General features: G+C 41.2%; 64 protein-coding genes and 2 pseudogenes (2 of these 66 cut by a window edge). 57 read left to right on the forward strand and 9 right to left on the reverse strand.

Going from position 1 to position 57671, the window contains the following annotated elements; translation table 11 throughout:
* Window positions 1–446, reverse strand: the 5' portion of a protein-coding gene (locus tag M8E35_RS17405) for an RDD family protein (RefSeq protein ID WP_252470631.1). 370 nt of this gene lie to the left of the window's left edge; only the first 446 of its 816 coding nucleotides appear in the window; its start codon is at window positions 444–446; its stop codon lies beyond the left edge, outside the window.
* A 343-nt stretch (window positions 447–789) separates the two neighbouring features.
* Between M8E35_RS17405 and M8E35_RS17410 the strand changes: the two genes are divergently transcribed.
* From M8E35_RS17410 to M8E35_RS17460, 12 genes are all read left to right on the forward strand, one after another.
* On the forward strand, window positions 790–1185 hold the full coding sequence (locus tag M8E35_RS17410) for a BlaI/MecI/CopY family transcriptional regulator (RefSeq protein ID WP_252470633.1): 396 nt from the start codon (window positions 790–792) through the stop codon (window positions 1183–1185).
* 42 nt (window positions 1186–1227) lie between these two features.
* Window positions 1228–3231 carry a M56 family metallopeptidase gene (locus tag M8E35_RS17415; protein ID WP_252470635.1) on the forward strand — a complete coding sequence of 668 codons (2004 nt, stop codon included), beginning with the start codon at window positions 1228–1230 and terminating at the stop codon, window positions 3229–3231.
* A gap of 253 nt (window positions 3232–3484) precedes the next feature.
* Window positions 3485–3619, forward strand: coding sequence for a hypothetical protein (locus M8E35_RS26555; protein ID WP_289710895.1), 135 nt, complete (start codon window positions 3485–3487; stop codon window positions 3617–3619).
* 44 nt (window positions 3620–3663) lie between these two features.
* The gene (locus M8E35_RS17420) at window positions 3664–4068 is read left to right on the forward strand and encodes a hypothetical protein (RefSeq protein WP_252470637.1); all 405 of its coding nucleotides are present in this window, start codon (window positions 3664–3666) and stop codon (window positions 4066–4068) included.
* On the forward strand, window positions 4014–4370 hold the full coding sequence (locus M8E35_RS17425) for a hypothetical protein (protein ID WP_252470639.1): 357 nt from the start codon (window positions 4014–4016) through the stop codon (window positions 4368–4370). Before M8E35_RS17420 ends, M8E35_RS17425 begins: the two co-directional genes overlap by 55 nt.
* Window positions 4371–4602: 232 nt before the next feature.
* Window positions 4603–4740: a hypothetical protein gene (locus tag M8E35_RS17430; protein ID WP_252470640.1), complete on the forward strand. Its 138-nt coding sequence runs from the start codon at window positions 4603–4605 to the stop codon at window positions 4738–4740.
* 146 nt (window positions 4741–4886) lie between these two features.
* On the forward strand, window positions 4887–5906 hold the full coding sequence (locus M8E35_RS17435; RefSeq protein ID WP_252470642.1) for a DUF5050 domain-containing protein: 1020 nt from the start codon (window positions 4887–4889) through the stop codon (window positions 5904–5906).
* 48 nt (window positions 5907–5954) lie between these two features.
* The gene (locus M8E35_RS17440) at window positions 5955–6113 is read left to right on the forward strand and encodes a hypothetical protein (protein WP_252470644.1); all 159 of its coding nucleotides are present in this window, start codon (window positions 5955–5957) and stop codon (window positions 6111–6113) included.
* A gap of 162 nt (window positions 6114–6275) precedes the next feature.
* Entirely contained in the window at window positions 6276–7160 is an 885-nt protein-coding gene (locus M8E35_RS17445; protein WP_252470646.1) for a putative periplasmic lipoprotein, read from the forward strand.
* 132 nt (window positions 7161–7292) lie between these two features.
* Window positions 7293–7775, forward strand: coding sequence for an RNA polymerase sigma factor (locus M8E35_RS17450; protein WP_309446480.1), 483 nt, complete (start codon window positions 7293–7295; stop codon window positions 7773–7775).
* A gap of 82 nt (window positions 7776–7857) precedes the next feature.
* A complete protein-coding gene (locus M8E35_RS17455; RefSeq protein WP_252470648.1) occupies window positions 7858–8625 on the forward strand; it encodes a DUF4367 domain-containing protein in 768 nt (255 codons plus the stop codon).
* 188 nt (window positions 8626–8813) lie between these two features.
* Window positions 8814–9602, forward strand: coding sequence for a hypothetical protein (locus tag M8E35_RS17460; RefSeq protein WP_252470650.1), 789 nt, complete (start codon window positions 8814–8816; stop codon window positions 9600–9602).
* 53 nt (window positions 9603–9655) lie between these two features.
* On the opposite strand, the gene M8E35_RS17465 is transcribed toward M8E35_RS17460, so the two are convergent.
* Window positions 9656–10663: a M28 family peptidase gene (locus M8E35_RS17465; protein WP_252470652.1), complete on the reverse strand. Its 1008-nt coding sequence runs from the start codon at window positions 10661–10663 to the stop codon at window positions 9656–9658.
* A gap of 333 nt (window positions 10664–10996) precedes the next feature.
* Here M8E35_RS17465 and M8E35_RS17470 point away from each other — a divergent pair, with 333 nt between their 5' ends.
* The 9 genes from M8E35_RS17470 (at window position 10997) to M8E35_RS17510 (ending at window position 21850) form a co-directional block, all read left to right on the forward strand.
* Window positions 10997–11377: a BlaI/MecI/CopY family transcriptional regulator gene (locus tag M8E35_RS17470; RefSeq protein WP_373887460.1), complete on the forward strand. Its 381-nt coding sequence runs from the start codon at window positions 10997–10999 to the stop codon at window positions 11375–11377.
* 2 nt (window positions 11378–11379) lie between these two features.
* On the forward strand, window positions 11380–13239 hold the full coding sequence (locus tag M8E35_RS17475) for a M56 family metallopeptidase (protein WP_252470656.1): 1860 nt from the start codon (window positions 11380–11382) through the stop codon (window positions 13237–13239).
* Between the two features lie 495 nt (window positions 13240–13734).
* Window positions 13735–14604 (forward strand): PhzF family phenazine biosynthesis protein, encoded by an 870-nt coding sequence (locus M8E35_RS17480; protein WP_252470658.1) that lies wholly within the window; start codon window positions 13735–13737, stop codon window positions 14602–14604.
* 25 nt (window positions 14605–14629) lie between these two features.
* Window positions 14630–16156: a YcdB/YcdC domain-containing protein gene (locus tag M8E35_RS17485; protein ID WP_252470660.1), complete on the forward strand. Its 1527-nt coding sequence runs from the start codon at window positions 14630–14632 to the stop codon at window positions 16154–16156.
* 98 nt (window positions 16157–16254) lie between these two features.
* Window positions 16255–16962, forward strand: a complete 708-nt coding sequence (locus M8E35_RS17490) for an ABC transporter ATP-binding protein (RefSeq protein ID WP_252470662.1) — start codon at window positions 16255–16257, stop codon at window positions 16960–16962.
* Window positions 16963–18189 (forward strand): ABC transporter permease, encoded by a 1227-nt coding sequence (locus tag M8E35_RS17495; RefSeq protein ID WP_252470664.1) that lies wholly within the window; start codon window positions 16963–16965, stop codon window positions 18187–18189. It abuts the gene before it with no gap.
* Between the two features lie 276 nt (window positions 18190–18465).
* Window positions 18466–18834, forward strand: a complete 369-nt coding sequence (locus tag M8E35_RS17500; RefSeq protein ID WP_252470666.1) for a BlaI/MecI/CopY family transcriptional regulator — start codon at window positions 18466–18468, stop codon at window positions 18832–18834.
* Window positions 18835–18853: 19 nt separating this feature from the next.
* The gene (locus M8E35_RS17505; RefSeq protein WP_252470668.1) at window positions 18854–20857 is read left to right on the forward strand and encodes a M56 family metallopeptidase; all 2004 of its coding nucleotides are present in this window, start codon (window positions 18854–18856) and stop codon (window positions 20855–20857) included.
* A 591-nt stretch (window positions 20858–21448) separates the two neighbouring features.
* Window positions 21449–21850 carry a DUF6147 family protein gene (locus M8E35_RS17510; RefSeq protein WP_252470670.1) on the forward strand — a complete coding sequence of 134 codons (402 nt, stop codon included), beginning with the start codon at window positions 21449–21451 and terminating at the stop codon, window positions 21848–21850.
* Window positions 21851–22163: 313 nt separating this feature from the next.
* On the opposite strand, the gene M8E35_RS17515 is transcribed toward M8E35_RS17510, so the two are convergent.
* Window positions 22164–22925, reverse strand: a complete 762-nt coding sequence (locus M8E35_RS17515; protein WP_252470672.1) for a DUF3102 domain-containing protein — start codon at window positions 22923–22925, stop codon at window positions 22164–22166.
* A 299-nt stretch (window positions 22926–23224) separates the two neighbouring features.
* Here M8E35_RS17515 and M8E35_RS17520 point away from each other — a divergent pair, with 299 nt between their 5' ends.
* A complete protein-coding gene (locus M8E35_RS17520; RefSeq protein ID WP_252470674.1) occupies window positions 23225–23908 on the forward strand; it encodes a vitamin B12 dependent-methionine synthase activation domain-containing protein in 684 nt (227 codons plus the stop codon).
* A 2-nt stretch (window positions 23909–23910) separates the two neighbouring features.
* Here M8E35_RS17520 and M8E35_RS26990 read toward each other — a convergent pair.
* A pseudogene (locus M8E35_RS26990) lies at window positions 23911–24134 on the reverse strand (catalase/peroxidase HPI); the annotation flags it as partial.
* Window positions 24135–24225: 91 nt separating this feature from the next.
* On the opposite strand from M8E35_RS26990, the gene M8E35_RS17525 reads away from it, so the two are divergent.
* The 9 genes from M8E35_RS17525 (at window position 24226) to M8E35_RS17565 (ending at window position 28922) form a co-directional block, all read left to right on the forward strand.
* Window positions 24226–24561, forward strand: coding sequence for a GNAT family N-acetyltransferase (locus M8E35_RS17525; RefSeq protein WP_252470676.1), 336 nt, complete (start codon window positions 24226–24228; stop codon window positions 24559–24561).
* 199 nt (window positions 24562–24760) lie between these two features.
* Window positions 24761–25075 (forward strand): ArsR/SmtB family transcription factor, encoded by a 315-nt coding sequence (locus M8E35_RS17530; RefSeq protein WP_252470677.1) that lies wholly within the window; start codon window positions 24761–24763, stop codon window positions 25073–25075.
* A gap of 17 nt (window positions 25076–25092) precedes the next feature.
* Window positions 25093–26097: a permease gene (locus tag M8E35_RS17535; RefSeq protein WP_252470679.1), complete on the forward strand. Its 1005-nt coding sequence runs from the start codon at window positions 25093–25095 to the stop codon at window positions 26095–26097.
* Window positions 26098–26134: 37 nt separating this feature from the next.
* Window positions 26135–26398 (forward strand): 4Fe-4S dicluster domain-containing protein, encoded by a 264-nt coding sequence (locus M8E35_RS17540; protein WP_252470681.1) that lies wholly within the window; start codon window positions 26135–26137, stop codon window positions 26396–26398.
* Entirely contained in the window at window positions 26395–26934 is a 540-nt protein-coding gene (locus tag M8E35_RS17545) for a thioredoxin family protein (protein WP_252470683.1), read from the forward strand. Before M8E35_RS17540 ends, M8E35_RS17545 begins: the two co-directional genes overlap by 4 nt.
* A complete protein-coding gene (locus M8E35_RS17550; RefSeq protein WP_252470685.1) occupies window positions 26934–27635 on the forward strand; it encodes a cytochrome c biogenesis CcdA family protein in 702 nt (233 codons plus the stop codon). Before M8E35_RS17545 ends, M8E35_RS17550 begins: the two co-directional genes overlap by 1 nt.
* A 25-nt stretch (window positions 27636–27660) precedes the next feature.
* The gene (locus tag M8E35_RS17555; protein WP_014184998.1) at window positions 27661–27900 is read left to right on the forward strand and encodes a thioredoxin family protein; all 240 of its coding nucleotides are present in this window, start codon (window positions 27661–27663) and stop codon (window positions 27898–27900) included.
* A 289-nt stretch (window positions 27901–28189) separates the two neighbouring features.
* Window positions 28190–28519 (forward strand): hypothetical protein, encoded by a 330-nt coding sequence (locus tag M8E35_RS17560; protein ID WP_252470716.1) that lies wholly within the window; start codon window positions 28190–28192, stop codon window positions 28517–28519.
* Window positions 28520–28685: 166 nt separating this feature from the next.
* Entirely contained in the window at window positions 28686–28922 is a 237-nt protein-coding gene (locus M8E35_RS17565) for a hypothetical protein (protein WP_252470718.1), read from the forward strand.
* A 467-nt stretch (window positions 28923–29389) separates the two neighbouring features.
* Here the strand turns inward: M8E35_RS17565 and M8E35_RS26560 are convergent, their stop codons facing one another.
* The 3 genes from M8E35_RS26560 to katG all read right to left on the reverse strand — a co-directional run bounded on the left by M8E35_RS26560 (window position 29390) and on the right by katG (window position 32593).
* Entirely contained in the window at window positions 29390–29515 is a 126-nt protein-coding gene (locus M8E35_RS26560) for a hypothetical protein (protein ID WP_289710896.1), read from the reverse strand.
* A 145-nt stretch (window positions 29516–29660) separates the two neighbouring features.
* Window positions 29661–29798 (reverse strand): hypothetical protein, encoded by a 138-nt coding sequence (locus M8E35_RS17570; RefSeq protein ID WP_252470720.1) that lies wholly within the window; start codon window positions 29796–29798, stop codon window positions 29661–29663.
* A gap of 599 nt (window positions 29799–30397) precedes the next feature.
* A complete protein-coding gene (gene katG, locus M8E35_RS17575; RefSeq protein WP_252470722.1) occupies window positions 30398–32593 on the reverse strand; it encodes a catalase/peroxidase HPI in 2196 nt (731 codons plus the stop codon).
* Between the two features lie 1333 nt (window positions 32594–33926).
* Here katG and M8E35_RS17580 point away from each other — a divergent pair.
* From M8E35_RS17580 to M8E35_RS26995, 18 genes are all read left to right on the forward strand, one after another.
* Window positions 33927–34688, forward strand: a complete 762-nt coding sequence (locus tag M8E35_RS17580) for a threonine/serine exporter family protein (RefSeq protein WP_252470724.1) — start codon at window positions 33927–33929, stop codon at window positions 34686–34688.
* Window positions 34685–35140, forward strand: a complete 456-nt coding sequence (locus M8E35_RS17585; protein WP_252470726.1) for a threonine/serine exporter family protein — start codon at window positions 34685–34687, stop codon at window positions 35138–35140. Before M8E35_RS17580 ends, M8E35_RS17585 begins: the two co-directional genes overlap by 4 nt.
* Before the next feature lie 308 nt (window positions 35141–35448).
* Entirely contained in the window at window positions 35449–36024 is a 576-nt protein-coding gene (locus tag M8E35_RS17590; RefSeq protein WP_252470728.1) for a sigma-70 family RNA polymerase sigma factor, read from the forward strand.
* Window positions 36025–36026: 2 nt separating this feature from the next.
* Entirely contained in the window at window positions 36027–37175 is a 1149-nt protein-coding gene (locus M8E35_RS17595) for a DUF4179 domain-containing protein (protein WP_252470729.1), read from the forward strand.
* A 97-nt stretch (window positions 37176–37272) separates the two neighbouring features.
* Window positions 37273–38088 carry a MerR family transcriptional regulator gene (locus M8E35_RS17600; protein WP_252470731.1) on the forward strand — a complete coding sequence of 272 codons (816 nt, stop codon included), beginning with the start codon at window positions 37273–37275 and terminating at the stop codon, window positions 38086–38088.
* 124 nt (window positions 38089–38212) lie between these two features.
* Entirely contained in the window at window positions 38213–38689 is a 477-nt protein-coding gene (locus M8E35_RS17605; RefSeq protein WP_252470733.1) for an SAM-dependent methyltransferase, read from the forward strand.
* 129 nt (window positions 38690–38818) lie between these two features.
* Window positions 38819–38950: a response regulator gene (locus M8E35_RS26565; protein WP_289710897.1), complete on the forward strand. Its 132-nt coding sequence runs from the start codon at window positions 38819–38821 to the stop codon at window positions 38948–38950.
* 80 nt (window positions 38951–39030) lie between these two features.
* Window positions 39031–39414 carry an oxidoreductase gene (locus M8E35_RS17610; RefSeq protein WP_252470735.1) on the forward strand — a complete coding sequence of 128 codons (384 nt, stop codon included), beginning with the start codon at window positions 39031–39033 and terminating at the stop codon, window positions 39412–39414.
* Complete coding sequence (locus tag M8E35_RS17615; RefSeq protein WP_252470737.1) at window positions 39326–39757, forward strand: thioredoxin family protein; 432 nt, start codon at window positions 39326–39328, stop codon at window positions 39755–39757. Before M8E35_RS17610 ends, M8E35_RS17615 begins: the two co-directional genes overlap by 89 nt.
* Before the next feature lie 467 nt (window positions 39758–40224).
* Window positions 40225–40434, forward strand: a complete 210-nt coding sequence (locus M8E35_RS17620; RefSeq protein WP_252470739.1) for a hypothetical protein — start codon at window positions 40225–40227, stop codon at window positions 40432–40434.
* 118 nt (window positions 40435–40552) lie between these two features.
* Window positions 40553–41128 (forward strand): Uma2 family endonuclease, encoded by a 576-nt coding sequence (locus M8E35_RS17625; protein ID WP_252470773.1) that lies wholly within the window; start codon window positions 40553–40555, stop codon window positions 41126–41128.
* A gap of 216 nt (window positions 41129–41344) precedes the next feature.
* Window positions 41345–41731 carry a GntR family transcriptional regulator gene (locus tag M8E35_RS17630; RefSeq protein ID WP_252470741.1) on the forward strand — a complete coding sequence of 129 codons (387 nt, stop codon included), beginning with the start codon at window positions 41345–41347 and terminating at the stop codon, window positions 41729–41731.
* A complete protein-coding gene (locus M8E35_RS17635; protein ID WP_252470743.1) occupies window positions 41724–42623 on the forward strand; it encodes an ABC transporter ATP-binding protein in 900 nt (299 codons plus the stop codon). Before M8E35_RS17630 ends, M8E35_RS17635 begins: the two co-directional genes overlap by 8 nt.
* Entirely contained in the window at window positions 42598–44616 is a 2019-nt protein-coding gene (locus M8E35_RS17640; RefSeq protein WP_252470745.1) for a DUF6449 domain-containing protein, read from the forward strand. The genes M8E35_RS17635 and M8E35_RS17640 overlap by 26 nt, the downstream gene beginning before the upstream one ends.
* A gap of 1040 nt (window positions 44617–45656) precedes the next feature.
* A complete protein-coding gene (locus M8E35_RS17645; protein ID WP_252470746.1) occupies window positions 45657–46565 on the forward strand; it encodes a DMT family transporter in 909 nt (302 codons plus the stop codon).
* Window positions 46566–47003: 438 nt separating this feature from the next.
* Window positions 47004–47480 (forward strand): hypothetical protein, encoded by a 477-nt coding sequence (locus M8E35_RS17650; RefSeq protein ID WP_252470748.1) that lies wholly within the window; start codon window positions 47004–47006, stop codon window positions 47478–47480.
* A gap of 89 nt (window positions 47481–47569) precedes the next feature.
* On the forward strand, window positions 47570–48121 hold the full coding sequence (locus tag M8E35_RS17655) for a hypothetical protein (protein ID WP_252470750.1): 552 nt from the start codon (window positions 47570–47572) through the stop codon (window positions 48119–48121).
* 166 nt (window positions 48122–48287) lie between these two features.
* Window positions 48288–48371: a putative holin-like toxin gene (locus tag M8E35_RS26995; RefSeq protein WP_366557028.1), complete on the forward strand. Its 84-nt coding sequence runs from the start codon at window positions 48288–48290 to the stop codon at window positions 48369–48371.
* Between the two features lie 436 nt (window positions 48372–48807).
* Here M8E35_RS26995 and M8E35_RS17660 read toward each other — a convergent pair whose 3' ends face one another.
* Window positions 48808–49695, reverse strand: coding sequence for a LysR family transcriptional regulator (locus M8E35_RS17660; protein ID WP_252470752.1), 888 nt, complete (start codon window positions 49693–49695; stop codon window positions 48808–48810).
* 118 nt (window positions 49696–49813) lie between these two features.
* Between M8E35_RS17660 and M8E35_RS17665 the strand changes: the two genes are divergently transcribed.
* The 7 genes and pseudogenes from M8E35_RS17665 (at window position 49814) to sstT (ending at window position 56683) form a co-directional block, all read left to right on the forward strand.
* On the forward strand, window positions 49814–50530 hold the full coding sequence (locus tag M8E35_RS17665; protein ID WP_252470754.1) for an AzlC family ABC transporter permease: 717 nt from the start codon (window positions 49814–49816) through the stop codon (window positions 50528–50530).
* Complete coding sequence (locus M8E35_RS17670; RefSeq protein ID WP_252470756.1) at window positions 50520–50825, forward strand: AzlD domain-containing protein; 306 nt, start codon at window positions 50520–50522, stop codon at window positions 50823–50825. Before M8E35_RS17665 ends, M8E35_RS17670 begins: the two co-directional genes overlap by 11 nt.
* Before the next feature lie 301 nt (window positions 50826–51126).
* Window positions 51127–51282, forward strand: a pseudogene (locus M8E35_RS17675) (Uma2 family endonuclease); the annotation flags it as partial.
* Between the two features lie 105 nt (window positions 51283–51387).
* Window positions 51388–51825 (forward strand): type I restriction enzyme HsdR N-terminal domain-containing protein, encoded by a 438-nt coding sequence (locus M8E35_RS17680; RefSeq protein WP_252470758.1) that lies wholly within the window; start codon window positions 51388–51390, stop codon window positions 51823–51825.
* A gap of 1331 nt (window positions 51826–53156) precedes the next feature.
* A complete protein-coding gene (gene tdh / locus M8E35_RS17685) occupies window positions 53157–54203 on the forward strand; it encodes an L-threonine 3-dehydrogenase (protein ID WP_445012476.1) in 1047 nt (348 codons plus the stop codon).
* 17 nt (window positions 54204–54220) lie between these two features.
* Entirely contained in the window at window positions 54221–55402 is a 1182-nt protein-coding gene (locus tag M8E35_RS17690) for a glycine C-acetyltransferase (RefSeq protein ID WP_252470760.1), read from the forward strand.
* A gap of 30 nt (window positions 55403–55432) precedes the next feature.
* Entirely contained in the window at window positions 55433–56683 is a 1251-nt protein-coding gene (sstT, locus tag M8E35_RS17695) for a serine/threonine transporter SstT (RefSeq protein ID WP_252470762.1), read from the forward strand.
* 177 nt (window positions 56684–56860) lie between these two features.
* Here the strand turns inward: sstT and M8E35_RS17700 are convergent, their stop codons facing one another.
* Window positions 56861–57247 carry a pyridoxamine 5'-phosphate oxidase family protein gene (locus M8E35_RS17700; protein WP_073031043.1) on the reverse strand — a complete coding sequence of 129 codons (387 nt, stop codon included), beginning with the start codon at window positions 57245–57247 and terminating at the stop codon, window positions 56861–56863.
* Window positions 57248–57417: 170 nt separating this feature from the next.
* Between M8E35_RS17700 and M8E35_RS17705 the strand changes: the two genes are divergently transcribed.
* Window positions 57418–57671, forward strand: the 5' portion of a protein-coding gene (locus M8E35_RS17705; protein ID WP_252470765.1) for a winged helix-turn-helix transcriptional regulator. It continues 139 nt past the right edge of the window; 254 of the gene's 393 nt are visible here — the first part of the coding sequence; its start codon is at window positions 57418–57420; its stop codon lies off the right edge, out of view.

Raw genomic sequence — 57671 nt, forward strand, 5'->3', positions numbered from 1 at the left:
CTACCCGGACTGCTTTCTACCACAGAAAAACTCTGGAAGGTTGCATAACCGGTATAAACAAATGCTCCGCCTAAAGGGGAAGGATACATCATCAATAGAAAGAAGGTCAGTACGGCACTGCCTAAAAAGCTCGTTACAATAAAAGCCGGCAGTACGGCAATTACAGCATCAATCAAAAACGCACATAACCGGCGGCCCGGATTGGCAATGTGTTTATCCGGCTTCTCCGTCTGACCCGTTTCAGTTTGCGCTTGTTCCTGAAGCAGCGCTTTAGCTAAATAAGCGGGCGAGCCGAGTCCCTCGGATATTTCATCGTCGGTTTTTCCGTCCTCTCTGCCGGACACAAAAAAACTTTCGTAATCAGTTAAAATATCCATCACCATCTCAGGCGCAAGTCGTCCCGCAAGGTTCTCCTTCAGCTCCCGCAGGTATTCAGACTGTGTCATTATTATCCCTCCGCTACTAATTATGAAATAGTATGATGCCTTTAGTATACCCAACTACTGTTTAATAAACAATAGTAAAGATGAAAATATTCTGTCTAATTGTCGGAGATGATTCAAAACGTCTCAAGGAATCGATGAAGGTGGCTGGAATATGGAAATAATATAAAAAAAGCATTGGATTCTTCTGTTATCCAATTGCCCCAGAAGTTAACTACTACCCCTATATGAATATTATATTGGGAACCATTGACAAACAACGATTACTTATGTAATATGTACTCAAATAGATTACGGATGTAATATGTTTTTGCTTAAATCATACATAATAAGAGGTGGGTATATTATGCAGAAACTACCGCAGATATCGGATGCCGAATGGCAAGTCATGAAAGCAATATGGTCCCAAGCGCCTTGTACGGCCAATCAGGTTATTGAATATTTGTCCGAAATTGTAACCTGGCAGCCCAAAACAATCAAGACGCTGATTAATAGGCTGCTGAAGAAAAAAGTCCTGGGATTTAAAATTGATCCGCAGGATAAAAAAACCTACCATTACTACCCGCTACTCTCGGAAAAGGAATGCGTCAGAGCGGAAAGCCAATCATTTTTGCATCGCGTCTTCGACGGTTTACCCCAGATCATGCTTGCCAACTTTATTGAGGAATGCGAATTAAGTCGAGAAGATATCGCCGGATTGAAGCAAATCCTCGAAGAAAAGGAACAGAAAAAGACAACGTAAAAAGCAAAGTAAAAAACAAAGTAGGGAGGGGACGGATTTTTCATGAGTTTCTTGCTCCCGGTTTTTCAATGGGTGCTTAACGTTTCTGTCATGGCCGGCATTCTGACGATCGTGATCATCTTGCTCAAGCTGCTGTTGGGCAATAAATTAAATGTAAAGTGGCACTCCTGGGTCTGGTTTTTGGTCATGATCCGCTTGCTGGTACCCTATGCGCCGGAGACTCCTTTCAGCGTCTTTAATCTTTGGGGCTTTTTTTCCAGCGCACCCAATTATACGATGTCTGAACAGCAGATTAATCTTATTGACAATTCTGGATCAGCGCAAAATAACGGCGGTAATCAGCCTGATTTACATAACGGGGTCATCGGAACCACTCTGCCGGACAGTTCCGGTTCGCCAAACAGCACGAATACGCATGATTTTTACTTACTGCTCTTCTGTGCCGTCTGGTTGGCGGGAATAGCGGGATTTGGTTTTTTGACCCTGGTGAAAGAAAGAAAGTTTATACGCGAACTGAAAAATTACCGGCCTTGCGCGGACGAAAAAATCTTAGCACTTTGCGCCTCCTGTCAATGCAGGCTGGGCTTGTCGGGTAGCCTGGTTATCCTCGAAACGGATAACCGCAAATCACCATCAGTTTGCTGCTTAATCCACCCCAAATTGCTGATGCCTGCGGGAATCGGAACTCAGCTGACGTATGCTGAACTCGAGTATGTCATACTCCACGAACTGGCTCATCTCAAACGAAAAGATACGGCTGTCTATTTTTTAATAAGCATCATGCAGATTATTCACTGGTTCAATCCCGTGCTGTGGGTTGCATTTTCTCGCTGGCGTCAGGACAGTGAAATAGCATGCGACGCCTACGTTTTATCCAAAATAGGAGCCAACCATTCCGGCGACTACGGACGGGTTATCATTAAACTGCTGGAGAACTGCTCCCGCAAAAACGCTTATGGTACTGTCGGCCTGCTTGGGCGCAAGTCCCAAATACAAAGGAGGATAACCATGATTTCCTTATTCGGCAAGGGATCCTATAAATGGTCGGTTTTATCTGTAGCGCTGATCCTTGTCTTAGGTGCCGTTTTGCTGACCAACGCTCAAACAATGAACGGTGAGGATACGGCAGATGCAGCCTTGAAAGCATACGAATCGCACATGCTGGATGTGGACAAGGATATTGCCGGTTCATTCCAGTTATCTTTGGCGGATCTGAAAAAAGTCGATGAACAACCACTGTACGATCAACAGGAAGAACAGTCTGATTCAACTCTGCTGGGCGTTTTGTCCCAGGTTAGAAGAACTCTGGATTACGGGGATATCAAACCGAGCGCCTATTTAAAACAGGACGGCCAGAGCGGCTACATTCTGCAAAAAAAGGCCGACGGTACCAATCATTTATACACGATCGCTTATAAACAGGGATGGGCCATTATTAAAACCGACAGCGCTCCAGGCCAAAAGATGTCCAAGGTCATTGATGAAATTGGAGACAAGGTATATTCCCCGCTTACGGAGGCCCAGCTTAACCAATATTTGGCGGAGAACAAGATATCGCCGCTGGCGGTTCAAAACATCGGCAATTTTACTGTCGTGCTCGATAAAGTCAAACGTGAGGATAAAAGTGACCAGGAAAAAAATATTGTTCCGGAAAACATAAGCACCCTGATAGAAACGAGGCGTCTGACTGCCGATCAAGATGGAAACATCATTCATCATGGCGGAGGCAGCGGAGACGACAATTCAGATATTGTGCCCGTGTCCATCGGTGTAAGCGGCGGCAGTTCTCAGTATGGCCGCATTATGTATGCCAGAGTGATTATTAATGACAGTAATCTTTTAAAAGATGCTGATAGGATAACGTGCTATTACGCCAACAACATAACAACAACGACGCCGGTCGATAATCAGAAGGCCTTCATTATTCCCTTACCGCAGGAAAAGGCGGAATTGCTCAGGCAGGAAGCAAGAAAATTGACCAATGTGATCATCAGCGATAAAAACGGGAAGGTGCTATTTGATCAGAATGAATGGACCAAAAACTGAGCTTTCATTATCCGTTACAAAAGGGCGGTCCCCGAGGATATAAAACTGATCACCCTCAGCGATTACCGCGGCGGCAAAAGGCCGGTAATTCTGCGGAGATGGACGATCGACCAGCTCTACGGCGAATGAAGATAATATAATTGACGCTAAAACGACGAACAGCCGTCGAACGCTTAAGCAGTATTCGACGCCTGTTTTTTTGTATTGTTCATCCACCCTGGAAGTTATCTGAAATGATGGAAGGAGAATTGTAATGCTGGAAAAAACATATAACAGTATGAATGAACAGATTTCGGTTGACCAGGGTCTTATTAGCAACACCCTGATGTCAGTCCAGAACACCAAAAAACGGGAAAAACCAAACCTCTTTATCGCAGGCCTATTGTAATTGCAGTTGCTTTTGCCTTGTGCTTGGTTTTGGCTGCGCCTGTAATGGCTTCAAACTTACCTGCCATTTACCAATTGATGTATTTGGTATCTCCTGAGGCAGCACAGTTCTTCGTACCGGTACAGAAGGCTTGCAAGGATAATGGAATCCGCATGGAGGTTGTTACCGCGAATATTCATGACAATACGGCAGAAATTTATATTACGCTGCAGGATCTTACCGGCGACACTCTGGGGGACTATGACGGAATCGAGCATGGCTGGCAATCGGGTTATTACCATAGAAGCTATCCTCAGATTCTGTTCCTGTCCGAAAATGGTCGGAATCTGGAGCCTCACCTGTCGGAGACCTATGGTTTCGGTCCGTCGTACAGAGTATCCCGGGATGGGAAAACGTGGGCAGGGCTTATTTTGACGGCATATCGGCCAATACGCTCCAAGTTAAATTAACGGATATTTATGCTTCTTACAATCTGAAAGAAATCATTCCTTTAGACGGGGTAAAGGATAAGCTGGATATCAATCGGAAATTGCCGGTTCACAGCTACAGCGTTGACCTGAAGTCTTTCACCCAAGGCAAAGACAAGGGAACCTGGGTTTTGAACTACCGTGTTTTGGATTCAGCCGGCCGATCGGTGGATGGCGCTGCCCTTAAAATAATAGGCTGGGGATCAGGCAGGAAGATGCAGTGCTTAATATTAAACTTGACCATTCAAATAAACCTGGTGCCAACAGCACTGACAATCAAATAATGGCTGTTGTTAAGGAATATTACATGACCTTTGGCGATGCCCTGAAGAGCAATGACCTTGCCGTTTTGTCGCAGAAATACGGCTACCTCTTACCAACGGGCCAAGACGGGGACGAGGTTAACGACTGGCGGCACGATTTCCAGGTGTGGAGTCCTTTTGGAATAAGAGATTATTCCGTTTCTTTCAATGATCCCATCTTCACCGTGACGGCGACACGGCCACGGCAGATATAATGGGACAGGAAAAAATTGTGCGTAACGAGGGCAATTCGGGTTCGGTCTTTATTACCGAGTTTTCTTTGGCAAAAGAAGATGGAATTTGGAAAATAATGAAGATCGATGAATTGACTGATGCTGAAATAGGGGAGTGAACTGATTAGAATCATCCGGCATCCTCAATGGACTGCCCAAGTCAAACGTTAGGATATTCTGATCACGATAGTTACACGTTGGAATTAAACCGGAAATAAAATATCCAAATCCTGATGCAAAGTAAGAAATAAACAAGGAGAAGACTATGGGAGAAAACAAGCATCAAAAGCAATCCCCAAAAATACAGACTGGTATTATTGGCATGGTGCTGACTTTAAGCATAATCTTGGGAGTTGGCTGCACGAAATTCCCAGTCACCGAGGAAAACGGACAAAAACCGCATGATAATATTCGCGGCAATACAATTCCGGTCGCTCAAGAAAATGTTGAGAACCTGCAAGGCAATATATTGGGTAATCTTGTGATTCGTAATAGTATGGTGGCAGAGAAAGGGAACACGCATTATTTTATATATTATATAGCCGGGAGTAGTGATGAATCCACTGGACTTTATAGTCAGGAACTAGACGATACACTTGCCAAAACACTGGTTACTAATGAGAGTTCTATCGTATTGCCTCAAGTATCGGGGGATTTTGTCTATTATCTTAGCAGCGGTAAGGGATTGTGCCGGATCAACACCAAAGCTCGGGAGGCGAAAGAAGAGGTTGTCGCTCCGTCGGCTGGCAGATATTCAATCTATGATCATTGGGCTTATTTTTGGAAGGGAGCCGAAGACAGTCTCTATTATATGGATTTGACGGATATTAAGAACCCTCCCCAGAAAATCGCCGAATTCCCAGATTCGGATTTGGATTTCCTTGCGGCGCGGGGTGATTTCATTCTTGCCGTGGCAAGGTTGGGCAACCCACAGCAAAGAAACATGTCTACTCAGATTTGGAAGCTGTCTCCGGACGGAGAAAAAAAGGAACTTCTCACGGCAACGCCCAATTGGCCGGATACTGATATTCAGCCGTATAAGAATCACATTTATTACTATCAGGACAATGCGATCTGGCGCACAAACCTGGAAGGGGAAAATAAAGAACAAGTCTATACGTCTAACAATTCTATAAGTGAATTTATTATTTATGCTGATCGCATCTATTTAGTGGAAGGAAATGAACATGATCCGCATATGTATATTTCTGTTGACTTGGAAGGGAAAGACAAACGCCTCATTTTTAATTTGCGGGGACCGAAAGGAAATTTGGGTGAAGACTAATCTAAAATAAACAGTATCTTTGATGAAATGCATATACAGAGATTTAACGTGACCAGGGAATATTTATATCTAACGGGAGCCGGTTATAATTCCGGTCAGATTTGGTTATCGCGAATACCCATTGCCGGGGCTGCCGAGGAGAAAAAAGCAGAGACGTTAGTCGGTTGGAGATGGAGATCTGTAGATTATTTTATCCAAAAGCAGTAATGACCTACTCGTTATGTCATTATGCGAATAGCTAAAATGTTCTAAGAAAGTGAAAGACGGTATCATAGAACGACTTCTTTTGTAATTTCTATGATATCGCCTTTAAACTTTTGGCAATGGACACGGATAAAAAGAGAAATGGAATAGAGAGTGTGGTCAAATATGAAAAAATTAATCATCAGTATGGTTTGTTTTGTCATGGTATTGACAGGTTGCTCAAGTACTAGTAAGAGTGAAAATGATGTCTCTGTACAGACCAATAATCCTGACGGAATCAATACTTCAGAAAATAATCAACAATCTCAATCGGCAAGTAACTCTAATACATATTCCAGTTTACTTAGAGATATCGAGACTTCTCAAAGCAAATTTGACAAGGGCTATTATGATTATCAAGGGAATATAAACAATAACATTCCAGTTCAAATGAGCATTTACCCCTTAGAAAACGATATAGTCGGATCATATTTTTATGAGAAACAGAGAAAAGAAATTGAACTGAAAGGAAAAGCAGGGGAAAATATTATGATCCTCTTCGAATACGATGACACGGGTAAAAATACAGGTATCTTTCAAGGAACGATGGAAACGGTTGATAGAATTGCAGGAACCTGGACCAGTCCAGACGGTAAAAAGAGCTACCCATTTGCATTAGCACTTAAGAGTATCCTCCCTGGAGTTGAATATGGCAAAAGATATGGGGTAACTGAAAACGACCAAGAGGTAGAGGAATTTCTAAATGTGATCCAAGGCTATATCCTTAGCGGCAATAAGGCTAAGCTGGCCGAACAGATAGTATATCCCATATATGTTAAGGTTGACGGGGAAGTCACTAAACTACATAACAACGATGATTTCATTCAAAATTATGATCAAATTTTTTACCCTGAGTTTAAGCAAGTAGTTAGCAATGCTTTCACAAAGTATTTATTTGCAAATTCACAAGGGATAATGTTTGGTGAGGGAATGTACAATATCTGGATAAACGAGGTGATCCCTACGGGTAGGAAGCCTCAGTTAATGATTTCTGCTATCAATAATGCCTAACATGAATAGGAAATAGTGCTGATGATGGTTAATGGTTATAGCAAATAGTGTCTTCACCGAGCGCCTGCAGTAGTGGCTTTGCACTTTAAGAAAAAAATCACTAAATATAGATTAATGATCAAGGAGCGATAAATGGTAATGATGATTATAGCCACCTTAGCAGACGATAGCGATAAAGTTTTTATGCTTAATTTGTATAAGGACTATTATGGTCTCGTAAGGAAGATCGTTTACAATATAACCCATGATGCGGAGAATATCGAAGACCTGGTAAACGATACTTTTCTCAAACTCCTCGCAAAAATCTCTTTACTTCGTACCTTTGAGAGTTGCAAAACCGCTGCTTATGTTGTCTATACTAGTAGAAGTGTGGCAATCAATTTCATTAAACACAGAGATGTAGCGAACAAGCATGTATATTATGGTGGAGAAAAAGACCTGAGGGAAGCGCTTGTCGTCCTTGAAGAGACCATAGAAGAGAGAATAATTCATCAGGACGAAATAAAAGAGATGGGAAATATCATCTTAAGACTTCCCAGAAGCAGAAAGAGCTGTTGTATTTCAAGTACTTTCTGGAGATGGATAATGCGCAACTGGCGGAAGTTCTGGGAATAGCCTCAGGCCAGCGTCCGAGAGTATTTGACCAGAGCACGCAGAAACGCTAAAAAACTTATGGATAAGGAGATGGCTAATAACCATGGCTTACAACAGCCCCCAGCAAATCCGTAAGAAGCTTTATGAGGAATATGAAGACAGTTTGTTCAGGCTGGTTATGCATGATGCTGGGCAAAACGAAGGCAAGCTGTTTCTGGAAGAAAAAGAAACCTTAAAAAATGGCCCTGAGTCGTTACCTTCTGAGGAGGCTTTCCAACGATTCAACCAACAACTGGAGGCTCATTTTAGAAAGAGGAGAGCGAATATTGAAAAGGGGCACATTTTAAAGGTCATTAACCGATCCGCGGTGATTATATTTGTGGTGATGGTACTTTCTTTAACCGCCGTGGCAAGTGTACAGGCTTTGAGAGTCAGAGTGCTGAATTTATTATTGGACATTCAGCCGAAATACACGTCGTTTCAATTAAAGGAGAGCGGGAGTAGTTTGGGCGGCGGAAGCCCGGTTGTAGACTGGACAAAGACTTATGTTCCTACCTATATACCTGATGGATATCAGATCAGTAACATAGCCAACAGCGAACTCTTCAAAAAAATCGTTTTTGAAAACCAGGACAAGGATTCGCTTATCACTTATATGGAATTAAGTGAAGGCAATAATCCTGCAGTGGATACGGAAAATGCTTCTGTATTTAAACCAATCAGTATCAACGGGCACGAGGGAACGCTTATCGTAAAAAACTCTATGGTTACAATTGTCTGGGAAATGGATAATTATATGTTTATCATACAGACTCAAACGAGGGAAGAGATTGCTGTAAAGATAGCTGAAGGAGTGAAATATATAGAATAAAAAAATACAGTTCAGGAACCTTCTTTCAATAGCTCCCTGCCGATTAATAAAAAACTGATGACAAACTGCTTCATGAGCAGGCACCATTGATCAAAGAGATAAGATTTGGACAGCAAAATAATTAGGCAAAATGCGGGCTGGTTTGAACTTGACCTATAAAATCGTCATTGTGCTGGAGGGGGATTGAGATGATGAAGTTAAGTGATACTTGGAGGCAAAATAAACTGGTTTTGGGTATCGTTTTGATTGTGATTATGGCTGTAAGTCTGATTTGGACTGAAAACACAGATAACAGTGCATATATTGATAATAAATCAGCTGTTGAAGTCGTAAAGCTGCATTTGGATGATCTGAAAAATAATTTTGGCGTCGTCAGCTTTTCCGTCAATAGTGTCAAAGAAGTTTACAATGAGCAGCATCTTAAAAATATCCTAGGGGATGAAGACGCCGTCAAAATGGGACTGAAAAAAGAAAATATCGCCTTAATCGATGCCTATATCAATGTTCAGTATGATGGTACCAGGGTTCCTAATAGCAGTGGGGAGAACAAGTATATAGGATTTACGTTAATCAGGGAGAATGAAAGCAAGCCGTTGCTGATAGCGAATTCCGGTCACGGGATGGGCGGAGTTTCGTTGATTGACTTCCAAAATCCCCGACCAGCAGAGAGAGCGGAGCTTTACGTGTGGAAGAATAGGGAGCTTACCGGCAATGACAATGCCTATTTTACGGTGCTGGACGGGACCAATGGAAACGAGCAAGAAAGCAAAATCTATGATCTTGCTGCGGCAACCGATAGCATCGATCGTGTCAACTTAACTCTAACAGAAACGCCTAACTTAACCGATCTTGCCATCTATCAGTTGAATACCACCGATTTTACCAAGCAAGAAATGCTGGAGATCGCTGATAAAATTATTATCAACGCAGACAATCACGTGATCAGCATTGGCGTTTGGGAAGAAAGAAAAAAATGAGGCAAGGCCCGTCTAAGCGAACCTTTTTTAAGGAAGGCATAATGCTTTTATGTTTATTGGTCAGTTGTAAGCTGGACCAAAAGCACCTTTGCGACAGTATCTGCTACTACCTTTAATTTTGTTTTATTTATCCGGGAAATCTCGTCCGGCAAATCTTTTCCGTTCTCATCCATAGTTGGATATTGAGTAATGGTTAGGGCAGGAATACCTACTTTCTCAAACGAAAAAAAATCGCTCATAGGCCCTTTTTGAATTTCTATATCATAATTTGCGAATAACTTAGAAACTTCATTCTCCCTGCCGTTGCTAGTTCCTAAAATGGCTTCATTAGTGCCCTCTTCGCCGATGCAATCTAAATTCAGGTTAGCTATTATATGTTGGCGTTCATTATCTGTCAACTTACTTACATAGTATCGAGAGCCATACAAGTAGTTCTCTTCTCCAGAGAATAATATAAAACGCACCTCTCTTTGAATAGAATAATTTGCGATTTGTCTTGCTATTTCCATTAATACTGCGACACCTGATGCGTTATCTATGGCACCCGTGCTATGGATGGTTGTATCATAGTGGGCGCTTACAATTATAATGTCTTGACTATCTGGGGCAGCAGGTTTTTTTATTGCTATTAAGTTTTGACTTGTTCCCTCTGGTTCGCCAATCGTAAAGTCAAAAAAATTTCCGGTTTGAAAAGGAGTATTCTTGAGCTTGAGGGTTTGCAATATGTATGGAAATTCTTGAACTTCAGTATTATAGCCGTATGATTCCAACTCTAACTTTAAATTTCTATATACCGCTTTTTCTTCGTTTGATCCAATTGGGCGTGGTGTCACACAGATCTTTTCGATAGTAGTCATCATTTTGTTTTCATCTGTAGACAAAGAATTTATATCATCTGGACTCATATGAGATGTCTTACCCAAAGTGACTGTATCAGGAGTTGGTGTGGGCTCGTAATTTTTCTTAGGATGGTCACACCCGATAAGCATGAAGGAAATTACTCCTAATAATAGGATAAATCGTAGAAGATTTGGTTTACTGTTTCCCTTGGTTTTATACAATAGATTTTCCCCCTATCGTAAATATAAGTACGTGAAATATGATCATGAGTAATAGCAAAAATATCGTTAGTGTAAATAGAACTTTTTTTAGGCTCTAATTATTCATGGGTTTCTTCTCGCTCATATCCTATCATTAAAACAGATGTGTACTGAGTTCCTGTTATATTAGAGAAGACAACTCGGACGAGCTTTCGCAACATAATTTATCGAAATATTTATTAATACAAGGGTTGTTTCCGGTCATTCTGTGGGGAGGGTTTGATTATAAAAGATCATTGATAAATAGACTTACATATGTAATAATAACTACAAATGTAATTTTAATGAGGTGAAATCATGTCGGAAATACCTAAGATTTCAGAGGCTGAGTGGGAAGTAATGAAAATAGTTTGGTCCAAGGCCGTTCCATGTACTGCCAATGAAATCGTTGATGCTCTAGGGAATTTTTCAGATTGGAAACCGAACACTATAAAAACACTCATCACAAGATTGGCGAAAAAAGGTGCTTTGGGGTTTAGAGAAGAACGTAGAATATATTGGTATTATCCGCTGATAACTGAAAATAAGTGCATCAGGTCGGAGACTAAATCCTTTGTCAAACGAGTTTTTGGGGGAGCAATAAAGCCAATGTTGGTTACCTTCCTGCAGGAGGAAAAACTTTCCCAGGAAGAAATCGAAGAGCTTAAACGTATCCTTGAAGAAAGGAAGTGGTAAAGATGTCCCATGTCTTTAGTTTAGTTCCTTTCTTCGATTGGATTGTTTGGACTTCAGCCAAAGTTAGTGTCTTCATCATCTTTTTGTTGCTCGTAAAATACCTATTTAGAAATAAGCTGGGGGCAACCGTGAATTACCTGCTATGGTCTGTTGTCATTGTGGGTTTACTATTACCTTGGACACCGCCAAGTTCGTTCAGCATATACAATTTAGTCGGACTTTCAACACAAAACTCCATTGCAGGAACGATGAGTCCTAATCTTGATCAAAACTTTGGCCAAAATAGTACAATCCTCTCTAAACCCAATGCTACTGAGGACAATAACCTTGATTATGCATTTGGTGAATCAGAACCACAGAACCGAATAAGCCTGCGGTCCATAGCTGCCGCTCCCTTAACCCATCAGTGTTTGTTCCTATTCTGGATTATGGGTATTTTTGCCTTGATTATTTCCACAATTGTTGTGAATATAAGATTTTCACGCTCTATTAAAGGTCAAACCATTAATAATTGGTATTTACTGGCTGGATTAGAAGGCGTAAAAGAAAAACTAAACATAAAGAGAGATATTCCTTTAACGTTAACCCAGGCCGTAAGAACTCCATCTCTGTTTGGGTTGTTTAAACCGAGATTATTATTGCCGGTATCCCTTCTAAACCATTTTAACTCGGAACAGCTTAAGCATGTTTTTGTTCATGAGTTATTGCATTTGAGGCACAGGGATATCATTGTAAACTGCCTGGTGCAGGTGCTATTAATTCTACACTGGTTTAACCCCATTATTTGGTACGCCTTTACTAAATTGCGAGAAGACCAGGAAATTGCTTGTGATGCAATGACTGTAAAATACTTCGGAGCAAATAGCTCTAAGGACTATGCGGATACCCTTATAAAATTGCTGGAAAGCTATGGCGGGTCCCCGAGAATGGCAAACCTTGCGGGCCTTTCCGGCTCAAAATCGCTAATTAAGCGGAGACTTATCAGCATCAGCAATTTGCGCCAAAGCTCTTTAACTTTTACGGTAGTTATTGTTGCAATTGTAATTTTAACCGGCTTTGTGACCTTCGCTAATGCTAAAATGCTTCCTGCAACAGAGAACATTCATTTATCGCTGCCCGCATCGGCCAAGCAAACAGCCGGAGAACAAACCAATCTTCAAGCGTCAAACAGTTTGCCAGCCTCAAGACAATCGATCAGTATCAATGATGATTCGCCGTCAGGTAGTTTCTGGAGTCCCAATAGTCAAAATGCAGTCTCAGCTCAAGTGTCGTCTTGGTTAAAGACTGTCAAACCATATACGACAAAAGTTCCGAATACTGATTATGTTGATAATGTCGTTCATTACAATATCGGACCAGCCGCACTGCATATAACTGGTTCAGAGCAGTTTGAAACCCTGATTTATCCTGCTTGGTACGTCAAAATCGACGGACAGGAAGTCGATGATGGCTCCATAACCCATAATATAAATTACATACAGGACGTAGTCGTCATGATCGAGACAAGAACCAACTACGTTAGCTATTTAGAATCAGGGCCGTTATATAATTGGTTGAAAAACGGGGAATGGAAGACGGAATTTAGCCAAAACTCTGCCCTCGCTCCTCTTTACCAGACCAATAAGAATGGACAGACATATGGTTCCGCTTTTGCTTCCAGTATTATTGGCAACCCACAGCCGGAGCTAATTAGTGCCGGAAAGGATGGTACCTCAGGTTACGTATATTATGAGGATCTCATGGGTGGGCCACAGCCTAAAACACCTGAGGAAGCGATAGCAATGCAAGAAATGGGTAAATTTGAAAAAAGAGCAATTCCGCTGTATGCTGCAGATGGTAAAACAGTTATTGGTTCATTCTAATCATAACCAGGATATTTCTGAGAGCTTGGTTGGGTACGATAATAGCCCCTCACTTGAAGAGAAGGAATTCAAGGAGCAGGCTGATAAGTTCGTGCGAAATATTGAGCAGAACCCTCATGGATTCGTGCTACTTCTACGTGTAGTCTAAATTAGGTACTCATGGAATTGGCTTGCCTTAAGGTCAAATTCGTCAGCGCCGACGAATTTGACCTGCTGCCGGAACTTCTCTAAGGATTTATTTTGGTTTCAGAACACTGTTTTTAGGCCTTTTCAATTTCACATTATTTATATAAATGACAAGGAGAAAGAAGTTCAGGGGAAGTCAGCATTGAAACATTGCTTAAATTATGTGAGGCACTGGACATCACGCAGGATTACCTCCTGCTGGGTATTTTCAGATACACGAATGACAGTCTGTTTCCCAAATTAATCAAAAAAATCAAGCTGTGTGATGAGAAAAAGCAGCTATATTTAAATTGATTTGGAGGAATTCATATGAAAGTAAAGGCTTATAAAATAAATGCATTTGCTAAAACAGTGGAAGGTGGAAACCCGGCAGGCGTTGTGATAAATGTAAATTCATTATCAGAAAATGATATGAAAAAGATAGCTGGCATCCTTGGATTAAGCGAGACCGCTTTTGTCATGAAGTCTGATATTGCAGACTATAGAGTGCGTTTTTTCACACCGACTGAAGAAGTTGATTTATGTGGGCATGCTACAATAGCGGCTTTTTCAACATTATTAAGTGAGGACTATATTAAACGTGGAAATTATACGCAGGAAACAAAAGCAGGTGTTTTGAATGTTGAGGTTATGGCGGACTCATCAATCATGATGAATCAGACGAAGCCTAGTTTTTATGAGGCGGTAGAAAAACAAGAAATAGCAGATTCTTTAAATATTTCTGTAGATGACATGAATGAAAAATTGCCTGCACAGATTGTATCGACAGGGCTCAGAGATATCATAGTCCCGATCAGAAGTATGGAAGTATTGAATGGCATAAAGCCCGATTTTGAAAAGGTTTCAGAAATCAGCAAAAAGTACAACACAATTGGTTATCACTTGTTTGCTCTTGATTCGCTCTATGATTCAAATGCACATTGTCGCAACTTGGCTCCTCTTTATGGTATTCCTGAAGAGTCAGCTACTGGGACGTCAAACGGTGCATTGGCTTGTTATTTGCTTAAATATGATCAGCTTAAGCACGAACACGTAAAAAACATGGTTTTTGAGCAAGGATACTCTATGAACATGCCATCGGAGATTATGGTTTCTTTAAGCGTGGAAAACAATGAAATATATGAGGTCAAAGTGGGTGGAAAAGCTCTGAACTTATCGAGAATAGAAGTTGAACTATAAAAAACACCAATTGTGGAGGTGAATTATGTCATTTGACTATGGAGAGCTCAGAACAACAGCAAAAGCAATTGTTCAGATTCCGGAGCATTATCGGCTAGCAATGGAAGACAATACACGGGATGAGCAAGAACGGTCATTCATTTGGGAGGATCCAGGCAAAGATGACTGCCAAATTGAAATTATTCTGGATATTGAAACCGGGCAGTTGATCAACCTGAATATCGATATGGAAGCCAAAGATTTGGTTGACCAAGACTGCTCGGCAGAGGAAGTGAGGGCGATCACGGACGCTTTTTTAGCGAACCATACCCCTGATTATGACGCATTCACTTGGGTAAATAGCGAAGAAAAAGGTAACTTGCAATTTATCACCTATAGGGAGGAAGTGGGAGGACTACCCCTTCCCGATACGGGCTGCAGAATGACACTGGACAGTGGGTTGAACGTCATCCGCTATCAATTGGAAAAATCCAGACGAAAAGCTGCTCCTAAACCAGAATGGCCTGGCATCATCGTTGATGTGGAGACCGTGAGGCAGCAAGTGTTGAAAGATATGCGAATGGAGCTGACGATTGTTGCATTATATCCGTCCATGTATGAAATGGAGGGAACAGAGCCTGAATATCGGCTTGTCTATGAACCGATTCCTGGCCATCGATTAATAGACGCCATTACAGGTGTTGATCTGTTTGGAATTAAACATTATGTGATGCCCTCCAGTCTTCCAATTACTCATATGGAGTCTGATATAAGCGATGAGCCAACGATTAAAGACAGCGCGACCTTGGAGATAGAGCTTGGTATCGACCCAGAGTTATACGTGCTTGAGAAGTCGAAGGATGACGGTGAGAGGATCAAAAGGTTGTATAAGTTCAGAGCGGAAGTAGCCGAGGATCCGGAATCTGAAGCACTTTCAGTGGATGCTTATATGAAACGAAAATGGGGCGATTCACTACGGAATCTGGAAGCCTCGTTTATGATTCAAGTCGAGAAGTCCACGGGACGCCTGGTGGGGTTCCACCGGAGTCAACGGAAGAAAGAAGCAGCACCGTCACTAACTCGGGAGCAGTGTTGGGAGAAGGCGGAACAGTTCTTACAACAGGTATTCCCAGACTACACTTCTTACCTTCAAATCGAAGTCGATCAGGAGGATATGGACAGGCAGCCGCGTGAGCGTGAGTTTTTCTACCTGCCTGTCTACATCGGCAATATCCCTGTTAATCATGAACGGGTCATGGTTAGTGTCAGCACTTCAACCGGGAAAATCTGCGTCTATATGGGAGTCTCTTATGAAATGCTTCGTGAGCTGGAAGAGCGGAATTTCCTCTATCCGACTCTGACAGCGGAAAAGGCGTTTGGCCTATACAGTGAGTATGTCAGATTCCGACTTAGATGGTTTAAAGACTTGGAGGACGAGGATCTGCCGGTTTATCGGTTGCTCTATGAGCCTATAACGACTCGTCGAAACGAATTTTCCTTGGATGCTGGCTGTAATCCAGGCTTAAGATATATCGATGCCTGCAATGGTGAGCTTATTTGGGAGAGGAGATAAGTGACTATATCCACAGTCAACCGGTAATTATCTGATCTGTATCAAAAATATTGTTCTTTACAAGTGGATGAAATTCGAAAACAAATGAGGATGAATCGATGGAATTACTTACCGTAGATATTAAACACGCAGGTTATTCTGATAACAAAGAGGTCATCAAAAATGTGACCTTATCTCTGAAACAGGGGGAACTCGTAGGACTGATTGGTCCTAACGGAGCTGGGAAAAGCACTACGATTAAGGCGATCATGGGGTTGCTGCCGGTGATGGAGGGTAAGGTGGAATTCGCCGGGACGAGGAAAAACTTTGCCTATATCCCAGAACAGCCCATATTATATGATGGGTTAACACTTTGGGAACATTTAGAACTAGCTGCCGCTGCCTATGAAATCGAGCGAAAAGTATTTGTACCAAGGGCTGAGGAACTTCTCAAACTCTTCCGACTTACGGAAGTCAAGCATCATCTACCGGCTAGCTTTTCTAAGGGCATGCAGCAAAAGGTCATGCTTATTGTGAGTTTTTTACTAGAGCCCTCAGTTTTTGTGGTGGACGAGCCTTTTGTGGGGCTGGATCCTAGGGGTACGAAGGACTTCCTGGCTTATTTAAACCAGGCTAGAGCCAAGGGAGCAGGAGTATTGATGTGTACACATATATTGGATACTGCGGAACGAATCTGTAGTTCTTTTGTATTAATGAACGCTGGGGGAGTTATAGCTCGGGGAGATCTTGAAGAAATCAGGGAACAATGCCAGTCACCTAAGAGCTCTCTATTGGAATGTTTTGATAAACTCCTGGAGAATAGCTAAATGATTACCGTGACTAGGCTATTTTTTCAGCGAATTATTTCAGACTGGAACTATCAGTATCAAGTATGGAGAACTGCCGTAGATTGGATTGTAGCACTTTATATTGTCATCCCTTTTTCGGCTGGCTTCATTTATTATTATCTTTCCTGGTGGAGGACGGTCCCTGGGTGGCTGGACTATATTCCCCTCAATGCTCTGTCAGCAATTATTGTCATCTTCGCTTGGTCAGGTACAATACGTATTTTCGTGGAGGGTGCGGATCAGCTCTTCCTCTTACAGCGCAAAGTGTGGATTAGCCGGATTATTAAGTATAGTTTAGTGTATGCTGTTGTCTATAACCTTGTGGTAACCTTATTGTTGCTGACTATTCTGGCGCCACTTTTATTATTGCATTACGGTTTTTCTTTGATAAGTGTCGTATGGCTAACCGTTTTAGTCTTTCTCCTTAAGAACTGTATGGGTCTTGGTAAACAACTCATCGAACTTCGTTTCAAGGGTTGGGCTAAGCGCATGGTGATACTGATCATTTTTTTAGTAATGGGTGTGTATGTGAGGCAAAGTGTGGCTCTTTTGGTGAGTCGCAGCGGTCTGTTTTATCTGTCTATCTTAGTACTCTTGATCATCTTAAGTAAGCTCTTAGATAAACGAGCTAAATTAAAGGGGATTTTCTTTGAAGATGTTGCCAGGGAGCAAACTGCTAGACTCAGACTAGCTAAGTACATGCTACAGAATGCCGGAACCTATGTAAAAAGGCCAAGATTCTCCAGAAAACGCCCCTTATTATTCAGAAACTCTAATTTGCTCTTTAAAAAACGCAACCCTGTGAACGGTTTGGTGGAAATGTGTCTTAAATATGAGTTGCGTAATCAGAAAGATGTTGAGTTTTATCTTAAAATGGTTGGGGTAAGTATTTTAGCTATATTAGTCTTTCCCCCGGATTATGGATGGCTTCTCTGGTTTGTTTTTTCAATCATGATATCCAACATCGTTTGGTTGTTTTGGCAAGAGGTTATTAAGGACCCCTATGTTAGTTTATTCCCCTGGCTCCCAGAATCGAAGATTGCGGCGATGAGCAAAGCTATATTTCTTATGGCTTTGCCGGGGCAACTTATTCTCGGTGTTGTGGTAGCAGCTAAGACACACTCATGGTTGGGGGGGCTAGTGATGGTGCCTATCACAGTTATTACAGGCTATTATATTGCCAGAAAAATTTCATTAAAGTCTTAAAAGCGCATCTAAAATGCGGAGCAGAACCCATTGGTTACCTTTTATATCATAAATTAGTCCTAGGCTTTAACGGCCTGGGATTTTGTTTTGTCAGCATTAGATCTAGGTGGAATTCAGAGGATGTGGCATCTCCTGACTGGGGTAGAGGTACAGAGATAGCATTCATTTTGATCGAATCAATAACGGGGCATTTTTTGAGGAAATAGTTGACAAAAATCGCTTACAAATGTAAGCTGGAATTATCAACAGGATTACGAATGTAGGCAGGTGAAGGAAATGCAAAGTATTCCCCAAATATCCGATGCTGAATGGCTGGTAATGAAAGTACTATGGAAGGAGTCTCCTCTCGGTTCCAGCGATGTCATTAATGAATTGAAGGGGATAACTGACTGGAAACCAAAAACGATTAAAACATTACTTAGTCGATTGGTTACTAAAAAAGCTTTATCCTATGAGGTTGGAAGCCGAGGATACTCATATTATCCTTTAGTTTCTGAAAACGAATGTGCCAAAGAAGAAGCGAGGTCATTTTTAGGTCGTGTTTATAACGGTTCTCTTAATCTACTCGTTAAAAACTTTATCGAGAACAAAGAACTATCGACAGAAGAAATAGAAGAGCTTAAGAAACTCTTAGAAGATAAGTAATCCGGACGGGGGTGATTTTATGGAATTAGAGTTGGTCTTCAATTGGGTTATTAAATCCTCTCTTATGGCTAGTGTTTTGGCAGTCTTAATTTTGCTGGTAAACTATGCACTGCGAAATAAACTAGCTGCCAAGTGGCAATATGCTATCTGGATGCTGCTGATCATTCGCTTACTAATACCTTACGATATTCAAAGTCCGTGGAGTATTTACAGCTTATTACCTAACAATTCGATACCAAGTCTGATGGTCAATCAAGCAAATATTTGGATGACTGATAACGATACTCAAATCGATCTATCAGGGAAAGAGATCCAGTTAACGAATGATCAATCTATTCTCAACAAACAAAGCAATACTAAATCGGAAGAACCTATTGCTGAGGATTTGTCTAATGTCTACATCTACATATTAGCAATTATATGGTTAGTCGGGGTTTTAATTTTAGCTATTCTGACCATTGCTGCAAACCTTAGATTCTATTTCAAAGTAAGACGAGAACCTTCTGTAACAAACGCAAGGATGTCCAACCTCATGCAAGAGTGCAGCCGTATACTGGGTATTAGAAAAAACCTTCCGATCATAATCACGAATCGTATAGAAGCACCTTGTCTTTACGGAATAGTTAGTCCCAAACTTCTTCTTCCTAAATCCCTAGTCAATAGGCTAAGGGAAGAAAATATCCGACATATTTTTATCCATGAACTAGCTCATTATAAAAGGAACGATATACTTATTAATTGGCTGGCCGTTGCCGCACAGATAGTTCATTGGTTTAATCCCTTAATTTGGTACTCTTTTGCGAAAATGCGTGAAGACTGCGAGTTAGCTTGTGATGCCGATAGCTTAAGTTTTTTAAAGCCTGAGGAGTATCAGAGCTATGGTTTATCCATCATCAGTTTAGTAACCCCTGCTCAATCTTCATGGCTCCCAGGAACAACCGGTTTCTTTGGGAACAAAAACAATCAGCAAATTAGGAGGAGAATTAAAATGATCAAGTTTTTTCAGAAACCCACTTTGAAATGGACTTGGACTGCGATCGTTATAATCATTAGTTTAGGCTTAGTAGGTTTTACTAACTCAATATCAAACGCTACTCCTGCAGCGGGAGCAAGCACACCGAAACAAACGTCCCAGTCTAATCAGTTATCTGCTGTAATGGATGAAAGTTTTGATTATAACAAGTCCCTCTCTTTCACCCCCTTACTTCCAAGTTACACAGCAGGGTACCAGCTTACAGATTCGACGGCATATAAGGAAATTACCCCTCCAAGCAATAATGATAGTCGTTACTTAGCCAGTTATGGCAGCAGCGAGGAGTTTAAATTTAGGATCTACGAGACAACAAGCCCAAAAGGGATGCATCCTCTCTATTTTGCTGGTATAGATCAAGGAACAAAAACTCAAATCAAAATTGGTGATGTGCCAGCAACACTATATGAGAGCGAATATGGCAATGCTATTCAATTCATAAAGAATGGTATTGAGTACACGGTCGGCGCCCGACATGATGGAGGTATTTCGCTTAATGATTTGAAGAAAATCTGCGAAAGTATAGTTGTTCCAGTGAATAGCCCTCCTACAAACTTTTTTATCGATAAAACCGGTCCTACGGCTTCTGATGGGTTAAGTTTTAAAACACTTCAACCGGGAGATATCGTCGTTCCGCCGGGGCATAAGTTCCAAGTCGCATCCTCCAGAATAAGTATCGAAGGGGTCAAGAAGTCAGAAGTCTTTACAATGTCCTATACTACAGCAGGAGCATCATTTTTAGATGTAGAGATAGGTAAAGGAGACCAGACGTTCGGAGAACAGACTCCGGTGTTAACACCAGACTCTGATTTTGATATGAAACAAATTGACGGAACTGAAGTTAAACTGCGTAAAACCCACAATGATAATTTGCCAGCTGCTAAGTTTACAATCCCTGAGAATGGTTTGGAATGTATGATTTATTCGACTGTGCAGGAATCTGAAGTAGAGAAAGCGGCAGCATCAATTTTACAAGCTTATTCAAAGCTGTAATAATGAGACATGAATTGGGAGCAACTGTGAATTACCTGCTACGGTCCGTTGTCATTGTGGGTTTACTATACAGCGAAACAATATACGGCAACAATTCCGAATACTGATAAAGTTGTTCATTATAATATAGGACCATCCGCAATGCATATAACTGGTTCAGAGCAGTTTGAAAGCCTGATTTATCCTGCTTGGTACGTCAAAATCGACGGACAGGAAGTAGATGGTGGTTCTATAACCCATAATATTCATTACATACAGGATGTAGTTTTCATTATAGAGTGAAGAACCAACTACATTAGCTATTTAGTATCAGGGCCTTTTAGATAATTTGTTACTTTAACCTCAATCATTACAAATATAGGGGAAGGGGGCAATATGCACTGAAAAGGAACGAAAAAGCAAACGATACAACTTTAGCGCAGAGTTGATTTTGAACGACTGACTATTTTAAAATAATTTATTTGGAATTTTTCTGGATTTAATGAAGAAAATCCCCCTCCTTAATTGTCTAAGTAATAAGGAAAAAAAATTATTACTAGGAGGATGAAAATCATGAAATAACTAGCTCTAACATTTCTATTCGTTGCCGTAATGTTGTTTGGATCCAGCCCCGTACTTGCGTCCCCAGAATCATCTGTATCAAACCCCATCGATGGAGGAAGTGGCATTGAAGCATTACAGCTTATTCAGGGCGGGTACAGCAGTATTCAAAATGCCGGGAACAATCAGGTTAGCATCTACGGTGAAACATTGACTTATAAGGTCACTGACATTGTTGGTGTGAAATTTCATCTTCAATACGACAATAATGGATCATGGGTTACGTTAGACACTATAAGTCGAGAAGATTATAATACAAATTTATTTACTACAATGGTCGGCTACACAGTATCTCCGGGATATACTTACAGGGTTGCGACTGAACACTATGCTTATGATGGGTCTTTTAAGGAGACTGCCTGGACTTATACATCGGGAGTATACATGCCATAGCCATAGCCGTTGCCGTTATTTTGAAATCACGAAAACGCAAGAGAGCATTCTGACAATGCTCTCTTGCGTTTTTTCCTTTATATCTGTGCAGGGCCTGTGCCCGCCGGCCTTATTACCGGCGAGCCGCCCTGCGCAAAGTTTTTGGCAGAGGTCAAGGAATTCTGTTAATTGCTCAGATTAATCTTTAGATTTGTCTTGACTGCTGGGGGCCACTCTTCCAGCATATTAGCCATATTCTGAAGCATTTCATGGGCTGCTGCCCTGTTCATTTCCTTCTTTTCCGGATCTATTCTGGCTAAGGCGCTGAGGGTCTTCAGAAGCTCATCGCAGGCCTTGCGGATGTTTTCACGGTGAATGGAGAATTGGGCGTCGTAGGATATACTGGAGGTTTTGGCTTGTGCCGCTTTGAGGTGATTTTCTTGGCGGAGGGGACATCTTCTTTGATCTTGTCCAGCTCCCGCTGCTTTTGGGTGACTTTATCCTGCTCGTTATGGTATCTCAGCTTGTATTCGTCTGCCTGTTTCTCCAAGCCTTCGGTCTGTTCGGTAAAGCGAGCGATTTCCCTGTCTTTGCCGTTCAGCTCTTTTTTAAGGCTTTCTTTCTCTTCAATGGCCTGATCCCTATCTGCGCGGGCCTGATCTCTGTCCTCAATCGCCTGGTTCTTTTCGCTGACAGCCTGCTGCAGCTCCCGGGCGGACATATTTTCAATAGCGTTGTTCTTGGCGAATTCCTCCCGCTCCTCTTCCGGGACACCTAAGAGGATTAGGGCTTGGGAGTAGGTCAAATTATGCAACGTTGCATAATTCGAGCTGTTGTCCCCCTCAGGGGAGACGAGGAGTTTGGGGCCGTACTCCCTGAAGATTTGCATTAGTCTGGTAGCGGTGCTGTGGGAGTAACTGACGGATTCCTCCAGCCACTTGCCCCATTCCCCATGCTTAAGCAAGGCCTTGGCTTCCGTCAGGCGCCGGCCGATCTCGACGGCGTTGATAAGCACGATTTTCTCGGTGTGGTGTTTAATCATATTAATTTCAGTCGCGATCACAAGGGGTGTACGTTCCATGATTACATCATTCATGCCCTTTTCCGTCCTTTATTGATAACTCTATTGATAGAATATGTGGCCGGGCTTTTGAAGGTGCAGGAATCATGAAGGGTGAAATATCGCTAAACTAGCAAAGATTATCTCTTGACGAGGTAGTCTTTTGCTTTTAATTATATGGTATTATTATCCTTGAGAGTAAGAACTTTGAATATTTAAAACATTGGTTGAAACATAGGGATAAGCAAAGAAAAGGAACCAATCAAACAAAATAAAGGATTGAAGTGTAATCTGGAGTAGTTGTGGAAAAAACCAAAAAATAGGGGGGCTGTTACTTGAACTGTATTGTAATGAAAAATATTCCATTTGACTTAGACTTTGAAGATTTACTTAACAGATTGCGTATCAAAAAAGGGACTGAATATGAAAAACGGATAGAAGAACTTGTCCATGAGGCCGAAAAAAATGCAAATCTTAAGGTTCTATATAAGTTATCATACATAGAAGATAAAAAGGATGATACGGTTGTTATTGATGGTGTAAAGTTTTCCAGTCGTATCTTAAGAGTCAATTTGGATAACGTTAACAGGGTGTTCCCATATGTTGCTACCTGTGGGCATGAATTAGAGAATTGGTCAAAAGGCTTCCCAGATATGCTGGAAATGTTTTGGCTGGATACAATTAAGGAATTAGCGTTGAGATCGGCAAGGACTGCTCTTACAAAGGAGTTAAAGGATAAATTTGAACTGGATAAAATGGCCAATATGAATCCAGGTTCTTTAGAAGAGTGGCCCATTAGTCAACAAAAGGAACTTTTTCAACTCTTTGACGGTCATGAGAAATTAATTGGGGTGGAACTTAAGTCTAGTTTTCTGATGACACCTATTAAATCAGTATCAGGCATATTTTTTTCAACAGAATCTAACTATGAGAATTGTATGCTATGTCCTAGAGGAACCTGTCCTGGAAGAAAGGCTCCCTATGATGAAAAACTATATACTAAGAAGTATGCATTATAATAACGTCTATTTGACAGGTTTTTATCTTCAGATGTCGCCTTCCAGGTTGTGTTCATGTCGAGAGGTTCACGAAGAAGTCATTTGTAAGCGTCTCTGGTTTCTTAGTGAAGACACCGTGCTGAGACTGTCCGTAATTGGCGTTCATGACGCGCATGCCGCCAACCAGAACCGTCATTTTAGGAGCGGTTAATGTCAGCAATTGTGCACGATCAAGCAGAAGTTCCTCTTCATTTATTACTGTCGCAAAAGAATTTAATTTTACTGAGGAAAATTGTCCCTCTAATCCTGCCTTTACAAATCTGGAAAAGCTTCATATTATGAGAGATAATGGGATAAGAATATTTGGCTTGTTTGAAGATGACAGGCAAATTGGATTTGTAGCACTTAAAAAGGCTAAGGATAATATTTTCTACATAGAAAGACTTTCTGTGTTACCAGGATTTAGGCATAAAGGGTATGGTAAAACTATATTAGATTTTGTTTTTAAATATCTAAAAGCTCAAGGAGCAAAGAAAGTTTCCATTGGTATTGTTAATGAGAATTTGCTTTTGAAAAATTGGTATATACTGTATGGTTTCAAGGAGACGGGTTTAACAAAATATGAGCATTTACCATTCACAGTTTGTTTTATGGAAAAGATTTTTGATGAATGATGATTAAGGGTGAATATCATTGTGTAAAAAATGCCATTAACTATTGACAGTCACACAGGTTGAAGGTTTTATGATTTTTTTAACTCTCAGAATAAATCTGGGAGTTTTTTGTTAGTTCTATTCATTGACAAGAATAAAATCACCTCGTATAATTATTATATTAGGAATTGCTAATATAATAATTATACGAGGTGATAAAATGTCAAATATGGGGAACCAACTTATATCAAATGTATTCAAAGCTTTGGCTCATCCTACGAGAATTCAAATAGTGAAGTTATTAAGAAATGGTGAACTGTGTGTATGTGATATACTACCTAATCTTGATTCTGAACAATCCAATACCTCTCAGCATCTTACAGTGTTAAAAAATCAAGGTATTGTTGAAAGCAGAAAAGACGGATCGAAGGTTATATACTCAATTAAAAACAAGGAAGTTTACGAAATGATTGACCTTGTTGAAGCAATTATTCTTCGTCAAATAGAGGAAACAAAGACTTCATTATCTAAATAAATCAGGGAGATGATCATTTGTTTATTTTTGAGTGGTTAAATAATCAATTACTTAGAATGGAGTGGCTTTATAATTTAGTAAAGCTTTTGGTAGAAAAGGTTTTTGGTTTAAGCATCCAGGATCGCTTAGGTGGAAGCATTCATTTCTATATTTATGACGTCATAAAAATCTTCATATTGCTTTCAGTCTTAATCTTTACAATTTCATATATCCAAAGCTTTTTTCCGCCGGAGAGAACTAGAAAAATACTGGGTAGATATAAGGGAGTTTCAGCAAATATATTAGGTGCTTTACTTGGAACGGTTACACCATTTTGTTCCTGCTCTTCTATTCCATTGTTTATAGGCTTTACCAGTGCAGGTCTGCCGATTGGTGTGACATTTTCGTTTTTAATATCGTCTCCTCTTGTCGATTTAGCCTCAGTTATTTTACTTGCCAGTATCTTTAACTGGAAAATTGCCATAGCCTATGTCGTTGTTGGGATTGTCCTTGCAGTTATTGGAGGTACCATCATTAGTAAAGCAAAACTTGAAAAGTATGTAGAATCCTTTGTATTTGGCAATAAAGTACTTGAGGTGGATCAAGAAGAGCTGACGACTGGTGAAAGAATGGAATATGCCAGAGATCAGGTCTTAGAGATTATTAAAAAAGTTTGGCTATATATTCTCATCGGTGTTGGAATAGGGGCAGCCATCCATAATTGGATTCCAGAAAACATCATATCAGCAGTTCTTGGCCAGGATAAATGGTATTCGGTTTTGTTAGCTACCCTTGTGGGTGTGCCAATGTATGCAGATATCTTCGGAACCTTGCCCATAGCTGAGGCCTTAGTATTAAAAGGGGTAGGAATTGGAACTGCCTTATCCTTCATGATGGCTGTAACAGCACTTTCACTGCCCTCCATGATCTTGCTAAAGAAAGTAGTGAAGCTGAGACTTTTAGCGATCTTTGCAGGGATTGTTACTCTGGGAATTCTAATCATTGGATACTTCTTCAATGCCTTTGGCTATCTATTGATGTAGGCTAAACATCATATTTAAGGAAGGAGGTCTAGTTTTAATGTCAAAAACTTGGTATCCGGTTATCGACGATGAAAAGTGCATTGAGTGTGGTGCCTGTACGGACAAATGTAAACACGGTGTGTATGATCTCCAAAAACTACCTACTCCGGTTGTAATAATTCCTGAAAATTGCATTCAAGGGTGTCATGGATGCGGAAAGCTTTGCCCAGTGGAAGCTATTAGTTATGTGGGTGAGCACGGAGAGAAGGGAGGGGATTTAATTTGTTCCTGGGGAGATGATAATGGAGGATGCTGTAAATGAGTGATGAGAATACCACGAAATCTAAAAGTATAGCGCTTAAACTTATAATACCAGTGCTGCTTGTTTGTGTTGTAGCCGGGATATGGGCCGTTAAAAATAGCAAAAAAGACACTGAACTACCAGGTACTGAAAACCCTGACTTTGCTTTGCATGTAACTGAAGTGTTAGATCTTGGAAAACTGAAATCCTATGGACTCCCTATCGTGATTGATTTTGGAGCTGACTCTTGTATTCCCTGCAAAGAAATGGCTCCAGTATTAAAAGGATTAAATGAAGAGCTTCAAGGAAAAGCAATCATTAAGTTTGTCGATGTCTGGAAGTATCAGGCACTGGCTGAAGGTTACCCAATCAGTCTGATACCGACCCAGATATTTATTGATGTCAAAGGGAATCCTTTCAATCCAAAAGATCCCGAGGCTATGCAGATGAAGCTTTATTCTCTGAGGGATTCGAAGGAGCATGTCTTTACAGCTCATGAAGGAGGGATGACCAAAGAACAATTAATGAGTGTTTTAAAGGAAATGGGGTTGAAATAATGGATTTTATAACCAACCAGTGGCTTGAAACTATTTCAGCAACTATTTTCACCAATCTATGGTTGGCACCGTTTTTGGCCTTACTGGCAGGGGTACTTACTTCACTTACTCCGTGTGCGCTGACAAGTGTACCCCTTGTCATAGGATATGTAGGAGGTACAGGACAAAGAGATGCCAAAAAAGCCTTTTGGCTGTCGGTCGTATTTTCTGCGGGTATGGCTGTCACATTTACCATTTTAGGGACAGTTGCTTCTCTGCTGGGCAGGCTAATGCAAGGAACCGGCTCCTGGTGGTATATACTGCTGGGTATACTTATGCTTTTAATGGCTCTACAAACATGGGAGATCTTTAACTTTATCCCTTCTTCCCATGCTATAAGTAAAAGTACTAAACGTGGCTTTACGGGAGCATTTTTTGCTGGAGTTTTAGGTGGTTTTTTTTCATCTCCCTGTGCAACACCAGTTTTGGTTGTATTACTTGCTATGGTTGCCAAAGAGGGAAGCTTGTTGCTGGGAATATTACTATTGTTGCTTTACTCTTTAGGCCATAGTTTCCTGGTGTTGATTGCCGGAACATCTGTGAGTTTTGTACATAAGCTTTCATCAAATAAGAAATATGGCGGTGCAAGTAAATTTCTAAGAGTTGTTATGGGCACATTTATTGTGTTAATTGCCTTTTATATGTTTTATTTAGGATTCTAATAAAATAGTTAGGGAGTGGATTAATATGATCATCAAAATTTTAGGTTCTGGATGTAAAAACTGTGAGACTTTGAAAGAAAATACCGAGAAAACATTAAAAGAGACAGGCATAGAAGCGGAAATAATTAAAGTCAACGATCTTAAGGATGTTATGGCCTATGGGGTAATGTCGACCCCTGCTTTAGTCATTGATGAGAAGGTGGTCTCCGTTGGCAAGGTATTGAAACCGAAGGAAATAGCAAAGATTCTTGAAACTTATAAGTAAGATTGAGGAGATTCCTATTAATACTCACGATGGGAATGGCTGCTGACAAAAAATGAGGCGGTTTGCTGTGAGTACTTGTACTTGTACAAACTGTGTTTGGGTGGAATTCAGTCTACCCCTCAAAAGGTTTATTAAAAAACGGGTTGTCAACGAAATGAGGAATCGTCTACAAACGCTGAAATAGAATCGTGCTTATAAGTTATGGTAGCAGTTTACTAAAGATTATTTAGATAAATCCAGAAAATAATAAGGAAAGTAAGAGACGAAATCATATTCAGGAGGAAGAGGTATGATCGAGATTGAGGTGTTTGGAATTCGAGACGAGGAACCGACAGGGGTTTGTAGTTGTGGCGGTTCCTGCGGTTCAAGTTCTCAAAAAACTATGGGGGAAATGTTCGAGGAATTAAAACGCTTTATATCACAAAGTGATTTGGTTAAAAAAGTAGAGGTGCGATTCCTTGATGTACTTGAAGATGACTTGAGTGACTATGACACTGCCCACATGATGTTCAAAACGGGATATGCCTTACCTTTGGTCGCGATAGAGGGAAAGGTATGCTTTAACGGTGGTATTAGCAATTCCAAGATTTATGAAGAAATCAGAACTATGGTGGTTTGATTAACTATTTTTGAATTAGTACTAAAAGGGCAAATAAGGGACAGGGATAAATCATTTTAAAATTTTAAAATGCCTATCTGTTTTGCCGGACAGTTGAATCGATCATTGTTTTAATGACGGAGTTACTTTAAGTTATGAACGAACCTTGAAGAAAGGGTGTTGTAACATGAAGACATGTCAGTGCTGCGGTTTAGGTATCGAAGAAGACAAAGATGTTATAAGCTGTTTTAAGTACAAAACTTTAAGCAATTGCCAAGAGGAGAAAACTAACTGCCTATATTTTATCGAAAAAATCATTGAGGACGGCGAATCTCTGCCTCCTATACAGCACCTTATTTTAGTAGAACAAGAATTAGGAAAGCGAAAAATGAAAGTAAGTATCAATAATGGTTTGAGACTGTAACAGTTCTAACTTCAAATGATGGACTAGGGAAGTTTTTTTTCGAATAGTCAACCATCTATTTTTTGACCCAAACGAAAAGCCTATCATTCCGCAATTAGGAATAATAGGCTTTTCGTTTGGGTTTGCCGGTCCAGCGGATTGTACTGGTAAATTACTGACCGATGAAGAAGATGGTTTTCCCTTTAGCTTGATTACCTATCGCCCAATTCACCATACCAAGCCTAGAACAGCTGGAAACTATTGGTTGTTAGCACTAGAGAAAGAAAACAGCGTAATGATGAATGCCGTTGATGGGGAAAAGCCTCGCGCACATTAAATATACCTCGCTCTCACGGAAGTTGGGGGCTTTTTTAAAATATGTATGAAGGGGGAGAGGGGTAGACTCTCCCTTACTTCGTTTATTCACAAAGATTTAAAAGGTATTTTTAGAAGATAACTGCTAACCGAAGTGTTGCTTATCTCTGATATTAATACCATCTGTAGGGATATGGTGCATAAGCATAGTAATATGAGGATGGGTAATAGAGCGGTCTCGATACAGCAGCCCCTAAACCAAAACCAAGAGCAAAGGGAAGTACTCCAAAGCCAAACATAACGATCAACTCCTTCTAGATAGAATATTACATAATATGGTAAAGAACAGATCTTCTGCACGTATAGTCGCTGCCCATTTCACTAAGCATAAATAGAACTGGCTACCACCCTTTTGGATGATAGCCAGTGGTTAAGAAAATTATTTTAGAAAATAACCCCTAAAGCGATAAGAATTAAAATAGCAATCGCGATAATTCCTGCACCCAAGCCACTGCCACCATATGCAGCAACTGGGGCGACAGGGGCTGGACAACATGCTCCACCATAACCCATTCCGTACATTAATTATTTCCCCCTTCTAAATTAGAATACGATTCCCATTGCAATAAGCAGAAGAATAATAACTACTACCACAGCGATACCTGGTAGAAAGTTAGGGCCACAAGCACCATCAACACCTACTCCACCGAATGACATATGCATTTCCTCCTTTGTAAGAGATAGTACATTGCATAATATGCACAAAAGGTAGAATATGGTACCGTATGTAATCATTGGATATAATTTAACAACCCATTTTAATGAATCCTGGATAAAAATATGAATTCGTAAATATTTTTGTGGAGAAGTAGGTTCAAGTTTGATCGCTTGAACACATACTCTTTTTCGATAAAAACCCTTACCTATATACGATTGATATGTCCTAGAACTTGAATATCCAAATATGAGCATATATGCCTAGAAAGGTATTCTAATGAAATTCCAGTGTCACCCATGAACTGAAATCTCATTCCCGCGTCATTATAAACTCAAATTCAGAGCATAAAAAAATCCCCCGGTGATCGGGGGAAGGATGCTTGCAAATATTACAGTTTGCAGAGGAATGTCAACTCAAGTTGGCAGATCATTCAAAAGACAACAAAGTCGTTTTATGCTACGATTCAGGCTAGGTCGAAACGATCTGCGTTCATCACTTTGTTCCAGGCAGACACGAAGTCATGTAAGAACTTATCCTGAGAGTCGTCACAGGCATAGACTTCTGCGATGGCCCGGAGTTGGGAGTTTGAACCGAAGACGAGATCAACCCGGGTGCCGGTCCATTTGAGTTCGCCTGTCGCGCGATCACGACCCTCGAACACGTTTTCATCTTCAGATGTCGCCTTCCAGGTTGTGTTCATATCGAGCAGGTTTACGAAGAAGTCATTGGTAAGCGTCTCAAGTTTCTTGGTGAAGACACCGTGCTGAGACTGTCCGTAATTGGCATTCATGACGCGCATGCCGCCAACCAGAACCGTCATTTCCGGAGCGGTTAATGTCAGCAATTGTGCACGATCAAGCAGAAGTTCTTCTGCTGATACGGAAAATTTAGTTTTTAAATAGTTGCGGAACCCATCTGCAGCCGGCTCGAGCACTGAAAATGAGGTAATGTCGGTCTGCTCCGACAAGGCATCTGTGCGTCCCGGCATAAAAGGAACGAACACATTGTGACCTGCATTCTTCGCAGCTTGCTCAATACCCGCACATCCGCCAAGGACGATTAAGTCGGCGAGAGAAACCTTTTTTTGGCCTGACTGTGCACTGTTGAACTCCCTTTGGATTTTTCCAAGGACTTCTAACGCAGTATTCAGCTGACTTGGCTGGTTGACTTCCCAATCCTTCTGTGGTGCAAGACGGATGCGCGCCCCGTTTGCTCCGCCGCGTTTATCGGAGCCGCGGAAGGTAGACGCCGATGCCCAAGCTGTTAAGACAAGCTGGGAGACGGAGAGGTCGGAAGCCAAGATTTTACCCTTGAGATCCACGATATCCTGTTCGTTAATCAATTCATAATCGACTGCCGGCACCGGGTCCTGCCAGATCAGTTCCTCTGCAGGAACTTCAGGACCGAGATAGCGTGAACGCGGACCCATATCCCGGTGGGTCAACTTGAACCATCCACGGGCGAAGGCGTTCGCAAATTCATCGGGGTTTTGCTGGTAGCGCCGTGCGATAGGTTCGTAAATCGGGTCGTAGCGAAGGGAGAGGTCCGCCGTGGTCATCATGGGCCGGTTTTTCTTCGACGGGTCATGGGCATCAACCACCATGTCTTCTTCGGCCACGTCCTTAGCCAGCCACTGATGCGCTCCGGCCGGGCTTTTGACCAGTTCCCACTCATATTTGAACAGTACGTTAAGATAGCCCATGTCCCATGTTGTCGGGTTCGGCTTCCAGGCGCCCTCGATGCCGCTGCCGATGGTATCGCCGCCTTTGCCGCTGCCGAAGGTGCTCTTCCAGCCAAGGCCCTGTTCCTCCATACCGGCGGCTTCAGGTTCCGGACCGACATGGGCCGGATCCCCTGCACCGTGACACTTGCCGAAGGTATGTCCGCCGGCGACGAGGGCGACAGTCTCTTCGTCGTTCATGGCCATACGTGCGAAGGTCTCTCGAACGTCATGACCGGAAGCGACGGGATCGGGGTTACCGTTCGGCCCTTCCGGGTTTACGTAAATTAGGCCCATTTGTACGGCGGCGAGGGGATTCTCGAGATTCCGGTCGCCAGAGTAACGCTTGTCGCCAAGCCACTCGGCCTCAGAACCCCAATAAATGTCCTCTTGCGGCTCCCAGACATCCTTACGTCCGCCGGCGAAGCCGAAGGTTTTGAGTCCCATTGACTCAATGGCGCAATTGCCGGCGAGGATCATCAGGTCGGCCCAGGAAATTTTCCTGCCGTATTTCTGCTTGATTGGCCAGAGCAGACGGCGCGCCTTGTCGAGGTTCACGTTGTCAGGCCAGCTGTTGAGGGGCGCTAAGCGTTGGGTGCCGGATCCCGCGCCGCCGCGGCCGTCGTTTGTGCGGTACGTGCCTGCGCTGTGCCACGCCATCCGGATGAAGAGAGGCCCATAGTGACCATAATCGGCAGGCCACCAATCCTGAGAGTTGGTCATCAATGCATATAGGTCCTTCTTCAGGGCTTCCAGATCGAGTTTCTTGAATTCTTCTGCATAGTTGAATTCTGGAGCCATGGGATTGCTCAAGTTTGAGTTCTGATGAAGAATCTTGAGGTTCAACTGATTCGGCCACCAGTCCCTGTTAGAAGTACCACCGCCTGAAGTGGCATTTTTCGTTCTGCCTGTTACTGGGCATTCTCCTTTTTCATCCATAAAGTCCCCTCCTCATATTATAAAGTCATTGAAGTGTTGCATATCTGGATTATCAAGGGAAGGATAGAGATCTTCGACGAAAGGAGAAAAAACTTCCCGACCTTGACAACGATGCCTTAAACATAATGGTATAGCTTACAATGTGTGAAAAAAATAATTTGTTTTATCTTCTTCACTCACAAGTTGAATATGTCATATAATGAATTAAATTAATAATAAATAGTCTAATATTGTAATTATTATAATTTGATTCATTATATAATATGATAACGCGGATGACAATAAAAAAATAATGCGCCTAAGTCCGTAAGGGTTCGCATACTCACCCAACATTAAGATATTTATGTCAGACACAGAAATAGCTTTCTATGATAGTTTATCTACCATGGAAAGCTATTTGGCATCCTTTATTTACTCTTATTTTTAGCTTTTTCATATATGACGTTAAAAATAGTTACCTGTATTCCATCCTATGCCTATCCTTGGTCATGATTCTCGAAGGTTTTAATATCGAAGTGCCGACAATGTTATCGCCGATCGTGACCATGATGATCATTGCTTTCTTCTTACTGAAATCCGTGGGCCCATGCCAAAAAACTAGCTGCTTAAAAACTACTTAAACTTGGAGTAAGTGGTAGTGGCAAGGCAAAAGGAGGAGGGATATTGAGCTAAAGCTGGCAGGGAAATGCCCCTAGAGGAAGAAATTCCTTTAGGGGCATTTTTTCAATACTCTTGAAATACTTCTAAGTCAATTCCTGTCTCCTGCCTTTAATCAGCGCCAGGATGAATAGGGAGGAAGTATTTATAATCGTTCACGTATACATCTCGATATTATTCAAGCGATACAAAGAACCGTTGGGCATGACTATCCTATCCTGGTAAAACTCAACTTTCAGGATTTTATTGAAAATGGCTTGAGTCTGGACGATTCTCTTCAGGTTGCCCAGTTCCACATTTTCCCTTAATTAATCATAACATAGAGGTTACCTAGCGGCAAGCGCCAAAATTCGCGTTCATGCAACACAAGGGTATGTAGAAGTATTGCAATTGCGCCTTATGAAAATCATTCATTATCCTTCTTATCGAAGAAAAGGGCAGACATAATGATGCAAACAAGTTAGAATATAACAATGGAATTTAAGAAGGTATTATTTTATACTTAACTCAAATACTAAGCACCTTATGGCACGATCCACGACTTCAGGCGCACCAGGTATCAGGCCCCTAAAGTGATAAAATCAAGCCACCGTTGACAAGGGGGGCCGTGACTTAAGAAAAGTAAAATTAATATGACTTCAGATTGCGTAGAAAACCTGAAAGGGCATTAAATGATATGCTTACAAAAGAATTACTAAGTTATATATTGGATATTGGAGAGCAAATGCTTGTCAGCGGTGCTGAAGTAAATCGCGTGGAGGACTCCATCAGTCGTATCTGCAAAGCATATGATGCAAAGCGGGTGGATGTATTTACTATCACGTCTAGCATCGTCGTATCTATTCAGTTGAAAAGCGGAAATACGCTCACTCAAACCAGGAGGATCTTAAAATACTCAACGGATTTTGATAAGTTGGATAGGCTTAATAATCTTTCCTACTACATTTGTGCACACACACCCGAGGCAGAATATATTAGAAATGAAATGGAAAAAGTCGGTACTACACGCATATATGGTCCGGTTGTCCAGTATTTGGTATATGGTATGATTGCTGGATCGTTCACGATTTTCTATGGGGGCGACTTGAATGATGTAGCTGTTTCTGCGGCTATCGGCATGATATTGAAATTAGCAATCACTTTTATCCAAAGAGTTGATAAGAATGTTTTTTTTGTAAATATACTGTGCTCGTTCGTTGTAGGCATGCTGGGGTTTCTGCTAGTTAGAATTGGGATAGGTCATAGCTTCGATAAGATAGCAATCGGAAATATCATGCTGCTGATACCTGGATTGGCTCTCACAAACTCAATAAGGGATATTATAAGCGGAGATACGATAGCAGGACTACTGCGCCTTTCTGAAGCTATTCTTGTAGCTTTGTCCATCTCTTTTGGATTCGGTTTGGTATCAGTTTTTGTTGGAGGCATGTTAAAATGATTCATACATATCAAATCATTACAGCTTTTATGGGTTCACTCGGTTTTTCGATTCTGTTCAATATTAAAGGAAGGAAAATAGGGTATGCTGCTTTTGGTGGTATGTTAGCATGGGTGATATACTTACTGGGTGGTCTCTGGCTAAGCGGGGAAATGATGCAGTACTTTATATCGTCCATTATAGTAACCTTTTACTCGGAGATCTGCGCCCGCATCGAGAAAACTCCAGCTACTACTTTTTTAACAGCGGCTATAATTCCACTAGTTCCTGGTCGGGCCTTATACTACACAATGAGCTATGCGATCAATGGTAGGTTCGGAGATTTTGCCGAATATGGCTCTCATACGGTAAGTATTGCAGTTGCCATAGCAGCCGGTATTATGGTCGCATCTTCGCTGTCCAGAGTTTTTTTCGCAGTACGCTCTTATGAATTCCGTCATCATTCAATGTAAAAAGTTTTTCTTCATTAATGATCCCAATGGATTGAAACTTCAATTTGTAGAGAATAAGTAATTTGAATTTGATCAATTCACCCCGTAACTGATGCAAAAGCTTCTATGATTCGAGTTTTCTGGAGTCATCACTAGCTTAAATATTGAACTTTTAAAAAATCCAGCGGTTTTGAGGTCTGACTAATCTAGATTGTCATCTCAAAATCGCTGGATTTCTAAGTAGTATTTATTATTTTTGAGAAAAATCTTTATTACTTTCGTTATATAGAGTGTAAAGCTTTACAAGAAAGAGAGAAAAGGGGGAAACCATGAAGACGGATCAAACCAATTATATAAGGCGCTTAAAAAACCAAAGGGAAGAAGCCTTGGAATTTGTTATGGATGAATACTTCCCGTTGGTGAAGGGGATAGTCACTCAGATACTGCTCCCCTTGGCAAAACGGGAGCTGGCAGAGGAATGCATAAGCGATGTGTTTCTTTCTGTTTGGCATAATGCCCAAAAATTCAAAGGCGAGAGCGAGGCGGATTTTCGCAAATGGCTTTGCGCCATAGCGAAATACAGGGCCATTGATTTTTATCGCCGCGAGAAAAAACGGCTGGAAATTCCTTCGTCCGGTAAGGAAAGTATGGACATGTTTCCGCCAGAGGAATCTGCAGAGGAGCATGTGCTTGTTAAGGAGAGCATCCGGGAGATGGAGAAGTTGATGAACTTTTTTTCTCCCGTTGACCGGAACATATTGATCATGAAATTCTTCTGGGGTATGACCTCGGAAGAAATCGCCAAGAAATTGGGGTTGAGTAAATCTGCTGTGGATAACCGTATTTACAGAGGCAAAAAACAACTGGTTAAAGGTGTCGTGAGTTTGGGAGATGGAGGCAAGTAAAAATGAAGGATATATATGAACTTTTTAACGACATGGATCTGGATCTGAGCGAATTTCAAGAGGTGGAAGGGGATGAACTGGAAAGAGCCAGAGTTAAAAAAATGGTGAGAGAGAAGATTGCTCGATCCAATTCAGGCGGCCTGAAAAAACGGAAAAGAAGTACGGCACTGGCGGCAGCTGCCGCAATTGTGATTCTGACGGCAGGTATCGGCGGTCTGGGGATGGCCTTCCCCGCCTATGCCAAAGAAGTTCCTGTTATAGGTGACATTTTCCGGTTTTTAAATGGCGGGCGCAGCGGAGTTTATGATTTATACACGAAAAGCGCTCTGGATATCGATATGGTCAAGGCGGACAATGGTATTGAGGTGTCGCTAAATCAAGGTGTCTATGACGGAAAAACACTATCCCTGACTTATACTATTAAGACCGCTGAGGATTTTGGGGAAAATCCCCACCTGAACAGTAACTTAGACGTTGATTTCGCTGAAGGAACCGCAGGGAGCGAGGGGCTGAAAAAGGTTAGTCCCGGGGTCTATGTAGGGCAGAGCAATTATACCTTTTTTAGTGAGAAGGAAAACAGGGATACGATTTCTTTCCACTGGAGTGTTTCCGGTCTAACTAATATTGATGAGGAACTGGGGGAAGAAGAAAGAAAACCCACTGCCTGCCAGCTGAATTACAGCGTATCCTTAAAGGCACTGGATTATAAAGTACTGGATGTTGCCGAAAACCGGGATGTGGCTCAACAGGTGGCCATCAGCTTGAAGCGCCTCTCGGCAACCCCGATTAATACAATTCTTTACTACGCTGAGGAAGTCCCCGGCGATCTGGCCGATTCGGTGCAGATGGTTTGGGAAATCAAGGATGATTTAGGCAATGTCTATGCCTATAATGAGAACGGAGGACAGGGGAGAATCAGCGGCGAAATGCTTAAAATGGAGTATGTCCTCACCTTCAATCATCTTGATCCCCAGGCCAAGACCCTGTTTATCACACCGACTTTGAAATTGGTTCATACCCAGGGCGGCGGAGTGACAATCGCTGAAAACGGTGAAGAAACACCTTTAGTATACAAAGGTCTGCCGGCAGGAATAGCTACCGGAGAGTGGACAATGAAGCAGGTTAGGATAGATATTAGTTCCCTGCAGTGAAGATTGTCACAGCGCATAAATGTCGGAACCTTATTTCCAAGCTGCTCATTTTCTTAGCTTTGTGGTAAAATGTGGTTAGAAAATGAGGTGAGGAGATATGTTTAAAATAGGAGAATTTTCTAAATTGGCCCAAGTATCGATTCGAATGTTGCGATATTATGATGAAACAGGATTATTAAAACCTGCTGAAATCGATAAATTTACAAATTACAGGTTATACTCCATAGAGCAAATTCCTGTTTTGAATAAAATCATCTTTTTACGGGATTTAGGGTTTAATGTTTCTGAAATTGCGGTTGCTCTAAACCATTGGGAGGATGAATTTATAGCAAATCAACTTGACCATAAACGTCTGGAAATTGAGAACGGAATTAAAGCCGGGCAGGAAAAACTAGCTAAAATTGAACTGGCTAAGAGGGATATCCGGCAGGAAAAGATTAGGATACATTACAATGTTTCTCTTAAATCCATACCCAGTTATCAGGTGTTTTCTCTAAGGCGGGTTGTCTGTAATTATTATGCCGAGGGCCAACTGTGGAAGGAAATGTCGGCTTTTGCAGGTCAAAATAATATTCCCATTTCAAACAACACCTTTACCATTTATCACGACACGGATTATCGGGAAACAGATGTCGATATTGAAATATGTGCTCCCGTGGCCCGCATAGGCAAGGATAGGTGTGGTTTTACCTATCGGAATACGGAACCTGTACCCATTATGGCCTGTTCTATGGTTTATGGTTCTTTTGAAAACATTGCCGGCGCGTACCTTGCCTTTGCAAACTGGCTGCAAGGGCATAGTCAATATAAAATGAGCGGGCAGAGCAGGCAAATTGTTCATCGCGGGCCGTGGAATGAGGAAAACCCTGACAAGTACCTAACAGAACTTCAAATACCGTTGGAAAAGATATAATGAAAAGCGTTTTGCAGATTGCAAGACGCTTTTTAAGCTATCCTATCCGATTCTTGACTCTCACATGATGAGAGGGTCTACACTGAATTTGCAGATCAATCAAGTATTAATGGAGGTATGCACTATGCAGAATTTTGAGATCACTCCTATCGGCAAAATCAATCTAAACGACGACGGAATGTTCATTGAGCTTGAGCCGAGGTATATCCCGGCGTTACAAGGATTAGACGGATTTAGCCATATCAATGTTATCTGGTGGTTCAGTGACTTTGATAATGAAGAAACGAGAAACATACTTGAAACGCACCAACCCTATAAAAACGCTCCGCCTGTAATGGGGATTTTTGCCACGAGGTCACCAATTCGTCCAAACCCCCTGGGTTTAACTACGGCGCAGGTTATTGGCATTGACTACGCAAAAGGCATTCTGCAAATTGCCTATATTGACGCTAATAATGGAACACCGGTACTTGACATAAAGCCGTATACCCCGAGCCTTGACAGGGCGGAAACCCCGAGTGTACCCCAATGGTGCAGCCATTGGCCTAAAAGTTTAGATGAATCGGAAGATTTTAATTGGGAAAATGAATTTAATTTTTAAAATCAAACAGATGTCACCTGACAATAAAGTGTGGCATCTGTTTGATTTCTATCCATTGCAATGCCCGGAAGAAAGGATTATATTTCTAAGATAAGGTGAGGTTTAAGACCATGACTGGGAGATGAATTAATGTTTAAGATTTTGGTCGTCGAAGATGACGTAAATTCGCAGAAGCTGATCTGCGCTGTCCTGAAGCGGGGAGGGTACAATGCTTATGGGGCAAACCGGTGCTGCGTATTAACTTCACTTGCTTGGTTATAAGATCAATAACGGAGCTATTTCTTGGGAAATGATGGATTCCTGCTTATATGATTAACTTAGTTAAAAAAGAGGTGATTCCAATGAAGACACTATTTGACCAAACGACCATAAAGCACCTAGACCTTTCCAACCGTTTTATAAGATCCGCAACTTGGGAAGGGCTGGCAAGTACTGATGGAGGCGTTACTACCGAATTAATTGAGGCAATGGTAGAACTAGCCAAGGGTGGTGTAGGGCTAATCATTACTGGTCATTCCTATGTTCGTAGAGATGGACAAGCGGGCCCAAATCAATTGGGCATATATAGCGACAGTCTTATTCCCGGCCTCAAAGAAATGACAAAAGGCGGTTCATGCTGCAGGCGGCAGAATTATTATGCAGTTAGCCCATGCAGGAAGATTTGCTTCGCAGCAATTAACCGGGCAGACAGCCTTGGCTGTTTCCCTTGTGAAAGATTTGCCTAATACATCCGTCAGGGAAATGACGATTGAGGACATCCGGGAGCTGGCTGAGGCTTATGCTGAAGCTGCTGAAAGGGCTAAAGCTAAGGTTTTGCTTTTGTTCTTTAATGCTCAAGACAATGAAAGCCTGAACTATCGCACAGCTTTAGAGGAAATAAACCAGAAAGATAGTCTGGATTGCAAAATCGTCAGTGTCGATACGGCAACGAAAAAAAATCTTGCTGAGAAATACGCCGTGAGGAGCATTCCCACGGTCCTGGTGCTGGATAAGGGGAAGGAGATCAAGCGTCTTAAGGGCTTAGAGGTTTTGACTTCGACTGAATGGAAAACAATTCTGACAAATTAGTAACTACACCAAACTTGGGGCAAAAATGGGCTTGGTTTTAAGCAATGGACGACGGATTCTCTGCTTAAATTAATCGATTCGGGAAGATTACTTGATTGAATGGTTAAGATTTAACCTATTCCGGAATGTGTATATAGTAGTTATTGGTATATGATTATTAAATAAATTAGGGAGATATCCTATAAACAGCCTGTCCGAGAAAAGAATGCGCATTCGTTTCTCGGACAGGCTGTTTATAGGATATTACCTTATGCACATAAGTACTGAGATGGACATGTATCACCATTTGGGATAGGAGTTAAAGTTCAATGTTATTGGTAAAAGAAGGATTTAGGTAGCTTTATGGAGAAAACTGTTGTATATGAAATGGCATTCATGCTATGCAAGTGGCCCGCCATCCTTGGCGGGGTTTGGGATGCGTTATAGTTTATTCTATTGTCAATGAAAATGACAAAGGGAGTGATTATTTGAGTAGATTTACGTTTATTGCATCTGATTATGAATTACGGGAAATTGATTTGTCCGGTATTATCAAAGGGACGGTTAAGGAATTAAGGGAGATGAATCTTAATCCTCGACCGGAATTGTCCTTTAATCTAGATAAACTTCGTGATGATGTTAAAGCAAACTGGGAGTTACATTGCAGTCATGCGAGGAACATGACTGCAATGTGTTGATAAAAACGTTAGGGGACTAACATGTAAACAATTTGTTTAAACCTATAAATAGCTTTCAAGTGGAAACGAGGGAATCGTTATGGTAATATATAGAAAAATGAAGGGAGAGGATCAGGTTATGTCTTTACCAGAAGAGAACAAAAAACATACCTATTCTGATTACTTAACATGGCCTGAAAACGAAAGATGGGAGATAATTGATGGTGTACCTTATTTGCAGTCTGCACCTAAATGGCAACATCAGAGCATATCTGGCGAGCTATACAGACAAATATCCAACTATTTAATTGATAAACCTTGCAGAGTGTTCGCATCTCCTTTTGACTTATGTCTGGTTGAATATGAAGAAAGCGATGATGACATCTTAAATATTGTACAACCGGATATTGTAATAGTGTGTGATGAAACTAAACTAAGGAAAACCGGATATTTCGGAGTACCTGCTCTAATCATTGAAATATCTTCACCATCAACGACTAGACAGGACAGGGTAATAAAGTTTAATAAGTATGAAAAAGTTGGTGTAAAGGAGTACTGGATCGTAGAACCAGACGGTAAATATATAAGCGTATTTACTTTACAAGAAAATAAACGATACGGTCGCCCAGAAGCGTACACGGAGAAGGATAAAGCGAAAATGTCTGTTTTCTCAGATTTCACGGTAGATTTAAAACCTGTGTTTGAAGGTATTTGAAGCTAGACAACATGGATACCCCTGTTTCAGCAAAATTCAAGGGATATTATGGGGAGTTGGAAAACAATTAACCAGCTCTGTCACCATGCCAGTCCTACTTTGAAAGGTGTCTTTCAAAGTGGGACTGGCATTTCTTATTGACAATAAAGGAAATATCTGCTAGCATACAAACTGTATTAACTGTACTATATCATATATAACAGTTTGGAGGTAACTATGTTTCAATTGGATTATATGGATCATAGCCCTTTGTACGAACAGATTAAGGAGAAGATTAAAGCACTCATCATTAGCGGAGTACTGAAACCTAATGAGAAAGTTCCCTCTGTTCGTGAATTGGCCCAGTCCCTCACCATTAACCCCAATACCATTCATAAGGCTTACAAGGAACTTGAGCTGGAGGGATACATATATTCCGTCCGAGCCAAAGGAAGTTTTGTGACGCCCATAAACAATAAAATCAATCAAGCAAGAAAAGACGACTTGCTGCTGGAGATGGAGAAACTGGTTTCAGAGCTGGCCTACATGAATATTCCCAAGGAGCAGCTCATTTCCAGAATTGAGGAACTATATGGAAGAGGGAGGCAGAGGAACAATGATTGAGGCCCAAAAACTAACGAAATCCTTTGGCAACTATAAAGTTCTCGAGGATCTGAATTTAAAGGTCAAAAAGGCCTCCGTTTATGGCCTGCTAGGGCCAAATGGGGCCGGAAAGACCACTCTGATTAAGCATTTAACAGGATTATACCGCCAGGATCAAGGCATAGTGACCATTGATGATCAACCGGTCTACGAAAATTCTCAGGTAAAAGGTCAAATGATTTACATTCCCGACGATTTGTACTTCTTTTCTCAAGCGAGCATTGAGGAAACTGCAAAGTTTTACGCCAAAATATATCCCGACTGGAATTGGAACCGGTATGAGCAATTAAAGCAGGTATTTCCCATCGACAGCAAGAGAAGAGTAGTCAAACTGTCCAAGGGAATGCAAAAACAGGTAGCCTTCTGGTTGGGGATTTCCTCCATGCCTAAGGTCATGATCCTGGATGAACCCGTCGATGGCCTGGATCCTGTCATGCGCAAAAAGGTCTGGAGCCTCATCCTCCAGGATGTAGCGGAAAGGCAGGTATCTGTCCTGGTATCATCCCATAATCTGAGGGAACTGGAAGATGTCTGCGATCATATCGGGATACTTCACAAGGGGAAGATCGTTGTGGAGAGGGAACTGGACGATATGAAATCCGATGTTCACAAGTTTCAGCTGGGCTTTGCCGGTGACATTCCGGAAGGGTTCCTGGTAGGTCCGGAGGTTCTGCACAGAACCCAGACGGGAAGCATACTGCTGCTGATTGCCAGAGGGGATAAGAATGAATTGCTGCAAAGGATGAAATCAGCCAATCCGGTTATTTTGGATGTCCTGCCTCTGACACTTGAAGAGATATTTATCTATGAATTAGGGGGGATGGGTTATGACATTCAAAACATCATTATTTAATAAGGCCTTGATCTTAAGCAATTTGAAACGTTATTGGTGGGTAAGCGCTCTCTATACTCTGGCTCTTATGGCCTATATTCCCTTCAGTCACCTTATGAAAGCCATGGGAATGGAGGTCCAGAACATTACCTGGATCCAAGACACTATCGACAGAATGCTGAGTTTTTCACAGGATGACGTTCAAGCTATTCTAATCTGTACTGTACCGGTTCTTATGGCAGTATTGATATTCCGGTACTTACAGGTAGATAAGTCAGCCGTTATGATGCACAGCCTGCCTATTAAAAGGAGCTCACATTATGCCAGCCATTGCTTGGCTGGGTTTGTTCTTTTAATAATTCCCGCCCTCTTAAATTCTCTGATTATGATATTATTAGACTATTTTACGGTCCTGGGAAGCTTTTATACTCTGCCTAAGATTTTCACCTGGCTTGGACTTAATATCTTTTTCTGTCTGTTCTTTTATAGTATTGCCGTATTGGTCGGGATGTTTACCGGATCTTCCGTAGCCCAAATCGTATTTACTTATATCATCCAAATACTGCCTATAGGAATTTATGTTTTGCTTAAATTCAGCCTTGAGCAATTGTTGTTTGGCTTCGGTGAAGCCCCTTACTCACTGTTTATCGAGGATAATTATCCCTTATTTTTGTTATTCAATAGTGCCTTCCTGAGAAACCCGCATATGGTGGGCTGGTTACTTGCTTACATCCTGACAGCCGCCGCCTTTTTAATCCTGGGCTGGTTTGTCTATAAACATAGGAGGCTGGAAACGGCCGGCGACATTATTGCCTTTCCGGCCTTATATCCGGCATTTAAATACGGGATGACCTTCTGTTTAATGCTGGTTGGAGGAACCTATTTTTGCGGTGCTTCCAGACAATCCCTTCCCATGCTGATCCTGGGTTATGTTATTGCTTCGGCTCTGGGCTACTTTGTTGCGGAAGTTTTGATCCATAAGTCCTTCAGGGTTTTGCACCTCTATAAAGGTTATCTCTATTACGCCCTTGTCATTGTCATACTTTTAGGAGGCCTGTCCCTGGATGTTTCGGGCTTTGTTAAACAAGTTCCCAGCCCTGAGGAAGTAGAAAAGGTTTATTTCGGCTATAACTATAACGATTGGTTTTATTTTGAAAAAGAAAAGAATCCCGAATTTCTGGAGTCCAGATACCAGGATAGTGGGTACTTCGAAGATAACCCGCCTATCCTGCTGGAAAGTCAGGAGAATATTGCAGGAGTGATTGAGCTTCAGAAGCATTTGATCAAGGAAAGAAAGAGGGAGGCTGGTTCATCCCGTTATATCATTTACACCCTGAAAAATGGAGATTATATCCTTCGCCAATACAATATTAATGAAGCTGATCAGAGTGATGCCGCTTTCCTCAAGCCCATTTATGAATCCTTGGAGTACAAAAAATTAAAATTTCCGGCAATGCGTCTGGTGCCGGAGGACATAAAATTGATGTCTGTCGAAGATGACCGCAGCGGCAAACGGCCGGTGAATCTCACAGGAACTAAGGACATCCGGGAATTAACGGAACTTTTGAAAAACGAAACAATTAAGATGTCCTATGAGGATATGACCTCAAGCAGAGATTCTTATATGCGGGTATCCGTATTGGAAAACAATAAGCGTAATGAACAAAACATCCTGGTTCAAAGCAGTTTTACCTCACTGCTTAATTGGCTTAAGGATAAGGGCTACTATGATCAATTTGCCCTGCATTTGGAGGACATCGAATCCGTTGAACTGGAAAAAGCTGAGGACAGAGCATACTTCGACAATGCAGCAACTCCCAGCCCGGTAACCATCAATGAGCGGGAAGTGATTGAGGAATTATTAAATATAGATCCCAGTACAAACTACATCAGCAATGATGTCATCGCACGCTTTAACGTCCGGAATCATGTCTGGTCAAAACGGGTCAGTCTTGAGGCAGGGGTTTCGGCAAAATTAAAGGGATATTTCGCAGAGTTGGAGGAAGACAATTAATCAGCGCTGCGACCGCCACGCCGGTTGGACTTTGAAAGGCGCCTTTCAAAGTCCAACCGGCGTGGCATTATTTATTGGGGTTGGGAGGAATGAGCTAATGATGTAGGCCAAACGACATTTCAGACTTCAAAATGGATATATATTCCTCTTTCGGCTTCTCAGCAGTGTTCAGATCTCGCCCGATAATACAGAGCATATCCCCTTTAGCCGCTCAATGCCTTCCAGAGATGATGTTTATAAGGTTACAGTCAAATGGAATAACAAGCAGGAGACTTTTGAGTTAAAAGCTTCTGAATAACAAATGCTCAGGTTGATTAAAGCATCACGTAATATCCACGCAATCACGCCAAATTTAGTTGAATAACGATTTTTTCCGGAATCACCAACAGCTTAAATGAGGTAGTTAAAATTCGGCGGATTTGAGGTCTCACTAATCTAGATTAGTCACCTCAAATCCGCCGAATTTTTAAATTGGAGGCTGTAAGTTTAAATTGCCTACGTCTACCTCGGATGAGTATTATTCATGAACAGCCTTACCGTTTCTGAATTTCCTATTGGGGAATGAAGCGCCGGCTATCTCATTTTCCGGTATAGCATCTTCAATTTCCTTAATAGTATCTTCCTTTTCGTTGAAAGCTAGACATTCCAAGCTGAGGGACTGAGTTCTAAGTTTCCATATAAATCCTTAAGCTCAGGTTCGTTCTTGACTTGAGGTAAGCAGGCTTAATCGTTTATTAACCTGATCTAGTAGACAGGGGATGTTTATAATGGGCTGAACATATCGATTATGACTAAAACGATCGAGCTTATGAACTGTAACAAATTTGAACTTTCTAAGGCTTGAATCCTCAATCATTCTTAGGAAATTAAAAAAGTAGGGTGTTATCGACAAACGGTAAATGTATTAAGAATCAGTAAAAGGAATCGGAGATGTGTATACCCGGTATCATTCTTAGGTATTTGACAGATAGTCGGTTCGTTACTTATAATGGGGCTCTTGAATATCGAGTAATATGTGACGGGAGAAGGGAAATAATGACATGCTAAATGGTTATCTATTAATTATTTTCGCTGCTATAGGCTATGGGGCTTTGCCCATATTCGTAAAATGGGGGTATAACCTGGGTTTAACCATGGATCTCATGTTATTCTCACGATTTTTCATAGCCAGTAGCTTAATGGTTTTTATCCGGTTGGTCAGTAGAAAAAAGGGCTTCAAGATATCGAAATCTTGTCTTTTTCTATTAACCCTCCAGGGATTACTGTTTTTTGGCTGCTCATATTCCTACTTTCTATCCATTAAGTATATGTCTGCCACCATTACTAATATATTGCTTTATACCTATCCTCTAATGGTTGTACTTATGTCCGCCTTGATTTTTAAAGAGAAAATATCCCTTGTTAAGGGAGTAACTTTGCTTATTGCCTTTTTCGGTTGCTTGCTGGTTGTAGATGTTGTAAATATGTCAGGGCAAAAAATCAGCATGCCGGGCTTTTTTTATGGTGTTTTATCTGCCCTATTTTATGCCCTATACAATATCCTTGGACAGTATCTTTCCGAAAAGTCGGATCCATTTACCGTATCCGCTTCTACTAGCATCATTTGTTTGTTCGCTACTATTGCCATTTATCCCTCGACCAATGTCTTTTTGGGTCACACCCAGTTGACCCTGTGGATCGTGGGCCTTGGAACTGCCATATTATGTACGGTTATCCCTCTTTTTTGTTATCAAAAAGGGCTATCTCTTTTAGGAGCCAGCCGAGCTTCTATCTTAAGTACCATGGAACCTGCAATAACGATCGTATTGGCAGGTTTCATTCTAGGAGAAACGCTGACAAGCAGCCAACTGCTTGGAGGATTGCTTATTATATCCGGAGTTTTGCTACTTAAATTAGATAAATTGGAACGACCCTATCCTTTCAAAAGTCATTTGAGCCATAAAGCGTAAATTTTTCTGCCGTGCGCCACGCATGGCGATTAACTAGACGGTGAAAGTCCGTTATGGGGGTATGTTACGACTGTAGTTTCAAAAGCGAATGGTTCGCCTCTACAAAATAAGTACTCAATAATTGATACAATCAATGAACATATCAGAGCATCGTTTAGGACGGTGCTTTTTCTTCTTTCGAACCCTTTTCTTTATAAGATGCACCCCTCTTAGGGACAATTTCTACCCTTCGTTAAAAAGTATAGGAATCGTTAAAATATACCCCATAGAATGGACAGCAGACTGGTAAAAGAAGGATTTAGGTAGCTTTATGGAGAAAAAGGTAGGAGTTTCACTATTTGCACCGGGGCATAGTGGAAACTTTTACTTATATTTCTAGATGGCATTCATGCAAGGCAAGTGGCTATTGTCAATCGAAATGACAAAGGGAGTGATTATTTGAGTAGATTTACTTTTATTGCGTCTGATTATGAATTACCGGAAATTGATTTGTCCGGTATTATTAAGGGGACAGTTAAGGAATTAAGGGAAATGAATCTTAATCCTCGACCGAAATTGTCCTTTAATCTTGATAAACTTCGCGATGATGTTAAAGCAATCTTTATTCCTGATGGTGTTGATACTGGTGGATTAAAAATATCAAGATGTACCAATCCGCCATATGGAATAGAAGAATATATTAAGAAAAGATACATTTATTGGCTTGGTGGGAGCTTTGGTATTAACTGGACAAACCAACTTCAAGAGTATTTAAAAACTAACATCCAAGAGGGTAAGCCTATTGAGCTCTGGTCAATTTGGTTCGGGTGGAATGAATTTGAGGAAATGTTATATAAAAAAATAGAGCTATCCAAAATAAATAGCTGTAATTTTGAGTTATTAGATCAGAGGGATAGTTGCTTTATTATTGAGTGATTTTCATTCAATACATAATTTAGCATAGGAAAGCATTATTTGAAGCCATATTTCGTAGGTATCACTAGGTCATGTTAGGAGGGTTTTTGGTGGATTACAAGCCAGAAGTCAGCAATAGATTCGCTTATTGCGCAATGTTAATTATATTATTTCCATTATTTTTATTATTTGAACCAAAGTACCAGCATTCCATTCTAATCTTGCCAGTTATAGTCACTGGTAATGAGTATGCTTACGCATTTCCGAGACTAGCTATGAAATTATACGAAAAAATACTTTTCAAATCATTACTAGAAAGATTTCACGTAGCAATCCAGATATTAATACTAATCAGCATTGGTTTGACTGAAGTGTATACTTTAAAAACAACTAAACTAATGCCATTTTTTTTATTCGCACTTGTTTATCTATTGTGGTGTTCTTTTCTCCAGAAACAATCTCTAATAGTGGGAAGTAAAAGTATAGCAATTGGACAAAGATTTTTCTCCTACGACTCAATATCTTCATTAAGTTTTAATAAGGAAGGACTTGTTATAGAAGTTAAAGACAAATCATTTACAGTCTATAATTGGGCACTTGGTAAAAGGCGAGACAATTTAGAAATAATAGTAAAGGAAATGAGTGAAGCAGTTAAGGCATAATGAGTAAGATATTGCTTTTTAATACGTAGTCGGCACGGTCTAGAGATAGAAGCTCCTTTTAGACATAATAAAAAGCACCCAAAATTGAGTGCTTGTATGCTATAATTTATTTGTAACAGAAAAGGCTTGCAGGGCGGTCGGCATTCCTCCGAAGGGAGGTGATGCCATGGAAGTATACCAGACTTTGATGCTGATGATTTCATTTGCAACATTGGTAGTGTTAATACTTTCATTCCATAAACGGAAATAGACCGCCTCTGCCCAAGGATTCGGTCTATTCCGCACTCTTTGACGCCGTCCGCTCTTTAAGTGGCTGTTACATTGGAGTCATGCGCTAACATGACTCCTCTTTGATTATAGTATACCACAGTTGATTTAAAATATCACTCTTGGATAGTGTTAGACATATATTTATGAATTTAAAGCTAGATCATTGGCATAAGATATTTTATAGGTTTTTTCATAGTGCCTGCTACTTTATCCTCCACGCTTTTGGGATTAGAATATAACAGTTATTTATAAAACTGTTTTTAAGTATTGTGATATTAACTAACTGTTCTTACAAAAATTTGACCAAATGCAAATCAGGCGCGGAGACCATAGAAAGTCCGGAGCCAATTCCTGATGCGAAATGAGCGGCCTGTTCAATCGTACACGTCTACGATTGGACAGGCCGCTCATTCCATTCAACAGGTGACTTGAGAATTCCTTCCATACTGCTCGACAATGAAATCCATAAAGTACCGGCTGGCAATGGGCAATACCTTCTTGTTTTTAAAGGCCAGGGAGATGGTGCGGACAATGGGCGGGGACAGCTCCAAGGTTGCGATATGATAAGGGGATCTGCTGATAATTAATTTCGGCAGAATAGAAATTCCCAAGCCTCTTTCAATCATGGACATAATCGTATAGTCGTCATGAACACGGTATTGGATGTTGGGGTGGAGATTTTCCCGTTTGAAAAACTCCAAGGGCACGCTTAATTGACCTTCATCCAAGAGGATAAAGGCTTCATTGACCAGGTCCTGAAGTAAAGTTTTCTTTTTGCGCGTTAAGGGGTGGTTTTTGGGCACGACCACCATCATTTCGTCTTGTTGGAGGGGGATTGTCTTGAGTTCGGATACAGCTTGAGCGTCGGGATTGACAAAGCCGAAATCCACGCTTCCTTCTTTAATCAACTGGGCAATGCTGGTGTACTCTCCCTGGTGAAGCTCAAAGCATACCGAAGGGTACCTGGCTTTAAAATCCCTGATCAAATCAGGCAGCCAATTGCTTGAGACACTGGAAAAGGTGCCAATGCGAATAATCCCTTTTTGCAGTCCTTGCATTTCCCGGTGTTTTTCCTCAAGCTCCCGGTGGGAATTATGGACCGCTTTAATGTAGGGCAAGAATTCCTCCGCATCAGGCGTCAGGGCGATCCCTTTGCGCGAACGCAAAAAGAGTATAGTGGAGAGTTCCCCCTCCAGGGCGCGGACCATCTGGCTGATAGCGGATTGGGTGTAACCGAGTTCTTCAGCGGCTTTGGTAAAACTTCCTGTTTCAATGATTTTTATAAAAGCTTTATAGCGGTTCATTGTTTACCTCAAATACATTAGAAAATCTTATATATACATTATGGAAATTCGTTTTACTTATGTCAAGAGGGGAGAGTATGATGAAACAAATATGTTGATAGATTAGAGGTAAGTTTCAATGAGCAATAAGATTATTCCCTGGAAAAACGGGATCAAAGACGGTATCCCCATCGCTCTCGGCTACTTCGCGGTTTCTTTTACTTTTGGCATTGTGGCGAATAAAGCCGGGATGACGCCCTTTCAGGCCGTCTTCATGTCCGCAGCCAACCTGACATCAGCCGGACAATTCGGAGCACTGGCTTTAATCGGGACTTCCGCGACTTATCTGGAAATGGCCCTGACCCAACTGGTTATTAATTTAAGATATTGTCTGATGTCCTGTTCATTATCGCAAAAATTCGAGGCAGGAGCAGGCTGGCCTCATCGCTTTCTGGTGGCCTTCGGCGTTACGGATGAAATATTCGGGGTATCTGTTTGCAAAGAAGGTAAACTGAACCCTTTCTACAATTACGGTTTGATGAGCGTCAGTATACCCGGCTGGATGCTGGGTACATTTTGCGGTGTTGTTTCAGGGGAGATTTTGCCCGCAAGGATCATCAGCGCCTTAAGTGTTGCCCTGTACGGGATGTTTATCGCGGTGATTGTCCCGCCGGCCAAGGGAAACAAGTTGTTGACGGGAATCATTTCGTCCTCTATGCTGCTGAGTTTGTTATTTGCCCAAATACCCATCCTCAGTCAAATCTCGCAAGGATTCAAAATTATTATTTTAACGGTAGTGATAGCAGGAATTGCTGCTATCCTGTTTCCGGTGAAGGAGGCTGCCCATGAGAGGTAATACCTATCTCTATATTCTGGTCATGGCAGGCGTTACATATATGATCAGACTCATTCCCTTGATTTTCATGCGTAAGGAAATCAGGAATGTTTATCTCAAATCCTTTCTATATTATGTTCCCTATGTCACCCTGGCGGTGATGACCTTTCCCGCGATCTTAAGCGCGACGGCAAGCCTATGGTCCGCCCTGGCAGGGTTCAGTGTGGCTTTAATCCTGGCCTATCGCGGCGGCAGTCTGTTCAAGGTTTCCATACTGGCCTGTCTATCAGTCTTTATTATTGAGTTGATGGTTTAAAGCTGTCTATTGCTTCCGGTAAGCTCTCATTAATATCTTCGTGGAAACTTCATGTTCTAAGAAAAATCGTGCAAAAACCGCGCTATCCTGGTGGGGACGAACGAATTAGATGTTGCTTCGCAGTCGCTGGATAAAGTGAAATGTATCAGAAAAGAGCTAAATAGTTTGGGAAGAAATTTTTAACAAACGTAGCAGCTACTCTAACGTTTCCAAAAGGTTACAAAATTAGCTTCTAATCTGTTATCCATATGTCGGATATGTTAAACTATTTAAAAGGTATATATTAACAGGGAGCGATTTTATGCCAATTCCGGAATCAAAGGATAAATATACTTATGCTGATTACCTAACCTGGCCGGAAGGTGAACGTTGGGAAATCATCGATGGTGTACCTTATATGCAAGCAGCCTCTTCCTGGCAATACCAAGCTATATCCGGCAATACTTTCGGCCAATTCTATTGACGGGAAACCCGTAACCATACCGTTCCCCAGGAAACTGAAAACTTCGATAATAAAATCAGATAGTACAAATAACACGAAAGAAAGAGAGGATGATATGTATTGGAAAATAATCATAGAGAGTTAATAACTAGTGCAAAAGACTTGCTTATTAATGCTTACAAATATTCAGAAGAACAAGTAATCGTTGATTATCCAGTTCTTCTGAAAGATGGAAGTACATTTAAAGCGGATTTAGTCTTAATCAAAGAGCGAACAACAGTTCCTTATGTGATAGTTTTCGTAACAAGTGATGCCATTCCCGTTGAACAAGTGAAGATGATTTTGTCGCAGTCCAGTCTCCAGTATGGGGTTGTTTATCGGATTAAAGGGGATGCTTATTCTGAGTTTTGGGGTATTGAGAAGAAAGCGAACGTTTTCACTGGAAAACTCGAATTTGAAAATATCCCTGATTACCCTAACCCACACAAATTTGCGAATGTCAATTTTATTGTTGATGCTATTCAGTCAATAATGTGTTTAATGACAAAGACCTTTTAATGAGCCCAAAGCACTTGGGATGATGAATAAAATGAAAGAAACTACTGTTAATTTAATTAGCTCTCTTGTTGCAGTGTTATGTTTAAGTAGCAGTGTTTTTGTATATGCAGGCCACGCAGTCCTGGTGCTGACGAAAGAATTAGATGTTTCTTCGCAGTGTTTGGAATTTTAATACTGATGAGCAGATGATATATAATGAAATTGCTCATTCCTATTTATTTGAGGGATTAAGCATAGATTTGAAAATCTCTTTACTTAATTTATTGCACATTTTTGGTTCTTAGATAATTGAACCTTATGTTAGTTTCAAGCAACTAAAAAACCTTGCAGCTTATGCAGTCGCAAGGTTTTTTAGTTACAAGAGAAAAAATTTAACGGATTTTTTGCATATGATCAGATGAACTTTTTTATTATCCGGGCCGGGGGTGGTGACAATCAGCTCTGTCGCCATGCCGGTCCCAAAATCGAATACGCATTCGATTTTGGGACCGGCATTTTAGATAGGGGATGGGTTCCCCTTAGGGAGGAAAAAGTTTTCGGTTTAAGCCATACTGCGCCCTATAGGCATTTTAATAGTAACGATGATTTGATCCATGGCTATTGGAAGCCCACCATAAGTTCAACTAATACCGTGAGGAAGCAGTTAATAAATATCCAAAAGACAATAAAAGCCAGCTTAAAGGCGCCTTTTGCATAGTTTTTGAAATATTTGGTGATTGATGGAAGGTAAAGCGAGAAGTATCAGAACTAGGAGCTATGTTGGAATTCCAGCTTATGAATTCTTAAGATTTTCTTATCTCGGTATCTGGAGTTTTACTGTGACATACATGTCCAAGCCCGGCACCGCCTGTATTGGTAGAACGGGATGTTCAAGCCGAAAAAATTCTCAAATGCTGTGAGTGAGAATGGCTGCCAAGGCCTAGTCAGGTTCAAATGTCAATCTTTTTTAGTCCAAATTGAAAGACGCCTTTCAATTTGGACTGGCATTTTTTTAAAGGCCGGGGTGATCAGCGGAGAACGTGGGCAAGGGAGCATAGGTAGGGACCAGATGGACTTTTTAGAAGGCGTTCAGCCTTACCGTAAGTTTTACGGTATCAATTGGGAATATTTTCGTGTCTCTCTGGGGTGGACATTTTATAAAAAAAATGGTATTTTTAATGTGAATTATCTTAATATTTGGACTTAATGTCTCTCCAGCGAGGACATTTGGTTTTAAGAAAGAGAGGTGCATGAGCAAAGATTAGAAATAGTTTAGACATTATACGGAGATTTATTATGGGAAAAATTAATTCGAATAAATTCTAAGAAATAAACAAAAGGGTGTGTCGAGATTGGATAAAAAAGAAATGTTTGCCTTAGTCAAGAGCAAAGCTGAGAAAGGATTATGGATGGAAAAGGTCCCCGTACCGGAAATTGGACATAACGATGTTTTAGTAAAAATAAATAAAACATCCATTTGCGGTACAGATGTCCACATATATAATTGGGATACCTGGTCCCAAAAGACGATACCTATACCATTAATTATTGGACATGAATTTGTAGGGGAGATTGCAGAAATTGGGAATAATGTCAGGGGCCTTAAGATTGGGGAGCGGGTATCCGGTGAAGGTCATTTAGTTTGCGGAGTTTGCCGTAATTGTCTGGCAGGCAAAAGGCATTTGTGTAAAGACACAAAAGGTGTGGGAGTTAACCGCAATGGTGCTTTCGCGGAATATTTAGCAATACCTGCCACAAATGTTTGGCGATGCAGTCCAGATATTGAGGATGATATACTTTCATGTTTTGACCCCCTGGGAAATGCAGTGCATACGGCCCTATCATTTGATTTAATCGGGGAAGATGTTTTGATCACGGGCGCAGGTCCCATAGGTATTATGGCTGCAGCTATTTGTAAGCATGTTGGTGCCCGGCACGTTGTCGTGACTGATATTAATGAATTTCGGTTACAATTAGCAAAAAAAATGGGTGCTACTATGGTGGTAAATACCAAAGAACAAAAATTATCAGAAGTTATACAGCAATTAGGGATGAAAGAAGGGTTTGATGTTGGGTTAGAGATGTCCGGAAATCCTCAGGCTTTTTCGGAAATGGTAAATAATATGTATCATGGAGGAAAAATTGCAATGCTGGGTATTCAACAACCAAACACAATTATAGATTGGGATAAAGTTGTTTTTGGCTGTTTAACTATTAAAGGAATTTATGGGCGCGAAATGTTTGAGACCTGGTATAAAATGACAACCATGTTGCAAAGCGGTTTGGATATTTCCGGTGTTATAACCCATAGATTTGATATTCGAGATTATGAAAAAGGATTTGAAGCAATGAACTCTGGAATGTCGGGTAAGATTGTTTTGGATTGGTCTAAAATCTAAGTTGCTGGAGGAAAATCATGAAAACAGCTATTAAGTATATAAAGCAAGAAATTGAAAATATAAAAGAAACAGGTACCTACAAGGAAGAAAGGATCATTACCACACCACAAAGCAGCAGAATAGATACTCAAGACGAAAAACAAGTACTTAATATGTGTGCTAATAATTATTTGGGATTATCTAACAATCCAGACTTAATCGCTGCGGCAAAAGAGGGATTAGATAAGTGGGGTTTTGGTCTTTCTTCCGTTCGTTTTATCTGCGGGACTCAAGAAGCACATAAAACATTAGAGAGAGCGGTTAGCGATTTCTTGGGGATGGAGGACACCATTTTATATTCCTCTTGTTTTGATGCAAACGGTGGCTTATTTGAAACTTTATTAGGAGAAGACGATGCTGTTATCAGCGATGAACTAAACCATGCCAGCATTATCGATGGAGTTCGTTTATCCAAAGCAAAGCGTTTGAGATACAAGAATAATGACATGGCAGATTTGAGGGCCAAGCTAAACGAGGCGGGTAATGCCAAGATTAAACTGATAGCTACAGATGGTGTCTTCTCTATGGATGGATATATTGCTAATTTATCCGGTATTTGTGATTTAGCTGAGGAATATGATGCGTTGGTTATGGTTGATGATAGTCATGCTGTTGGATTTATGGGAGAAAAGGGAAGGGGGTCACACGAGTATTGCGGAGTGATGGGCCGTGTGGATATTATTACTGGCACCTTAGGTAAAGCTTTGGGGGGTGCGTCCGGAGGATATACCAGTGGTAAAAAGGAAATAATCCAACTTCTTCGGCAGAGAAGCAGACCTTATCTTTTTTCAAATACTTTGGCACCTTCCATTGTAGCCGCAGCCATTAAGACACTGGATATGTTAAACGGTTCTACTGTATATCGGGATAAAGTACATGAAAATGCACATTATTTTAGAGAACAAATTGCCAAGATTGGTTTAGATGTGCAGCCAGGGACTCACCCTATTGTTCCTGTTATGCTGTATGATGCTAAAAAGGCGACAGAATTTGCTAGACGAATGCTGGAAAAGGGAGTTTATGTAATAGCTTTTTCTTATCCCGTCGTGCCTCAGGGAAAGGCAAGAATCAGAATCCAGGTTTCGGCTGGCCATAGCAAAGAAGATTTGGACTTCGCGGTTACTTGTTTCAAGCAAGTCAAAGAAGAGATGGAACTCTAATCATGAATTAATTAGGGAGGAAAAGTGATTATGAAAAGTCTGATGAACAACTGGAATAAACTGAGCCTGGTAAAACAAATACTTATAGGATTGATTATCGGTATTATATTGGCAGTAGCGATTCCAGACACAGCAAAACCCATCGCAATTTTTGGTACTTTATTTGTAGGTGCTTTGAAAGCGATTGCACCTATATTGGTCTTCTTCTTGGTCATGTCGGCAATCTCTCAACACAAGAGTGGTCATCAAACCAATATGAAATCCATTATCGTCCTTTATCTTTTAGGAACATTCTTAGCTGGACTTGTAGCGGTTGTTGCAAGCTTCATATTCCCAATAACCTTAACATTTGCAGCGGGCGCTAATAATGTGACGCCCCCGGGAGGTGTCGTAGAGGTTCTCAAAGCATTACTGCTGAATGTTGTTGATAACCCTGTAAAAGCACTTTATAATGCCAACTATATCGGTATATTGTCTTGGGCAATACTTCTTGGCTTTGCTTTAAAAAATGCTCCTGAATCTACAAAAATGATGATTTCAAATTTTTCAGATGCAGTGACAAAAATGGTTAGATGGGTCATAAAATTAGCCCCATTGGGTATCATGGGTCTCGTATTTGATGCTATTGCTACAAATGGAATTGAGGCATTATTTAGTTACGTGCAATTACTTGTACTTCTGCTTGGTTGTATGTTTTTTATAGCTCTTGTTGTCAATCCAATCATTGTGTACGTGAATATTCGTAAAAACCCATACCCACTTGTGTTAAAGTGTTTAAGGGAAAGTGGTATTACAGCGTTCTTTACACGTAGCTCAGCTGCAAACATCCCTGTAAATATGACCTTGTGTGAAAATCTAGGTTTAGATAAGGATACGTATTCGGTATCCATTCCCTTAGGCGCTACAGTCAATATGGCAGGTGCTGCTGTTACCATTAGTGTTATGACCCTTGCGGCGGTTCACACTCTTGGCATTCAAGTGGATATGGCTACGGCCTTAATTCTTAGTGTGCTAGCGGCTGTAAGCGCTTGCGGTGCTTCAGGCGTAGCTGGCGGATCGCTATTACTAATTCCTCTAGCATGTAGCTTATTTGGAATCCCAAATGAGATTGCTATGCAGGTAGTTGGTGTAGGCTTTATCGTAGGTGTTTTACAAGATTCTTGCGAAACGGCTCTTAACTCATCCACTGACGTACTTTTCACTGCAACAGCTGAATTCGCTAAGATGCGTAAAGACGGAAAAGAAATCATTATTAAATCAACTTTCGCAGAGCAAAAATGAGTTTGTCCAGAACCCACTACAGATAGAAAAGAGGTGTCTTCTATATAAAAGATAGCTCAAAAAGCGATTTGGGTTAGCTGTTCCTATGTCAGTTTCAAGCAACAAAAATCCTTGCAGCTTATGCAGTTGCAAGGATTTTTAGTTACAGGACAAAACTAAGCGGTTTTTTGCATAGGATCAGATAACTTTTTTGTTATCCGGGCCGGGGGTGGTGACAATAACCTTTTCCGGGGTGATAATAAGGGCACCCTTGGCAGTCATAGCACCTTTGAACATGTCCGAGACAAGCTTTTTGAAAGTCTCCACAACAGGTCCTTCCGTCACGTACTCGGCCTTGCCTTTGACCTGATATCCTTCCATGGTCCCTCCATTGCAGGCAGAAACGGCTATCTTACCGTTCTCTTTAATGTTGGCAAGGGTTGTTTCCAAAAACACATCACCTACCACTAGTTTGCCGTCATCGGTAACATCCTTGAAAGCTACGGGTACGGCATTCGGCTCATCCGAATATGTACTTAAATACCACATCTGCTCTTTGAGAAGCTTCACTACATTTGCATTCATTTGAAGAACCCTCCTATTTGATTTGCTCTTTTTTATACTTTACTTAAGTATAGTCAAGCTGCAGCGTGATTTGAAGATACCCGCAAATTTATGAGTTACTCATAAATTTCATAGTTACTGGTATTTTCAAAGTATGCCTTTTATAATGACGGTACAGGAGGGGGTTCGGAATGTATAAACCCAAGTTAGAAAAAGATATTCGCTGCCCACTAGAATATGGCCTGGATATTTTCGGCGGAAAATGGAAATCCCGGATTATCTGTGTTCTGGCGAAGAAAGAGGTTCTGCGCTACAGCTCTCTGCGCAAGGAAATGACCAATATCACGGACGCGGTTTTAGCAACGACTTTGAAAGAGTTAATTGCCGATGGAATCGTGCAAAGACGGCAATTTGATGAAATTCCGCCGAGAGTGGAATATTGCCT

It is taken from the genome of Desulfosporosinus nitroreducens (assembly GCF_023897015.1).
Lineage (GTDB): Bacteria > Bacillota > Desulfitobacteriia > Desulfitobacteriales > Desulfitobacteriaceae > Desulfosporosinus > Desulfosporosinus nitroreducens.

Bases quoted from the DNA above. Each gene is read 5' to 3' on its own strand.
- sstT (WP_252470762.1), top strand. From the start codon at position 55,433: ATGAAAAGTCTGATGAACAACTGGAATAAACTGAGCCTGGTAAAACAA.
- M8E35_RS26555 (WP_289710895.1), top strand. From the start codon at position 3,485: ATGCTGGAAAAAACATATAACAGTATGAATGAACAGATTTCGGTTGAC.
- M8E35_RS17525 (WP_252470676.1), top strand. From the start codon at position 24,226: ATGAGAGATAATGGGATAAGAATATTTGGCTTGTTTGAAGATGACAGG.
- M8E35_RS17540 (WP_252470681.1), top strand. From the start codon at position 26,135: ATGTCAAAAACTTGGTATCCGGTTATCGACGATGAAAAGTGCATTGAG.
- M8E35_RS17635 (WP_252470743.1), top strand. From the start codon at position 41,724: ATGATTGAGGCCCAAAAACTAACGAAATCCTTTGGCAACTATAAAGTT.
- M8E35_RS17565 (WP_252470718.1), top strand. From the start codon at position 28,686: ATGAAGACATGTCAGTGCTGCGGTTTAGGTATCGAAGAAGACAAAGAT.
- M8E35_RS26995 (WP_366557028.1), top strand. From the start codon at position 48,288: ATGGAAGTATACCAGACTTTGATGCTGATGATTTCATTTGCAACATTG.
- M8E35_RS17550 (WP_252470685.1), top strand. From the start codon at position 26,934: ATGGATTTTATAACCAACCAGTGGCTTGAAACTATTTCAGCAACTATT.
- M8E35_RS17560 (WP_252470716.1), top strand. From the start codon at position 28,190: ATGATCGAGATTGAGGTGTTTGGAATTCGAGACGAGGAACCGACAGGG.
- M8E35_RS17570 (WP_252470720.1), bottom strand. From the start codon at position 29,798: ATGTACGGAATGGGTTATGGTGGAGCATGTTGTCCAGCCCCTGTCGCC.
- M8E35_RS17505 (WP_252470668.1), top strand. From the start codon at position 18,854: ATGGAATTAGAGTTGGTCTTCAATTGGGTTATTAAATCCTCTCTTATG.
- M8E35_RS17600 (WP_252470731.1), top strand. From the start codon at position 37,273: ATGTTTAAAATAGGAGAATTTTCTAAATTGGCCCAAGTATCGATTCGA.
- M8E35_RS17660 (WP_252470752.1), bottom strand. From the start codon at position 49,695: ATGAACCGCTATAAAGCTTTTATAAAAATCATTGAAACAGGAAGTTTT.
- M8E35_RS26560 (WP_289710896.1), bottom strand. From the start codon at position 29,515: ATGTTTGGCTTTGGAGTACTTCCCTTTGCTCTTGGTTTTGGTTTAGGG.
- M8E35_RS17415 (WP_252470635.1), top strand. From the start codon at position 1,228: ATGAGTTTCTTGCTCCCGGTTTTTCAATGGGTGCTTAACGTTTCTGTC.
- M8E35_RS17615 (WP_252470737.1), top strand. From the start codon at position 39,326: ATGCAGTTAGCCCATGCAGGAAGATTTGCTTCGCAGCAATTAACCGGG.
- M8E35_RS17460 (WP_252470650.1), top strand. From the start codon at position 8,814: ATGATGAAGTTAAGTGATACTTGGAGGCAAAATAAACTGGTTTTGGGT.
- M8E35_RS17590 (WP_252470728.1), top strand. From the start codon at position 35,449: ATGAAGACGGATCAAACCAATTATATAAGGCGCTTAAAAAACCAAAGG.
- M8E35_RS17555 (WP_014184998.1), top strand. From the start codon at position 27,661: ATGATCATCAAAATTTTAGGTTCTGGATGTAAAAACTGTGAGACTTTG.
- M8E35_RS17485 (WP_252470660.1), top strand. From the start codon at position 14,630: ATGTCATTTGACTATGGAGAGCTCAGAACAACAGCAAAAGCAATTGTT.
- M8E35_RS17445 (WP_252470646.1), top strand. From the start codon at position 6,276: ATGAAAAAATTAATCATCAGTATGGTTTGTTTTGTCATGGTATTGACA.
- M8E35_RS17455 (WP_252470648.1), top strand. From the start codon at position 7,858: ATGGCTTACAACAGCCCCCAGCAAATCCGTAAGAAGCTTTATGAGGAA.
- M8E35_RS17490 (WP_252470662.1), top strand. From the start codon at position 16,255: ATGGAATTACTTACCGTAGATATTAAACACGCAGGTTATTCTGATAAC.
- M8E35_RS17495 (WP_252470664.1), top strand. From the start codon at position 16,963: ATGATTACCGTGACTAGGCTATTTTTTCAGCGAATTATTTCAGACTGG.
- M8E35_RS17580 (WP_252470724.1), top strand. From the start codon at position 33,927: ATGCTTACAAAAGAATTACTAAGTTATATATTGGATATTGGAGAGCAA.
- M8E35_RS17585 (WP_252470726.1), top strand. From the start codon at position 34,685: ATGATTCATACATATCAAATCATTACAGCTTTTATGGGTTCACTCGGT.
- katG (WP_252470722.1), bottom strand. From the start codon at position 32,593: ATGGATGAAAAAGGAGAATGCCCAGTAACAGGCAGAACGAAAAATGCC.
- M8E35_RS17410 (WP_252470633.1), top strand. From the start codon at position 790: ATGCAGAAACTACCGCAGATATCGGATGCCGAATGGCAAGTCATGAAA.
- M8E35_RS17545 (WP_252470683.1), top strand. From the start codon at position 26,395: ATGAGTGATGAGAATACCACGAAATCTAAAAGTATAGCGCTTAAACTT.
- M8E35_RS17510 (WP_252470670.1), top strand. From the start codon at position 21,449: ATGTTGTTTGGATCCAGCCCCGTACTTGCGTCCCCAGAATCATCTGTA.
- M8E35_RS26565 (WP_289710897.1), top strand. From the start codon at position 38,819: ATGTTTAAGATTTTGGTCGTCGAAGATGACGTAAATTCGCAGAAGCTG.
- M8E35_RS17420 (WP_252470637.1), top strand. From the start codon at position 3,664: ATGGCTTCAAACTTACCTGCCATTTACCAATTGATGTATTTGGTATCT.
- M8E35_RS17530 (WP_252470677.1), top strand. From the start codon at position 24,761: ATGTCAAATATGGGGAACCAACTTATATCAAATGTATTCAAAGCTTTG.
- M8E35_RS17640 (WP_252470745.1), top strand. From the start codon at position 42,598: ATGACATTCAAAACATCATTATTTAATAAGGCCTTGATCTTAAGCAAT.
- M8E35_RS17500 (WP_252470666.1), top strand. From the start codon at position 18,466: ATGCAAAGTATTCCCCAAATATCCGATGCTGAATGGCTGGTAATGAAA.
- M8E35_RS17605 (WP_252470733.1), top strand. From the start codon at position 38,213: ATGCAGAATTTTGAGATCACTCCTATCGGCAAAATCAATCTAAACGAC.
- M8E35_RS17475 (WP_252470656.1), top strand. From the start codon at position 11,380: ATGTCCCATGTCTTTAGTTTAGTTCCTTTCTTCGATTGGATTGTTTGG.
- M8E35_RS17665 (WP_252470754.1), top strand. From the start codon at position 49,814: ATGAGCAATAAGATTATTCCCTGGAAAAACGGGATCAAAGACGGTATC.
- M8E35_RS17515 (WP_252470672.1), bottom strand. From the start codon at position 22,925: ATGAATGATGTAATCATGGAACGTACACCCCTTGTGATCGCGACTGAA.
- M8E35_RS17610 (WP_252470735.1), top strand. From the start codon at position 39,031: ATGAAGACACTATTTGACCAAACGACCATAAAGCACCTAGACCTTTCC.
- M8E35_RS17430 (WP_252470640.1), top strand. From the start codon at position 4,603: ATGGGACAGGAAAAAATTGTGCGTAACGAGGGCAATTCGGGTTCGGTC.
- M8E35_RS17480 (WP_252470658.1), top strand. From the start codon at position 13,735: ATGAAAGTAAAGGCTTATAAAATAAATGCATTTGCTAAAACAGTGGAA.
- M8E35_RS17670 (WP_252470756.1), top strand. From the start codon at position 50,520: ATGAGAGGTAATACCTATCTCTATATTCTGGTCATGGCAGGCGTTACA.
- M8E35_RS17700 (WP_073031043.1), bottom strand. From the start codon at position 57,247: ATGAATGCAAATGTAGTGAAGCTTCTCAAAGAGCAGATGTGGTATTTA.
- M8E35_RS17595 (WP_252470729.1), top strand. From the start codon at position 36,027: ATGAAGGATATATATGAACTTTTTAACGACATGGATCTGGATCTGAGC.
- M8E35_RS17630 (WP_252470741.1), top strand. From the start codon at position 41,345: ATGTTTCAATTGGATTATATGGATCATAGCCCTTTGTACGAACAGATT.
- M8E35_RS17690 (WP_252470760.1), top strand. From the start codon at position 54,221: ATGAAAACAGCTATTAAGTATATAAAGCAAGAAATTGAAAATATAAAA.
- M8E35_RS17435 (WP_252470642.1), top strand. From the start codon at position 4,887: ATGGGAGAAAACAAGCATCAAAAGCAATCCCCAAAAATACAGACTGGT.
- M8E35_RS17645 (WP_252470746.1), top strand. From the start codon at position 45,657: ATGCTAAATGGTTATCTATTAATTATTTTCGCTGCTATAGGCTATGGG.
- M8E35_RS17450 (WP_309446480.1), top strand. From the start codon at position 7,293: ATGGTAATGATGATTATAGCCACCTTAGCAGACGATAGCGATAAAGTT.
- M8E35_RS17625 (WP_252470773.1), top strand. From the start codon at position 40,553: ATGTCTTTACCAGAAGAGAACAAAAAACATACCTATTCTGATTACTTA.